The organism is Kitasatospora sp. MAA19, assembly GCF_029894125.1.
Lineage (GTDB): Bacteria > Actinomycetota > Actinomycetes > Streptomycetales > Streptomycetaceae > Kitasatospora.
In genome coordinates, this window is sequence record NZ_JARXYZ010000050.1 from 1 (window position 1) to 48,342 (window position 48,342).

A 48,342-nucleotide genomic window follows, 5' to 3' on the forward strand; every position below is an offset into this window, starting at 1 on the left:
GACGAGCGTCCGCGTCGTGACGACCGTCCGTCCGGTGGTGGCTTCAACCGCGATGACCGCGGTGGCGACCGTGGCGGCTTCCGCCGGGACGACCGTCCCTCCGGTGGCGGCGGCTTCCGTCGCGATGACCGCCCCGCCAGCGGTGGTTTCCGTCGCGATGACCGTCCGTCCGGTGGTGGCTTCAACCGCGATGACCGCGGTGGCGACCGTGGCGGCTTCCGCCGCGACGACCGCCGGGACGACCGTGGCGGCGACCGTGGCCACCGGGACTACGACGACCGCCGTGGCAACTACGAGCCCGTCAAGCGTCTGCCGATCCCGGAGGACGTCACCGGCTTCGAGCTGGACGCGGACGTGCGCCAGGAGCTCAAGAGCCTGCCCAAGACGCTCGCGGACGACGTCGCCCGCAACCTGGTGATGGTGGCCCGTCTGCTCGACAGCGAGCCGGAGGAGGCCTACCAGTTCTCGCGCGTCGCGCTCCGGCTGGCCTCCCGCGTGGCCGCCGTCCGCGAGGCGGCCGGTTTCGCCTCGTACATGACGCAGCGGTACTCCGAGGCCCTGACCGAGTTCCGTGCCGCCCGCCGGATGACCGGCCGGGCGGACCTGTGGCCGGTGATGGCCGACTGCGAGCGCGGTCTGGGCCGTCCGGAGCGGGCGCTGGCGATGGCCGGTGAGCCCGAGGTGAAGCAGCTGGACAAGGCCGGCCAGGTCGAGATGCGTCTGGTCGCGGCCGGCGCCCGCAGCGACATGGAGCAGTTCGACGCGGCGGTCGTGACCCTGCAGAGCCCGGAGCTGGCCTCCAGCGCCGTGCACCCGTGGACGGCGCGCCTGCGGTACGCCTACGGCGAGGCGCTGATCGCGGCCGGCCGTGGTGACGAGGCCCGCGAGTGGTTCGCGAAGGCGGCCGAGGCCGACACCGACGGCAGCACCAACGCCTCGGAGCGACTGGCCGAGATCGACGGCGTCGAGTTCGTGGACGCGCTCGACCCCGAGGTGGCCGAGGAGGAGGCCGAGCAGACCGAGGCCCCGGCGAAGAAGCGCGGCGGCGAGGTCTCCGACGACCGCGTGATCTTCGAGGACGAGGAGGACGTCGAGGAGTACTACGACGAGGACGACCTCGAGATCGACGAGGAGTTCGACGGCGTGGTGCCCGCGCGTGCCGCCGAGGACGAGGCCGGGAACGACACCCGGAGCTGAGCTCCGACCGACGAGTGAGGCCCTGCCGCTCCCCTGGACATTCCGGGGGAGCGGCAGGGCCTCACGGCGTTTCGGTGGCGGGTGGCCTCAGCCCAGTTCGAGGTTGCGCAGCACCAGTCCGGTGGCCGGTTTCGGACCGAAGGACGTGGACTTGCGCGGCATGGTGACGCCCTGTTCGGCGAGCCTGCGGACCACGCTCTCCCGGACCGGGTGCAGCAGCACGGCAGTGCCGCCGGTGCGCGCCGCCTCCTGCTCGGCGGCCGCCGCGGTGTGCAGGTAGCCGATGTCGTCCGGGCCGTCGGGGACGTGCCAGGTGCGGTCGAGCAGGGTGGAGTGCAGGACGGTGGCGTCCAGGTGGCGCCACTCCTCGGGCCGGTCGTGCGGCACGGTGGCGTCGAGCAGCGCTTCCTCGGGCTCGCCGAGCAGCCAGTAGACGCCGTCCCCGCCGGTCAGTATGAAGCCGTTGCCGCCGTGCCGTTTCTGTTCGGCGAGGGCCTGGAGGGCGGCGGTCAGCGGGCCGGGGACCTCCTTGATCTTCCACTGGTCGCCGAGCTTCTCCAGCGCCTCGGCCACCGGCAGCCGGTACAGCACGCGGTGGATGGCCCGGACCCGCAGCGGGTAGCGGGCGGTGTCCACCAGGAGCACCAGGCCGCGGTCCCACGGGCTGCGCGGCAGGTGGCGGTGCTCGCGCTGGAGGCGGAGGTACATCTCCCAGCGGTGGTGGCCGTCGGCGATCAGGGCCCGGCAGGTGGCGAGGTCGCGGCTGATCTCGGCGATCTCGGCCGGGTCGGCGACGGCCCAGAGGCGGTGGTGGGTGCCGTCGCTGGTGGCGGTGGAGAGCAGCGGCTCGCCCTGGACGGTCCGCTCGATGACGCCGGAGGCGCCGCCGTTGCCCCGGTAGGTGAGCAGCAGCGGTTCGAGGTTGGCCCGGGTGGTGCGCATCAGGCCGACCCGGTCGGCGACCGGTCGGGGCATGACGTCCTCGTGGGGGAGGACCACGCCGGCCTCGCGGCCGCTCACCGCGAGGGCGCCGATCAGCCCGCGTTGGAGCACCTCGGGGGAGTCGCCGGTGGCGGGCACGCGCTGCTCGTAGACGTAGAGCGCGGGCTGCGGGTCGGCGGCGAGGATCCCATCGCGCTGCCAGGCGCGCAGCAGCCGGGCGGCGTGCCGGTACTTGGTGTCGCGGTCGGGCCGGTCGCCGGCGTCCTCGGGCTCGGGCCGGGGCAGGATCAGCCGGACCACGTTGTGCGGATCGGCGGTCTCCAGGTCGAGCCGGCGGCCGGGGTCGACGACGTCGTACGGCGGGGACATGACCGCGGCCAGGGCGCCGACCCGGTCGGGGACGTAGCGCAGGCCTCGGAAGGGTGACAGGGACAGGCCTGCAGTGGCGACGTGCCCGGGATCGCCGGGGCCGCCCTCCGGAGTCTCGACTCCGTCTTCTGCACTGGGTGCGCTCATTCTGGGCATCGTAACCGGGTACGCGTTGTTGAGAGATCGGAATACCCGTGCCGATCTGTGGGCGGGTGTGTGACCGAGGGCGAGGTACCGCATGGACGACGGGCAGGAACGGGTGGACGGCGGCAGCCCGGGCGGGGCGGCCGGGCCGGACGGCGCCGCCGGCGAGGGCGCTCCGGCATCCGGCGGCGTCCCGGCGCAGGGGCGTTCCGGCGAGCCGACCGGAGACGTGTACGACTGGTTCCGGCGTGGTGGCAGGCTGCTGGCCCAGGGCAACCCGGCGGCCGCCGAGCAGCTGCTGGTCCGGGCGGCGGCGGCCGAGCCGCACTCGCGCAGCATCCGGGAGACGCTGGCGCGGGCCCAGTTCGACACCGGTTCGTACGAGGCGGCGCTGGAGAACTTCCGGGCCGTCGCGCTGGCCGACCCGTCGGACGACTACGCTCAGTTCGGGTGGGGCGTCGCGGCGGCCCGGCTGGGCGACTTCGAGACGTCCGCCGAGCACCTGGCGCTGGCCGTGGCGATGCGGCCGGGCACCGAGCACTACCAGGCGGCGCTGCGGCAGACCCGGGCGACCCTGGCGGCCCGCGCCGGGGCGTTCGGCCCGCTGTTGCCCGGTGCACCCGGGTACCTGGCGCCCCCGCCGGACCCGGACGCCCGGTCGGTCGGCGAACCCGGTGCGGACGACGAGGTCTGACCGGCCCGGGGTACCCGGTGGACGCGGGGGCACCCGAACGGAACGCGGGGGCACCCGATGAAGCGAACGACGCAGTGAACGAGGTAGCGCAGCCATGACCGAGACGGCCACCACCACCGCGCGACGGACCGCCCCCGGCGGCAGCGAGCAGCCGCTGACCGAGGCGTACGACACGGCGCTGCTGGACCTGGACGGCGTGGTCTACGCGGGCCCGCACGCGATCGAGCACGCGGTGGACGCGCTGGCGCTCGCCCGTACGGCCGGGATGCGGCTCGCGTACGTGACCAACAACGCCTCCCGCCCGCCGCGGGTGGTGGCCGAGCACCTGACCGGGCTGGGCGTGCCGGCCGATCCGGCCGACGTGATCAACTCGGCGCAGGCGGCCGCCCGGGTGGTCGCCGAGAAGGTGCCGGCCGGGGCGAAGGTGCTGGTCGTGGGCGGCCCGGGGCTGGAGGAGGCGCTGGCCGAGCGCGGGCTGGTCGCCGTCCGCTCGTTGGCCGAGGAGCCGCTCGCGGTGGTCCAGGGCTATGACCCGTCGGTCGGCTGGGCGCAGCTGGCGGAGGCCGCGTACGCGGTGCAGGACGGGCTGCCGTGGGTGGCCTCCAACACCGACCTGACCATTCCGACCGCGCGCGGCATCGCGCCCGGAAACGGGACGCTGGTGGCGGCGGTGCGGGCGGCCGTCGGGGTGGACCCGGTGGTGGCGGGCAAGCCGCAGCCGCCGATGCACCGGGAGACCGTGCTGCGGACCGGCGCGCGGCGGCCGCTGGTGGTCGGCGACCGCCTGGACACCGACATCGAGGGCGCGTTCAACGGCGGGGTGGACAGCCTGCTGGTGTTCACCGGGGTGACCACCCCGGCGCAGCTGCTCGCGGCCCCGGCCGAGCACCGGCCGACCTACCTGGCGGCGGACCTGCGCGGGCTGCTGGTGCCGCACCCGGCGGTCACGCCCGCGGCCGGCGGCTTCGGCTGCGGCGGCTGGGTCGCGTCGGCCGAGGGCGGCGTGCTGCGGCTGGACGGCGGCGGGGACCGCTGGGACGGCCTGCGGGCGCTGTGCGCGGCGGCGTGGACGGCGCTGGACGCGGACGGCGCACCGGCCGACGGGCACAAGGCGCTGGACGAGCTGGGGTTCTGAGCCAGGGGCCCGGCCCCGGGCGCGGCGGCAGGTCGCGACAGCAGGCGTCAGAGCAGGGTGCGCAGCCGCAGCAGGTCGCGGAAGCCCGCCTCCAGCCGGACCCGGCCGCCCGCCCAGGCGGAGGCGAAGTTGAGCCGGCCGCCGACCAGGGCGACCAGGTCGTCGCTGCTCATGGTGAGCCGTATCTCCGCCTTCCCGGCCGGGGGGCCGGGGGCGGCGGCGAGGTCCTGGATCCGGCCGTCGCGCAGTTGGCCGGTGAAGGTCAGGTCGAGGTCGGTGATCCGGCAGCTGAGCGAGCGGTCGAGGGCGGCCGCCGTGCGGACGTCGCCGGTGGACTTCGCCATGTTCCGGCTGAGCTGCTCCAGTGCCTCCCGGCACTCCTCGGAGTTGGCCATGGCGGCGGTTCCCCTCCCTGGGTTCCCTGGTGGTTTCGGCGCGTGACGGCGGTGGTCACTGCCGGGCCACGGTACCGCAGGCGGGTTTTGGCGGTAGCGTCGTCAGTGGGGTGCCCGGATCGGCCCGGGCACCGACGGCGACGAAGCGATGCGCGCAGGCGCTAAGGAGGCACCCGGATGCTGCCGAGGACGGTGCGGGGAGTGGTGGAGGTCGCCGCCGGGCTGGTGGAGGAGGTCGGCAAGCGGGTCGTCGGGACGGCGGCCACGATCCTGGAGCGGAGCGGGGTCGACGTCACCGAGGTCGAGCGCCGGCTCGGCGGGCAGTTCCCGCCGTCGGCGAAGACGCTGCAGACGCTGGCGGAGGAGGCGGTCACCGCCGGGCGGGCCGGGGTGGACCTGGCCGTCGGGGTGGCGCGCGGCGAGGTCGAGAAGGCCTTCGAGAGGGTCGGCGACCAGGTGACCAAGGTCGGAGTGGTGCTCGCCTACCTGGAGAGCAAGCTGCGCGAGGTCGAGGAGGACGCCGTGCCGGCGGCGGGGCCGGCCGGGTCGGACGAGGCGGACGAGGAGGACGAGGCGGAGCGGCCGACGCCGGCGCCCCGGGCGGACGACCTGTTCGGGCGCGGCTGGGAGAGCGCGGACGGGCAGGCGGCGGCCTGGGCGGTGGGGGAGCCGATAGTGGCCGAGCGGGTGGAGGTGGACGAGCCGGTCGAGGTCGACCCGCCGGTCCCGCCGGTGCGGCCGGCGGTTGCGCGCAAGGCCGCGGCGAAGCGGACCCCGGCGAAGAAGGCCCCGGTGGCGGACCGGTCGACGGCCGGCGGGGAGGCGGCCGTCGGGGAGGCGGCCGAGAAGACGTCGGCCGAGAAGACGTCGGCGGAGAAGGCGGAGAAGGCGTCGGCGAAGCGGACGACGGCCAAGAAGGCCCCGGCGAAGAAGTCGGCCGCCAAGAAGACGACGGTCAAGAAGACGGCCGTCAAGAAGACCGCGACCGCGAAGAAGGCCGCCGCCGAGCCGGCCGCGCAGCCCAAGGCGCCCGCGAAGCGCACGGCGACGAAGAAGACCACCGTCCGCAAGGCCACCAGCACGAAGAAGCCCGATGACCGGACCGGCTGAAGCCGTCGAACCGCTCGGCGTCGAACTGACCCCGACCGGCCACCCCGTCGTGGACGCCGGACTGGCCCGGCTGGAGGCCCTGGACGGGGTCCCGGCCGAAGCACACGTCGAGGTGTACGAAGATGTTCACCAGCGGCTCGCCGACACGCTGGCCGCGCTCGACCAGGAATGATCCGCAGGACCCGTAGGAGCTGAAACCCCAGTGGCAGTGGCACGACGCCGACTCGACGCGGAGCTGGTCCGCCGCAAACTGGCCCGATCGCGTGAGCACGCGTCCGAGCTGATCGCGGCCGGCCGGGTGACCGTCGGCGGCACCACCGCGACCAAGCCGGCCACCCAGGTGGAGACCTCGGCGGCGGTCGTGGTGGCCAAGGACGACAACGACCCCGACTACGTCTCGCGCGGCGGTCACAAGCTGGCCGGGGCCTTCGCGGCCTTCGTCCCGCAGGGCCTGGTGGTCGAGGGCCGCCGGGCGCTGGACGCGGGCGCCTCCACCGGCGGGTTCACCGACGTCCTGCTGCGGGCGGGCGCGGCCGGCGTGCTGGCGGTGGACGTCGGCTACGGGCAGCTCGCGTGGTCGTTGCAGAGCGACGAGCGGGTGACGGTGATGGACCGCACCAACGTCCGCGAGCTGACCCCGGAGCTGATCGGCGGTACCCGGGTCGACCTGGTGGTCGGCGACCTGTCGTTCATCTCGCTGGGCCTGGTGCTGCCCGCGCTGGCGGCCTGCGCGGCCGAGGACGCGGACCTGGTGCTGATGGTCAAGCCGCAGTTCGAGATCGGTAAGGAGAGGCTGGGCAGCGGCGGGGTGGTGCGCAGCCCGCAGCTGCGCGCCGAGATGGTCCGCCAGGTCGCCGGGCAGGCGTGGGAGCTCGGGCTGGGCGTGCGCGCCGTCACCGCGAGCCCGCTGCCGGGCCCGTCCGGGAACGTCGAGTACTTCCTCTGGCTGCGCCGGGACGCCCCGCAACTGGATCCCGCGGACGCGGACCGGGCCGTCGCGGAGGGGCCCCGATAGGGTGCTCAGGGGACGTCCGGCCCGTCATGCTGTGTGACGCGGCCGTTACCGGGGCCGAAGGCGACCCGGCAGGCGTGAGGGAGAGGGCAGCGGCATGAGTGGTGACGAACGTACGGTCTTCCTGATCGCGCACACCGGCCGGGAGGCGGCGCTGCGCAGCGTCGAGGCCCTGGTGCACGGGCTGCTGAAGGCCGGGATCCGGATCAGGCTGCTCGCCTCCGAGGCGGTGGGCCTGGACCTGCCGGACGGGGTCGAGAAGGTGCCCGGCGGGCCGGGGGCGGCGGACGGCTGCGAGCTGATCCTGGTCGCCGGTGGGGACGGGACGCTGCTGCGCGGGGCGGAGCTGGCCCGTGAGCACGGGCTGCCGATGCTCGGGATAAACCTGGGCCGGGTGGGCTTCCTCGCCGAGGCCGAGCGGGACGATCTGGCCGTGGTGGTCGAGCGGGTGGTGGACGCGGACTACGAGGTCGAGGAGCGGATGACGATCGACGTCATCGTCCGCACCAACGGCGATGTGCTGCACCAGGACTGGGCGTTGAACGAGGCCTCGATCGAGAAGGCGTCCCGGGAGCGGATGCTGGAGGTGGTGACCGAGGTGGACGGCCGCCCGGTCTCCAACTTCGGCTGTGACGGGGTGGTCTGCGCGACGCCGACCGGCTCCACCGCGTACGCGTTCTCCGGCGGCGGGCCGGTGGTGTGGCCGGAGGTGGAGGCGCTGCTGATGGTGCCGATCTCCGCGCACGCGCTGTTCGCCCGCCCGCTGGTGACCTCGCCGGATTCGGTGCTGGCCGTCGAGGTGCAGCCGAAGACCCCGCACGGCGTGCTCTGGTGCGACGGGCGGCGCTCGGTCGAACTGCCCGCCGGCGCGCGGGTGGAGGTCCGCCGGGGGCAGACCCCGGTGCGCCTGGCCAGGCTGCACCGGGCGCCGTTCACCGACCGGCTGGTGGCCAAGTTCGCGCTGCCGGTGACGGGTTGGCGCGGCCGGTCGAACACTCACTGCTGACGGCTCGTCAGACTGCCAGCGGCGGGGCGCCGTCGGCCGGACCGAACCGACCGCCCGCCGCCGCCCGGGCGGCCGTCGCGGCGAGCCGCCGCACGGCGGCGGGGACGGCCGGGGCGGGCACCGTGAACGGGATCCGGATGTGGTGCTCGAACGCGCCGTCCGAGCCGAACCGGTTGCCCGCGGCGATCCGGACCCCGCCGCGCTCCCCGGCCTGGGCCAGTGCCGCGCCGGACAGCCCGCCGGTGGAGACCCAGAGCGAGAGCCCGCCGGGCGGCTGGGCGAACGTCCAGCCCGGCAGGTGCTCGGGCAGTGCGGCGGCGAAGGCGTGCGCGGTCGCCCGCAGCCGGTCCAGCTGGTGCGCCCGGACGGCGGGCAGCGGCTCGCCCATCAGGTCGGCGGCGATCAGCTGGTCCAGCACCGGGGTGCCGACGTCGCTGTAGACCCGGTCGGAGGCCAGTCGGCGCACCAGCGCGGGCGCGGCCCGGACCCAGCCGATCCGCAGGCCGCCCCACAGCAGCTTGCCGGCCGAGCCGACGGTGACCACCTGGGCGGCCCGGTCCAGCGCCGCCATCGGGCGTGGCATCGGGACGGACTCCGGTACGCCCCAGCCGAGTTCGGCGGTGGTCTCGTCGACCAGGACGACGCTGCCGGCGGCCCGGGCGGCGGCCAGCAGTTCGCGGCGCTGCTCCTCGCCGATCAGCGCGCCGGTCGGGTTGTGGAAGTCCGGGATCACGTAGGAGACCTTGGGCGCGGCCCCGCGCAGCACCCGGCGCCACTCGGTGAGGTCCCACTCCGGCTCGGGGCGGTAGCCGTACGGCACCGGCACCAGGCGGGCGCCGGTGATCCGGAGCGCCTGCAGGGTGTGGGCGTAGCTGGGCGCCTCGACGGCGACCCGGTCGCCGCGGCCGATCAGCGCCCGCTGGATCAGGTGCAGCCCGCCCATCGCGCCGGTGGTGACGAGGATCTGGTCGGGGGTGGTGGGCAGGCCGCGCTCGGTGTAGCGGCGGGCGACGGCCTCGCGCAGCACCGGGACGCCGGTGGGGTAGTGGCCGTGCCCGGCGGCGTAGCAGGACAGCTGTTCGACGGCGCGGGCGGCGGCCTCGCCGAGGAAGGGCTGCGGGGCGGGCAGGGCGGCGACGCCGAGGTCCAGGGTGCGGCCCTGCTCGTCCGGCGGGACGGGGTGCAGGGCGTCGCTGGGCGGCGGGGCGCCCTCGGGCAGGGCCGTCCAGCTGCCGGCGCCGCGGCGGCTGAGCAGGTAGCCGTCGGCGCGCAGGGTCTCGTAGGCGGTGGCGACGGTGGTGCGGCTCAGCTCCAGGGCGCTGGCGAGTTCGCGTTCGGCGGGCAGCCGGGCGCCGACCGGCAGGCGGCCCTCGGTGACCAGCAGCCGGATCTGCCCGGCGAGGACCCGGTAGGCGGGGCGGCGGGCGGTGGCCGGTTCGGGCAGCCGGGCGGCGGCGAGCAGCCGGGCGAGCGCGGGCGGCGTGACGGTGGTGTGCCAGTCGGCCAAGGCTGATCAGTCCACTTGCTCGAAATTGGCCCTGGAGTGGGCGCTATTGGCCTGACCATCATGGCAGCGCGGCTGTCGAGTCCGCCACTGCCGGGGCCACCCCGGGGTGCAGCACCACCCGCAGGAGCGCCCGATGGCCAGCACGACCACGCCCACACCCGCCCCGGACGCCGGCCGGGCCCCGTTCGCCGTCCGGCTGCTCGGCGACACCCACGCCCTGGGCCGCCGGATCCCGCAGCTCGCCGTCGGCCTCTGCCTGTACGGCGCGAGCATGGCGCTGATGCTGCGCTCCGGCCTCGGCCTCGACCCGTGGGACGTCTTCCACCAGGGCCTGCAGCGCGCGGTCGGCCTCTCGGTGGGCGCCTGGGTGACCATCTGCGGCGTCCTGGTCCTGCTGCTGTGGATCCCGATCCGCCAGCGCCCGGGCGTGGGCACCGTCGCCAACGTGCTGGTGCTGGGTGCCGCGATGGACCTCACACTGCGGCTGCTCGACGGCCCGGACGGGCTGCCCGCCCGGATCGCGCTGATGGCGGCCGCGATCGTGCTCAACGGCCTGGCCACCGGCCTCTACATCGGCGCCCGCCTCGGCCCCGGCCCGCGCGACGGCCTGATGACCGGCCTGCACCGGCGCACCGGGCGTTCGCTGCGGCTGATCCGCACCGGCATCGAGGTGACGGTGCTGGTCGCGGGCGTCCTGCTGGGCGGCACCGCCGGAGTCGGCACGGTCGCGTACGCACTGGCGATCGGTCCGCTCGCGCAGTTCTTCCTGCCGTGGTGCACGGTGCCGACACCCGGGCAAACGCCCCGGAAGGGATGAACTTCAGGGCACGGAGTTGCCGCGCGCCGTTGCCGCTCGTCGCGCGCCGGGGGTGGAACCTCGTAAGGTCGTCTCCGTGTTGGACGAGATGCGGATACGGGATCTTGGGGTCATCGACGACGCGGTGGTCGAACTCGCCCCCGGCTTCACCGCCGTGACCGGTGAGACCGGCGCCGGAAAGACCATGGTCGTCACCAGCCTCGGCCTGCTGCTGGGCGGACGCGCCGACCCGGGCCTGGTGCGCAACGGCACCGGACGCGCCGTCGTCGAGGGCCGGCTGGAGCTGCCCGCCGGTTCCCCGGTGGCGGCCCGCGCGGTCGAGGCCGGGGCCGAACTGGACGACGGGGCCCTGCTGATCAGCCGGACCGTCTCCGCCGAGGGCCGCTCCCGGGCGTTCGTCGGCGGCCGGGCCGTCCCGGTCGGGGTGCTCGCCGAACTCGGCGAGGACCTGATCGCCGTGCACGGCCAGACCGACCAGCAGCGGCTGCTGCGCCCGGCCCGCCAGCGCGGCGCGCTGGACCGCTACGCGGGCGAGGCGGTGGCCGAGCCGCTGGCCCGCTACCGGGAGACCTACCGCAGCCTGCGCGAGGTCTCGGCCACCCTGGAGGAGCTGACCACCCGGGCCCGCGAGCGCGCCCAGGAGGCCGACCTGCTGCGCTTCGGCCTGGACGAGATCGCCGCCGCCGAGCCGGTGGCCGGTGAGGACGCGGAGCTGGCCGCCGAGGCCGAGCGGCTCGGCCACGCCGACGCGCTGTCCTCCGCCGCGACCCTCGCCCACGCCGCCCTGGCCGGCGACCCGGCCGACCCGGAGGCGCTGGACGCGGGCACCCTGCTCGCGCAGTCCCGACGGGCCCTGGACGCCGTGCGCCACCACGACGAGCGCCTCGCCGCCCTCGCCGACCGCCTCAACGAGGTCGGCTACCTGCTCGCCGACGTGGCCGGTGACCTGGCCGGATACGCGGACGACCTGGACGCCGACCCGGTCCGGCTCGCCTCCGTCGAGGACCGCCGGGCCGTCCTGGCCCAGCTGCTGCGCAAGTACGGCGGCCCGGAGAACACCCTCGCCGAGGTGCTCGCCTGGGCCGAGGCGGGCTCCGCCCGGCTCGCCGAACTCGACGGCGACGACGACCGGATCGACCAGCTCGGCGCCCAGGAGACCGCACTGCGGGCCGAACTGGCCGAGCTGGCGGCCGAGGTGTCGGCCGCCCGGCAGGGCGCCGCCGGGCGCTTCGCCGAGGCCGTCTCCGCCGAACTCGCCGAGCTGGCCATGCCGCACGCCCGGGTGACCTTCTCGATCACCCAGGTCGACGACCTGTCGGGGATCGAGGTCGACGGCCGCACCGTCGCCTACGGCCCGCACGGCGTGGACGAGGTCGAGGTCCTGCTCGCCCCGCACCCGGGCGCCCAGCCCCGTCCGATCGCCAAGGGCGCCTCCGGCGGTGAGCTGTCCCGAGTGATGCTCGCGGTCGAGGTGGTCTTCGCGGGCGCCGACCCCGTCCCCACCTACCTGTTCGACGAGGTGGACGCGGGCGTCGGCGGCAAGGCCGCGGTCGAGATCGGCCGCCGCCTGGCCAAACTGGCGGAATCCGCCCAGGTCGTGGTGGTCACCCACCTCCCGCAGGTCGCCGCCTTCGCGGACCGGCACCTGGTGGTGGAGAAGACCAACGACGGCACCGTGACCCGCAGCGGCGTCAAGGTGCTGAACGACGAGGAGCGGGTGCGCGAACTCTCCCGGATGCTGGCCGGCCTGGAGGACTCCGAGCTCGGCCGCGCCCACGCCGAGGAGCTGCTGGCCGCCGCCCGGGCCCCGCGCCAACGCTAGGGCCTGCCCGTCGTACAAGCCCTAGCCGGGGGCCCGACCCGCCGACAGGGCCTGGTGGCCCTTGCGGACAGAAGACGACGCGTCCCCGGTGGCGCCGACTGTCCAAGAGGGCCGCCGACCTGGCATGGTGGCGGCTGGACATTGGCTTTCCAGTCCCGAGCGCCGTCGGCGGGCAACCCTCGCGACGCGGCGCGCGAACCTGATCGAGTCGGATGCGAGAGAACGTGGACCATTCCGCCGCCCGGGCCGCCGCGGCCACCCCCGAACCGGGGCAGCTGCACGTGGTACTCGTTTTGGCCGCCAGCACCGGCGGTATCGGTGCCCACGTGCGCTCCCTGGCGCAGGGCCTGGTCGCGCACGGTGTGACCGTCACGGTCTGCGCCCCGGCCGGTACGGACGCGCTGTTCGGCTTCTCCCGCACCGGTGCCCGGTTCCACACCGTCGACATCACCCCCACCGCCGGCGCCCGCAGCGACGCCACCGCGATCGGCGAGCTGCGCCGGGCCTTCACCGGCGCCGACGTGGTGCACGCGCACGGGCTGCGCGCCGGGCTGCTCGCCGACCTCGCCCTGCGCACCGCCGGCCGCTTCCCGGGCCTGCGCCCGGAGACCCCGCTGGTGGTCACCTCGCACCACGCGCTGCTGGCCACCGGCATGGAGCGCCGCCTGCAGCGGCTGATGGAGCGCCGGGTGGCGCGCGCCGCCGACCTCGTCCTCGGCGCCTCCTCCGACCTGGTCGCCCGGGCCCGCGAGCTGGGCGCCACCGACGCCCGGCTCGGCCCGGTGGCCGCCCCGCCGATGCCCGAGGGCCGGCTCGACCGCGCCGCGGCGCGCGCCGCGCTGCTCGGCGACGGCCCGGACCGGCCGCTGGTGCTGGCGGTCGGCCGGCTCGTCCCGCAGAAGGCCTTCGGGCTGCTGCTGGACGCCACCCGCGAACTGTCCGTGCTGGACCCGGAGCCGCTGCTGCTGCTCGCCGGGGACGGCCCGGAGGCGGCCGGGCTGCGCGAGCGGGTGGCCGCCGAGAAGCTGCCGGTGCGGCTGCTCGGCTACCGCACCGACGTGCCCGACCTGCTGGCCGCCGCCGACGTGGTGGTGGTCTCCAGCCGCTGGGAGGCCCGCTCGCTGGTGGTGCAGGAGGCGATGCGGGCCGGGGTGCCGGTGGTCTCCACCGCCGTCGGCGGGATCCCCGAACTGGTCGGCGACGCGGCGGTGCTGGTGCCCGCCGGCGACCCGGTCGCGGTCGGCGCGGCGGTGCGCGGACTGCTGGCCGACCCGGCCCGCCGTGAGCGGCTGGTGGCGGCCGGCCGGCAGCAGGCCGAGACCTGGCCGGACGAGGCCGCCACCGTCGCCCAGGTGCTCAGCACCTACGACGAGCTGGTCCAGCGCCCCTGAGGTGTCCTAGATCGTCGCCTGCTCGACCCGCTCGGCCGCCAGGCCGTCCGGCTGGGCGGACAGGTAGGCGCCGCCGCAGGCGGTCAGCCGCAGCGCGGTGTCGATCAGCGGGACGTGGCTGAAGGCCTGCGGGAAGTTGCCGACCTGGCGCTTGAGCCGCGGGTCCCACTCCTCGGCGAGCAGGCCGACGTCGTTGCGCAGCGCGAGCAGCCGGTCGAACAGCTCGCGTGCCTCCTGCACCCGGCCGATCATGGCGAGGTCGTCGGCCAGCCAGAACGAGCAGGCCAGGAAGGCGCCCTCGTGGCCGGAGAGGCCGTCCACGTTCTCGACGTGGTCGCCGCTCGAATCGTCGTGGGTCGGGTAGCGCAGCACGAAGCCGTCCTCGGTGGACAGCTCGCGCTGGATCGCCTCGATGGTGCCGATCACCCGCTTGTCGTCCGGCGGGAGGAAGCCGACCTGCGGGATGAGCAGCAGCGAGGCGTCCAGCTCCCGGCCGCCGTAGTACTGGGTGAAGGTGTTGCGCTCCGGGTCGTAGCCCTTCTCGCAGACGTCCCGGTGGATGGTGTCGCGCAGCTCGCGCCAGCGCTTCAGATGGCCGTCGGCGGGGGCGTCCTCGGGGGTCTGCTCCAGCAGCTTGATCGTCCGGTCGACGGCCACCCAGGCCATCACCTTGGAGTGGACGAAGTGCCGGCGCGGGCCGCGGACCTCCCAGATGCCCTCGTCCGGCTCCTGCCAGTGGTCCTCCAGGTACTCGATCAGGCGCAGCTGGAGGTGGTGGGCGTGGTCGTTGCGGACCAGGCCGGTCATGTGGGCCAGGTGCAGGGCCTCGACGACCTCGCCGTAGACGTCCAGCTGGAGCTGCCCGGCCGCGCCGTTGCCGACCCGGACGGGCTGCGAGCCCTCGTAGCCGGGCAGCCAGTCCAGCGAGGACTCGGTGAGCTCGCGCTCGCCGGCGATGCCGTACATGATCTGCAGGTTCTCCGGATCGCCGGCGACGGCCCGCAGCAGCCACTCGCGCCAGGCGCGGGCCTCGTCGCGGTAGCCGGTGCGCAGCAGCGAGGAGAGGGTGATCGCGGCGTCGCGCAGCCAGGTGTAGCGGTAGTCCCAGTTGCGCTCGCCGCCGATGTCCTCGGGCAGCGAGGTGGTGGGGGCGGCGACGATGCCGCCGGTGGGGGCGTAGGTGAGGCCCTTGAGGGTGATGAGGGAGCGGACCACGGCCTCGCGGTAGGGGCCCTGGTAGGTGCACTGCTCGGCCCACTCGTGCCAGAAGTCGGCGGTGGCGTCGAGCATCTCTTCGGCGTCCGGGGTCTTCGGCGCCTCCAGGTGGGAGGCCTGCCAGGTCAGCGCGAAGGCGATCCGCTCGCCGGCGGTGACGGTGAAGTCGGCGTAGGTGGTGAGGTTGCGGCCGTAGGTCTCGGCCTCGCCGTCCAGCCAGACCGAGTCGGGCCCGGCCACGGCGACGGTGCGGTGACCGCCGTCGGCCTGCTCGACCCGGTGCACCCAGGGCACGATGCGGCCGTACGAGAAGCGCATCCGCACCGCCGACCGCATCCGGACGGTGCCGGCCACGCCCTCGACGATCCGGATCACCTGGGGGACGGCGTCGCGGCCGGCCAGCGGGCGCGGGGGCATGAAGTCGATCACCCGGACGGTGCCGCCCTGGGCGTCCCACTCCTGTTCGAGGATCAGCGAGTCGCCCCGGTAACGGCGGCGGTCGGCGGGCACCGCGGGGGCGGCCGCGGTGGGCGGCGGGACCCTCAGGTCCGCGGTGTCGGTGAAGCGGACGAGGGCGGGGGCGGCCGGGATGGGGGCGGCCGCGGGGGTGGGGACCTCGGTGACCACGGCTTCGGCCGGGCCGATCCGCCAGAAGCCGTGTTCATCGGTGCCGAGCAGGCCGGCGAACACGGCCGGCGAGTCGAAGCGGGGAAGGCAGAGCCAGTCCACCGCCCCGTCCCTGCTGACCAGGGCAGCGGTCTGCATGTCCCCGATGAGTGCGTAGTCCTCGATACGGCCGGCCACGTGGATCTCCAGTTCGCAATGTGGTCACGACGCATCGGCGATCCGAGGGAGCGAGCGGTCTGCGGGGCCGGAGGTCCACCCCGGGACGTCCGGACCGCCGGGGGGTGGTGGCGGGCCTTGCTGGAGTGTCCGCGCGGGGCTCGGTCGAGCCCCTGGAGTGGGTGGGAGGAGCTGCAAATACGGGGAGGTCCGGTCGCGCATCGGGGACCGGGAGTGTCCTGACCTCCCACGCCCTCCGCGTGCTCGTGCTGTCGGCGATGCGTCCGTGCAGCTTACGACGGACGAAAGGGGCGAAGCACGCGGGCGCAGCCTCGTGTGGTGCCACAATTCGGCGGAAATGCCGTGCATCGCGAGGCCGCCGGACAGGATGGTCCGGACGGATCAGTTCCGGCTGGTCCCTGCGGAGGGGCTGTCATGGCCCGAACGGAGTACTCCGAAGTGGCCCGGTCCGGCCGTGGTGCGACCGGTGTGACTCCTGCGCCTCGTGATGCGCCGGTGGTGCGCCCCGCGCACGCCCCCGGTGCGCCGCGAGCGGGCCGGAAGGCGTCCCGGTCGGGTCACTGATACCCTGGTATCCCGTGGACCGGTGGGATCAAACGCCCCGGACCAGCCGAATCGACGACCCCCCGAGCGCCGTGCACCGCACCGGCCTCCCGTCGCCCGGCGAGCCGAGAGCCATCCCGCCCACGTCACCTCCGACACGCGACCCACGGGAGCCCCCTCTTGGCACAGCCCCATTCCGGCAAGGCAGCGAACGGCCGCGCCGTGACGACCAAGCACCTCTTCGTCACCGGGGGTGTCGCCTCTTCGCTCGGCAAGGGCCTCACCGCCTCCAGCCTCGGCGCGCTCCTCAAGGCCCGCGGCCTGCGCGTCACCATGCAGAAGCTCGACCCGTACCTCAACGTGGACCCGGGCACCATGAACCCGTTCCAGCACGGTGAGGTCTTCGTCACGGACGACGGCGCCGAGACCGACCTGGACATCGGCCACTACGAGCGGTTCCTGGACACCAACCTGCACGGTTCGGCGAACGTCACCACCGGCCAGGTCTACTCCACCGTCATCGCCAAGGAGCGCCGCGGCGAGTACCTGGGCGACACCGTGCAGGTCATTCCGCACATCACCAACGAGATCAAGTCCCGGATCCGCCGGATGGCGACCGAGGACGTCGACGTGGTGATCACCGAGGTCGGCGGCACCGTCGGCGACATCGAGTCGCTGCCGTTCCTGGAGGCCGTCCGCCAGGTCCGCCACGAGGTCGGCCGGGACAACGTGTTCTTCGTGCACGTCTCCCTGCTGCCCTACATCGGCCCCTCGGGCGAGCTGAAGACCAAGCCCACCCAGCACTCCGTCGCCGCGCTGCGCAACATCGGCATCCAGCCCGACGCGATCGTGCTGCGCGCCGACCGCGAGGTCCCGCAGGCGATCAAGCGCAAGATCTCGCTGATGTGCGACGTGGACGAGGAGGCGGTGGTCGCGGCCATCGACGCCAAGTCGATCTACGACATCCCCAAGGTCCTGCACGGCGAGGGCCTGGACGCCTACGTGGTGCGCCGGCTCGACCTGCCGTTCCGCGACGTGGACTGGACCACCTGGGACGACCTGCTGCGCCGTGTCCACGAGCCGCAGCACATCGTCAAGGTCGCCCTGGTCGGCAAGTACATCGACCTGCCGGACGCGTACCTGTCGGTGACCGAGGCGCTGCGCGCCGGCGGCTTCGCCAACAACGCCCGGGTCGAGATCAAGTGGGTCACCTCGGACGACTGCGAGACCCCCGAGGGCGCCCAGGCGCAGCTCGGCGACGTGGACGCGATCTGCATCCCCGGCGGCTTCGGTGACCGCGGCGTCAACGGCAAGGTCGGCGCCATCACCTATGCCCGCGAGAACCGGATCCCGCTGCTCGGCCTGTGCCTGGGTCTGCAGTGCGTGGTCATCGAGGCGGCCCGCAACCTGGCCGGCCTGCCCGAGGCCAACTCCACCGAGTTCGACGCCGCGGCCAAGCACCCGGTCGTCTCCACCATGGCCGAGCAGCTGGCCATCGTCGACGGCAAGGGCGACCTGGGCGGCACCATGCGCCTGGGCCTGTACCCGGCCAAGCTCGCCGAGGGCTCGATCGTCCGCGAGGTCTACGGCGGCGAGCAGTACGTCGAGGAGCGCCACCGCCACCGCTACGAGGTCAACAACGCCTACCGCGCGGACCTGGAGAAGACCGGGCTGCAGTTCTCCGGCCTCTCTCCCAAGGGCGACCTGGTCGAGTACGTCGAGTACCCGCGCGAGGTGCACCCGTACCTGGTGGCCACCCAGGCCCACCCGGAGCTGAAGTCCCGCCCGACCCGCCCGCACCCGCTGTTCGCGGGCCTGGTCAAGGCCGCCATCGAGATCAAGACCGGCGTGGCCAAGTAGGGCGACGCACGTCGTCCGTCGTTCACCGAACGGCGGCCCCGCGATTCCCGCGGGGCCGCCGTTCGGCGTTAGATTGTGTCGTACTGACGAAAAGGGGAGAACGATGGACGAGCAGAGCGACCTGGTGATCGCCGACGCGGCCGAGGAGTGGGAGGTCCGGGAGAGCCGGACGCCGTTCCAGGGCAAGGTCACCGGCGTGCGCAGCGAGGAGGTCCGGATGCCCGACGGCAGCTGGGCCCGCCGCGACTACCAGACCCACCCCGGCTCGGTCTCCGTGCTCGCCCTGGACGACAAGCAGCGAGTGCTGGTCCTGCGGCAGTACCGCCACCCCGTCCGCCAGCGCCTGTGGGAGCTGCCGGCCGGCCTGCTCGACGTGCCCGGCGAGAACCCGTGGCACGCCGCGCAGCGCGAGCTGTACGAGGAGGCGCACTGCAAGGCCGACACCTGGCGGATCCTCGCCGACTACTACACCTCCCCGGGCGGCACCGACGAGGCGCTGCGGATGTTCCTCGCCACCGACCTCTCGGAGGCCGAGGGCGAGCGCTACGCGGCGCAGGGCGAGGAACAGGAGATCGAGGTCGCCTGGGTGCCGGTGCCCGAACTGATCCGGCTGATCCAGGCAGGGCGGCTCCACAACCCGACCCTGGTCACCGGCACGCTCGCCGTGCACGCCGCGCTCACCGGCCCGGACGGGCTGGACGGGCTGCGTGCGGCGGACTCGCCGTGGCCGGCCCGGCCCTTCGAGGGGTGAGTGGGCGAACGGCCCGTACCCCCACTGCCGACCCGGATGCACCCAGCTGTTGATCCGCGGGGGTGATTTACCGGTTCGTACGACCGGATGTCACCTCGGTTGAGCCTGACGGTCGAACTACGCTTCGCAGACGGGGCGCCCGTCTGGGGCCGCCTCCGCTGAGCGCCGGATGACGTCGGGAGTGACACGGGTGGCGAGGAAGACGGCGACGATGGACCCCGGCCCCGACGCGCCCGCCGGGGCCGTTCCGGGCCTCGACCGGCTGCCGGGCGGGCCCGCACTGTTCGTCGGACGGCGTGCCGAACTGGCCGCGTTGCGGGCCGCCGCAGCCCGCCCGGCCATCGGCCGCAGCCCGGTGCTGGTCCTGGCCGGGCGTCCCGGTTCGGGCCGCACCACGCTGGCCGTCCGCTTCGCCCGCACCGCCGCCCCGGCCTACCCCGACGGCGTGCTCTTCGCCCGGCTGTCAGCCCCCGACGGCGGGCGCGTGCCGCCCGCCCGGGCCGCCCGCCTGCTGCTGGAGCAGCTCGACCCCGAGGCCCCCGTGCCGCTGCCCGGCACCATCGAGGACGGGCGGGACGAGCCCGCCTGCGTGGCGCTGCGCGAGGCGCTCGCCGGGCGGAAGGTGCTGTTGGTGCTGGACGACGTCCGGGACGCCGGGCAGCTGTGGCCGCTGCTCGCCGACGAACCCGGCTGCCTGGTGCTCGCCACCACCGCCGGGCCGCTCACCGGCATCGAGGACATCGACCCGGTGATCCTCGGCGGGCTGGACCGGCAGGCCTCCGGCGAACTGCTCGCCGACCTGGTCGGCGGCACCCGGATCTCCTGCGACCCGGTCGGCGGCGCCGACCTGGCCGAGGCCTGCGCGGCCCGGCCGGCGGCGCTGCGGCTGATGGCCGGGTGGCTGCGGGGCGATCCGAAGACGGCCGTCACCGAGGCGGCGCGCGAGCTCACCCGGGTGCTGGGGGAGGAGTCGGCGCGGGCGGCGGCACCGAAGGGGGAGGCATCGAAGGCCGCTCAGGTCGCGAAGGCCGCTCAGGCCTCGAAGGCCGCGAAGCCGGGGCAGGCCGGGCAGGCCGGGCAGTCGGGGAAGCCCGGAAACCCCGGGAGGCCTGAAAAGCCCGGGAAGCCCGTACCGGGTTCGACGCCGGGGAAGGCCGGGAAGGCCGCGAAGCCTCCGACGACCCCGGTGTCCTCGACGCCCGCAGGGCCCCTGGCGTCCGCGGGGTCCTCGACGTCCGTGAAGGGGGGGGAGAAGCCGGCCGAGGGTCCGGCGCCGGAGCCCGCCGACGGTGGGACGGCGGGGGACCGGACGGCCTGGGTGAAGCCCGGCCCGGAGCCCGCAGAGCCGGTGCCCGTGCCGGACAGCGACCCGCTGATCGGCGCGTTCACCCTGCTGTACGGCACGCTGCCGGCCGCCCAGGCACGGATGCTGCGCACCCTCACCCTGGCCCCGGCGCAGACCGCCGATCCGCGCACCGCCTCCGCCCTGGTCGGCTGCCCGGCGCCGGAGGCGGCCGCGACGCTCGCCGCGTTGGTCGAGCGGGAGCTGCTCGGCCAGGAGGCCCCGGCCGCCGACGGCAGCCCGCGCTACCGGGTCCCCGGCCGCCTCTACCCGAGGCTGGTCCGGCTGCGCGAGCTGGAGGACCGGCCCGCCGAGACCGAGCTCGCCCGGGCCCGGCTGCTGGAGCGGCTGGTCCGGCTCACCGAGTCGGCCCGCGCCCTGCTGGACCCGGCGAGCGGCCCCGGGCCCGACCCGCTGCCCGCCGTCCTGCGGCTGGACTCGGCCGCGCACGCCCGGGAGTGGCTGCTCGGCGAGCGGGACCTGCTGCTCGGGGCGGTGGCCGACGCGATCGGCCAGGGCGACCTGGACGGCTCGGCGGGCCGGCTGGTGACCGCGCTGCTGCGGACCCTGCCGCTGACCGGCGCCGCCCCGGCCGACCTCTACCGGCTGCACGAACTGGTGCTGACCGTCGCCGAGCGGCACGGCAGACCCCGCCGGGCCTCGGCCGCGCTGCTCAACCTGGGCGACCTGCAGGCCGCCGCCGGTCGCTGGGAGCAGGCCGTCACGCACTACCGGGCCGCCCTGGAGCACGCCCGGTCGGCCGGGGACGAGCCGCTCTGCGCCCGGGCCCTGGAGGGTGCGGCGGGCTGCCACCGGGCGCTCGGTGACGCGGTGCGCGCCGCCGACTGGTACGGGCGGGCGCTGGGCCTGCGGCAGTCGATGGGGGACCACGCCGCCGAGGCCCGGCTGCTCGCCCGGGTGGCCGAGGCGCACGCCGCGCAGCGCCGTTTCGACGAGGCGGACCGCGAGTACCGGGCCGCGCTGGCGGTGCTGCGCAGGCTCGGCGACGAGCGCGGGCGGGAGGCCGTCGGGGCCGCCCTCGCGGACCTGCGGGAACGCGTCGACGCCGGGTGGTGAGGGGTCTTTCGGAGGTATTGTCGAAGATGCCCGGTTAGTACACCTTTGGCGGGAAGATCGCAAGGGAAGCCTACGAACCTGCCAATGTGTTCGGCAGATTTATTCACTTTGGAAGGCTGACACGCCGACTGGGCTTCATTACACTCGAACTCAGTCGCGCAGCGATCCCCGCCCCGGGCTGCCCCGGTGGCTTCCCCACGTGCGCGTCGCCCGCCGGTCTTCTCCGGTAGGGACCCCCATGGCAAGAGGACGTGTTTAGCCGTGAAGGTCGGCATCCCCCGCGAGGTCAAGAACCACGAGTACCGCGTGGCCATCACGCCCGCCGGCGTGCATGAGCTGGTCCGCAACGGACACGAGGTCTACATCGAGGACAACGCCGGTGTCGGCTCCTCGATCCCCAACGAGGAGTACGTGGCCGCCGGCGCCACCATCCTCCCCACCGCCGACGAGGTGTGGGCCACGGCCGACCTGCTGCTGAAGGTCAAGGAGCCCATCGCCTCCGAGTACCACCGGCTGCGCAAGGGCCAGACCCTCTTCACGTACCTGCACCTGGCGGCCGACCGCCCCGGCACGGACGCGCTGATCGCCTCGGGCACCACCGCCATCGCGTACGAGACCGTGCAGCTCGGCAACGGCGCCCTGCCGCTGCTCGCCCCGATGTCCGAGGTCGCGGGCCGGCTCGCCCCGCAGGTCGGCTCGTACCACCTGATGCGCCCGGCCGGCGGCCGCGGCGTGCTGCCCGGCGGCGTGCCCGGCACCCACCCGGCCAAGGCCGTCGTCATCGGTGGCGGCGTCTCCGGCTGGCACGCGGCCACCATCGCGATCGGCATGGGCTACGAGGTGACCCTGCTCGACCGCGACATCAACAAGCTGCGCGAGGCCGACCGCATCTTCGGCACGAAGATCAAGGCCATCGTCTCCAACACCTTCGAGCTGGAGAAGGCCGTCATCGAGGCCGACCTGGTCATCGGTGCCGTGCTGATCCCGGGCGCCAAGGCCCCGAAGCTCGTCACCAACGAGCTGGTCTCCCGCATGAAGCCGGGCTCCGTGCTCGTCGACATCGCCATCGACCAGGGCGGCTGCTTCGAGGACTCGCACGCGACCACGCACGCCGAGCCGACCTTCCAGGTCCACAACTCGGTCTTCTACTGCGTGGCCAACATGCCGGGCGCGGTCCCGAACACCTCCACCTACGCGCTGACCAACGCGACGCTGCCGTACGTCGTCGAGCTGGCCAACCGCGGTTGGAAGGAGGCGCTGCGCCGTGACCCGGCGCTCGCCAAGGGCCTGAACGTGCACGAGGGCCAGATCACCTTCCCGGCCGTGGCCGAGGCCTTCGGCCTGGAGTCGGTCTCGCTGGAGAGCGTGCTCGCCTGATCCGGCAGGCCGCCCTGCGGTCGTTCGCCCCCGACCCGATCACCTCGGGTCGGGGGCTTCGCCATGCCCGTGAGCAGGCGGTGTTGTGGGTGGGTCGCTCTGTCGTCAATTTCCGTCGGTCGTCTCACCCCACCGCAGAAACGTTAGGGTCAACGGCCTACTCATCCCTTGACATCGGCCCGCCCGATAGTCGACACATCCTGCCCACTACCGTGGATTGTGTTGCTGCGAACGCCTTGAACGGCCTAGAGTCGCAAACCGTTGGCATGCTGCCACGCTGACGAATCGACATAGAGTCCTGGATGCCCAAGGAGGTAAGACGACTTGTGAATGAGTCGACATTTGCTCCCGGGGGTGGTCAGCCAGGACTGGCGGAGCGCACCGCCGGCCAGCCGAGTGAGGAGTCCGGGGCCCGGCAGCCCTCCGTGGGCTCGGCCGAGGTCGGCTCGGTCGCACTCCGTACCTTCGAAGCACGCCAGAACACAGCACAGGTGACCACGGTGACCGATCACGACGCCGATTTGGCGGCCTACGGCCTGGCCTACGGCGAGTTCGCCTACGGCGCCTACGACGACCCGGACGCCGAGTACGAGCCGGACCCGGAGTACGCCGCCACGCTGGCCCCCGACGCCGCGCGCCAGCGCCGCGAGCGGGTCGGCCCGACCGGCCGGCCGCTGCCGTACTTCCCGATCCCCGCGCCGGTCGCCGAGCACGGCCCCGCGCAGATCATCGCCATGTGCAACCAGAAGGGCGGCGTCGGCAAGACCACGTCGACCATCAACCTGGGCGCCGCGCTGGCCGAGTACGGCCGCCGGGTGCTGCTCGTCGACTTCGACCCGCAGGGCGCGCTCTCGGTCGGCCTCGGCGTCAATCCGATGGAGCTCGACGTCACCGTCTACAACCTGCTCATGGAGCGGGGCCTGACGGCCGATGAGGTGCTGCTCAAGACGGCCGTGCCGGGCATGGACCTGCTGCCGTCCAACATCGACCTCTCCGCCGCCGAGGTGCAGCTGGTCAGCGAGGTGGCCCGGGAGTCCGCGCTGGCGCGCGCCCTGAAGCCGCTGCTGCCCGACTACGACTACGTCATCATCGACTGCCAGCCCTCGCTGGGCCTGCTGACGGTCAATGCGCTGACCGCCGCTCACAGCGTCATCGTCCCGCTGGAGTGCGAGTTCTTCGCGCTGCGCGGCGTCGCGCTGCTGACCGAGACCATCGAGAAGGTGTGCGAGCGGCTCAACCCCGAGCTGCGCCTGGACGGCATCCTCGCGACCATGTACGACTCGCGCACCGTGCACAGTCGCGAGGTGCTGGCGCGCGTCGTCGAGGCGTTCGGCGAGCACGTCTTCCACACCGTCATCGGGCGGACGGTCCGTTTTCCGGAGACCACCGTCGCCGGCGAGCCGATCACCACGTACGCGACCAACTCGGTCGGTGCCGCCGCCTACCGTCAGCTCGCCAGGGAGGTGCTCGACCGGTGCCGCCCCGCCGAGTGAGTCTCCCGGGTGCCGACGAGCTGTTCCGGACCACCGGCGGGATGGCGTTGTCGCCGTCCCTCGCACCGCGTCCGGCCGCCGAGGCATCCAGACCGGAGACCGCGCGGACCGGCAACGGCACGGAGGGCACCGACGGCGCCGAGGGCGCCCGGGACGCCCAGCGCACCGGCGAGACCGGGCGCCAGCCGTCCCGGGACCAGCAGCCGGCCACCGGCGCACCGGCGTCCGTGCAGCCGCCAGCCCAGCGCTCCGCCACGGCGGCCGGGCCCCAGGGGGCCGCGCAGGCCGCCTCCGGCGGTCGAGGCGCCGCCGCGCCGATCGGCCGCCAGCACCCCGGCGCCGCGGAGGAGCAGCCCGGCGCGGCCGGGCGCGCCCGGCCGCGCGGTCGGGCGCCGCGCCGCCCCAGCGGGCGCGAGCGGCACGACGAGAAGATCACCGTGTACGTGTCCGCCGAGGAGCTCATGGACCTGGAGCACACCCGGCTGGTGCTGCGCGGCGAGCACGGCCTGGCCGTGGACCGCGGGCGGATCGTCCGGGAGGCCATCGCGGTCGTCCTGGCGGACCTGGAGCAGCGCGGCGAGGCCTCCATCCTGGTCCGGCGGTTGCGCGGCCGGTAGGCCCCCTCCCGGGCCTCGGCGGGCGCCCCGGTGCTGCTCGGCGGCGGGTCGACTGCGCGTCGACGGCTTGTCGACGGCCTGCCGCGTGCGCGACGCGTGCGCGACGAGCACGTGTTGGCGACGTGACGGTGCGTGACGGAGTGTGCCGGCGGGGTCGACGGGGTCGACGGGGTCGACGGCGTGTCGACGGCCCCGGGACGGGGCGGGCGGCCGGGCCGGGTGAAGATGGACCGTCATGCCGAGCACCGCCGAACCACCCGCCACCGCCGTGAACGCGACCGAGCACGAGAACCCGTCGCGGGGCGGCTTCCAGGTACGGCTGGACAACTTCGAAGGCCCCTTCGACCTGCTGCTCAGCCTGATCGCCAAGCACAAGCTCGACGTCACCGAGGTGGCGCTGGCCACCGTCACGGACGAGTTCATGGCGCACATCCGGGCGATGGGCCCGGACTGGGACCTGGACGCGGCGACCGAGTTCCTGGTCGTCGCCGCGACCCTGCTCGACCTCAAGGCCGCCCGGCTGCTGCCCGCCGCCGAGGTCGAGGACGAGGAGGACCTGGCGCTGCTGGAGGCCCGCGACCTGCTGTTCGCCCGGCTGCTGCAGTACCGGGCGTACAAGCGGGCGGCGGCCCTGTTCGGCGAGCGCTGGGCCGCCGAGCTGGCCCGGCGCCCGCGCACCGTCGGGCTGGAGCCGCGGCACGCCGCGCTGCTGCCCGAGGTGGTGATCACCGTCGGCCCGGAGCGGCTCGCGCAGCTGGCGGCCAAGGCCATGGAGCCCAAGCCGAAGCCGGTCGTGTACGTCGACCACATCCACAGCCCGCCGGTCAGCGTGCGCGAGCAGGCCGGGCTCGTGGTCGGGCTGCTCACCGAGCTGGGCGAGGCGTCGTTCCAGCGGCTGGTCGCGGACGCGCCGGACGACCTGGTGGTCGTCGCCCGCTTCCTGGCGCTGCTGGAGCTGTACCGGGAGCGGGTGCTGGCCTTCGAGCAGCCGGAGGCGCTGGGCGAGCTGCTGGTGCGCTGGGTGGCGGAGGCGGATCGGGGCTCGGTCGAGGTGACGGACGAGTTCGATCGGCCGGCGGGAGAGCGGGAGCGGGAGGAGAGTCGATGAGCGGCGGGAGTGGAAGCGGGGGCGGGGGCGGGGGCGGGGGCGGCTGGAGCGGGGGCGGCTGGAGCGAGGGCGGCGGGCGGCCGGTGCGGCGCCCGCTCGGGCTGCCGGGGCGGCCGCGGGTCGAGGAGTGGCTGGAGCCGGCCTTCGAGCTGCTGCCGGAGCCGATTGCGGAGCCGGTGCCGGTGGCGGTGCCTGTGGTGGAGCCTGCCGGGGCGCCTGAGGTGGCTCCTGTGCCGCCTGTGGCGCTGGTGGAGCCGGTGGAGCCGGTGCCGGCCTCGGGGGAGGGTGAGGCGCGGGTCGGGCACCAGAAGTCGGCTCCGTCGACTTCCGGCGCTACCGATCCGGTCGAGGACGAGGGCCCGGCCGAAGCCGGGCTGAAGGCCGAGCTGGAGGCGATCCTGATGGTCGTCGACGAGCCCGCCGGGGAGGAGCGGCTGGCGGGCGTGCTGGAGCGACCCCGGGCGCAGGTGGCCGTGGCGCTGCGCGAACTGTCCGCCGAGTACACCGCCCAGGGCCGGGGATTCGACCTGCGGCTGGTCGCCGGCGGGTGGCGGTTCTACAGCCGGGACACCTGCGCGCCGGCCGTCGACCGCTTCCTGCTGGACGGCCAGCAGGCCCGGCTGACGCAGGCCGCGCTGGAGACCCTGGCGGTCGTCGCCTACCGGCAGCCGGTGTCCAGATCCCGGGTTTCCGCCGTCCGTGGTGTGAACTGTGACGGCGTGATGCGTACCCTGGTACAGCGAGGACTGGTGGAAGAGGCCGGATCCGAGCCCGAAACAGGTGCGATCCTGTATCGGACGACGAACTACTTCCTGGAACGGATGGGGCTCCGCGGCCTGGACGAGCTGCCGGAGCTTGCTCCCTTCCTGCCCGAGGTCGACGACGTGGAAGCGGAGTCCCTGGAGGGCACGATGATCGCGGAGGCGGTCGCCGCCGCTGCCGTACAGGTCGTGGACGGCAGTGGCGAGGCCGGTCGGGCTGCGCCTGATCGGTAGGGGGCGGTGAGGTCGGCCGAAACGACCGCACATCCCAGACGGAACGACGTACGGACACTTTGATGCGTAGCAGTGGCAACGGCAGGAACGGCAGCGGCGGCGGCAGCGGTCGCGGCGGACAGGGCGGGGGCCGGGGCGGCAGCTCCTACGGCGGCAGCGGCAGCGGCCGCGGCGGCTCGGGCTCGGGTTCGGGTTCGGGTTCGGGCTCCCGTGGGGGTTCGTATGGTGGCGGCTCGGGTTCGGGCTCCCGTGGGGGTTCGTATGGTGGCGGCTCGGGTTCGGGCTCCCGTGGGGGTTCGTACGGCGGTGGCTCGGGTTCGAGCTCCCGCGGCGGTTCGTACGGTGGCGGTTCGGGTTCGAGCTCCCGGGGCGGCTCCGGCTCGTACGGGCGGGACAGCCGTCGCGACGACCGGCGGGACGATCGCCGCGATGACCGCCGGTACCCGGACCGCCCGCTGCGGCCCGAGGAGCGGCGCTACGACCGCCCCGAGTTCGGCGGCGGCCCCAACGCCACCCCCGCCCGCGGCGGCTTCGCCGGCCGGCGCCCCGGCCCGGCCCCGCGTCCGCGTCGTGAGGGCCAGGGCGCCCCGGGCGACCCGCGCCGCCAGCCGCAGCGCTCGCGCGAACTGCAGGCCAAGATCGAGGACGCCGTCCTCGCCCGGCACGACAAGCCCGCCGTCAAGCTGCCCAAGACCTTCGGCGAGCCCGAGGGCGAGCGCCTGCAGAAGGTGCTGGCCCGGGCCGGCATCGGCAGCCGCCGCGCCTGCGAGGAGCTGATCGAGCAGGGCCGGGTCGAGGTCAACGGCAAGCGCGTCACCGAGCAGGGCAAGCGGGTCGACCCGCAGAACGACGAAATCAAGGTGGACGGCCTGACCGTCGCCACCCAGTCGTACCTGTTCTTCGCGCTCAACAAGCCGGCCGGCGTGGTCTCCACCATGGAGGACCCGGACGGGCGGCAGTGCCTCGGCGACTACGTGACCAACCGGGAGACCCGGCTGTTCCACGTCGGCCGCCTGGACACCGAGACCGAGGGAATCATCCTGCTCACCAACCACGGCGAGCTGGCCCACCGCCTCACCCACCCCCGGTACGGCGTGACCAAGACCTACCTGGCCGCCATCCAGGGGCCGATCCCGCGTGACCTGGGCAAGCAGCTGGCCCAGGGCGTGGAGCTGGAGGACGGCTACGCGCGCGCCGACAGCTTCAAGGTGATCTCCAACGTCGGCAAGAACTACCTGGTCGAGGTGACCCTGCACGAGGGCCGCAAGCACATCGTCCGCCGGATGCTGGCCGAGGCCGGCTTCCCGGTCGAGAAGCTGGTGCGCACGCACTTCGGTCCGATCGCGCTGGGCGACCAGAAGTCGGGCTGGCTGCGCCGCCTGACCAACCCCGAGGTGGGGCAGCTGATGCGCGAGGTCGGTCTGTAGACCGGTCGGTATATTTCTGTAGACCGGTCGGCATAGAACCCGGGCGATATGTAGACCGGTCGGTATATTCGGGTTTCTGTTGAGGGCCTCCCCGTCGAGTGACGGGGAGGCCCTCAGCCGTTCGGCGGGGGCGGGGTGTGAGGCGGGCCGCAACCCCTGGTCACGGCCTTGTCAGCGTCATGATCCGTGGCAGAGGATGGCCACCGGACCACCACCCGCCCAGTGGCGGGACTGCGCCAGGGCGGGCGCCGGTGGGGGCGAACGGGGGAGACGGCGTCGTGTCCGATGCACCACTCAGCGCACTGGGACTGGCCGAGCCGGACGGACTGGTCTACGCGACGCTGGTGGCCAATCCGCAGTCCACCGCGGAGGAGCTGGCCGCCAGCTGCGGCCTGACGCTCCAGCAGGGCGTGCGCGCCCTGGACCGGCTGGCGCAGCAGGGTATGGCGACCCGGGCGCCGGTCGACCGGCAGCGCTACCTGCCGGTCGCCCCCGACGTCGCGATCGGCACCCTGATCGGCCACCGCGAGTCCGAACTGCGGCACGCCCGGGCCGAGATGCACCGCCTGATGGATGCCTTCCGGGAAGCCTCCCGGTACACCGACCCGGCGCACTCGGTGGAGGTGCTGACCGGCGGCGAGGCGATCGCGCAGCGACTGGAGCACATCACCGAGACCAGCCAGTACCAGGTCCGCGGCTTCGACCGGCCACCGTACATCCAGGACCCGGTGGCCCCGATCCCGTTGCAGCGGCGGCGGCTGCGGGAGGGCCTGCGGCTGCGGACCATCTACGACCGGGACGCCGTGGCCTGGCCGGGCCGGCTGGAGCGGAACATCCTGGCCGGTGTGGCGGACGGCGAGGAGGCCCGGGTCCGGCCGTCACTGCCGATGAAGATGATCATGTCGGACGACCGGATGGCGATCATCCCGATCAGCGTGGGCGACAGCGTCCTCGACGCCGCGTACGTCATCCACCCCTCCGCCCTGCTCCAGGCGCTGGACACGCTGTTCGAGGCGGAGTGGGAGCGCGCCGTCCAACTGCAGGCCGCGATCGGCACCGGGGACGCGACGTTGGAACCGGAGGCCGACCACCGCAAGCTGCTGGGCCTGCTGGCGGCCGGCCTCACCGACGAGTCGATCGCCCGGTCGCTCGGCTGGAGCGCTCGGACGACCCAGCGCCGGCTGCAGAGCCTGATGCGGTCGCTGGGCGCCACCACCCGCTTCCAGGCCGGCATGGCGGCCCGGGAGCGGGGCTGGCTCTGAGCCGGGGTCGGCTTTGAGCCGGGGTCGGTTCTGGACCGGGGCCGGCTCTGATCAGAGCCGAGCGGGCCGCAGGGGTCGTCAGCTCCAGGGGGTGAGGCTCACCCAGCGGCCGTCCGGGCCGCGCTCAACCTTCAGCAGACCCTGGACGGCGGAGCGGTTGAGCCGTCCGTAGACGTGCGGGAACAGCGCGCCGGGGGTGGCCCCGGGCGGCGGTGCGCCGTGCGGGGCCTCCCACTTGACCATCGGTTCCACCAGCGACTCCTCGATCAGCAGCACCATCAGCGGGTCGGGAGTATCGGCGAAGAAGGCGTTGGCCACCGCGAGCGCCGTCTGCTCGTCCGCCGAGCAGTGGATGAACCCGTCGGTGAGCAGCGACGCGGCGGTGTACGGCCGACCGGGGTCGGCCAGCCAGTCGTCCAGGGGGGTGAGGTGGAGGATCATGTTCCTGTTCTACCCGGTTTGGTCTGGTCCTGAGTGGTCGTCACGAGTGGATCGGCGTGGAGCCCGGGGGCGGGGTGCTCGGGTCTGGGCGGTCGGGGCCGGGGTGCTCAGAGGCCGGCGACCTTGGCGGTCGCGGCGATCTCGTACACCAGCGTGACCGTCCGGCGGGCGCCCGGCCCGAGCGGGACGTCCCAGCGGAGGATGCCCGCGGCGTCGAAGGAGTCCGGCGAGGGGGAGCACTCCTCCTTGCGCAGCCGCACCTCCACCGCCGACACCTCGGAGACCGGCACCCGTTCGCGGACCGCGACGACCTGCTCGTCCCGCTCCTCCGGGCCGGAGAAGCGGGAGAGGTGCAGCCGCACCGTCCGGGTGGTGGTCTGGCGGCCGGTGAGCCCGGCGGTGGCCTGGCGCTCCTCGGTCTCGCGGACCACCCGGTAGCCGTCCGAACTGCCGAACGCCAGCTCGGCCTCGGCGCCGGTGGCGGTGAAGCCCAGCTCGCCCCGGCCGGTGAAGCCGCTGCCGCGGACCAGCTCGACCGGGCCGGCGAGCAGCGGGTGCCCGGCCGCGTTGCGGAACCGGACCACCTGGGTCACCAGCGGGGACAGCTCCGGCGCGCAGGCGTACTCGCTGTTCGCCGGCCCGGTGAAGGCGCCGAGCGGCACCCGGTGCGCCCGGCCGTCGGAGGGCACGGTGGCCGGGGCGGGCGCGGGCAGCACCCGGACCTCCCCGCCGTCGTCCACCCCCGGCACGCCGGCGGCAGGGCCGAGCGTGCTGACCGTCTCCTCGCGCAGCTCCACCTCGACCGTGCGGCGCTCCTCTGCCGTGCGCTCGCGCAGCGACAGCACGTCCTCGGTGACGGCGGGCGGGTCGGTGGCGAGGGCCGAGCGGGCGGTGGAGAAGGTGAGCCGGGCGCCGGTCCAGTCCTCGCCGGTGCGCTGCCAGACCACCGCCTCCGACTCCAGCCGCAGGCTCCCGCCGTCCAGGGTGGCCCGGTACGAGGGGCGCCAGAGCGCGCACGGCACCAGGTGGGTGACGGTCACCCCGCTCGGGCCGGGCTGCGCCGCCTCGACGGTGAGCTCCAGGTGGGCGATCAGCTCGGCCGGGTCCTCCTCGGCCTGGTCGAGGGCGATCAGGGCCTGCGAGCGCTCCTGCTCCAGGCGGCGCAGGCGGGAGTGGGTGGCCCGCAGTTCCTCGCCGTGGCGCTCGCGCTCGACGTCCACCCGGTCCAGCTCGCGGGCCCAGCGGGTGCGTTCGATCTCGCCGATCCCGGCGCCCTCGCCGACCTCGCGCAGCAGGTCGGCGGAGAGCTGGGCGAGCAGTGCCAGCCGGGCCTCCAACCGGGCGCGGGTCTGGTCGGCGAGGCGGCTCTCGGTCTCCAGTTCGTGCAGCCGGCGGCGCAGCCGGGAGTCGTCCGGGCCGGGCGGCAGAGGGGCGCGCGGGCTCCAGTCGCGGACGATCCGGGCGTCCAGCACACGGGTGCCGGGGGCGGTGGTCTCGGCGCGCAGGGTGCGGTCGACGGCGAGCGCGGTGAGCGGGCCCAGCCGCAGCCGCTGGACGCCCGCGGCGAGGTCGACGGTGGCCGTGCGTTCGACCTGGCTGCGGTCCTCCAGGCAGGTGACGGCGGAGACGGGGAGGGGGATGGTCGCTCCGGTCATCGTTCAGTTCCTCCGGTTTCCGCCGACGATGGCCTTTCCGGCCGGGATCTTGATCTGGTAGCCGCCGTCCAGCTCGGTGCGGCCGCCGGGCGGCAGGTCGACCCGCCAGAGCCGGGTGCTGGGCGGGCAGTCCGGTGTGGAGACCGTCGGGGCGTGCCAGTCGGCCCGCTCCTCGATCCGGATCTCGGCGTCGGAGGTGACCGGCACGCGCTCGCGGACCTCCACGGTGACGGTGCGGCCGAGCCGGTTCGCCAGCTGGACGTGCACCCGGTGGTCGAGCACGGTGCTGCTGTTCAGCATGCCCGCGGTGGACTCGTGCAGCTCGGTGCGGCGCGCCACCTCGATGCTCTCGGTCACACCGATGCCCAGGCGCCGCTCACCACCGGGGGCGAGGGTGGGCAGGGCGGCGGTGAGCAGGAACTCCTCGTCGACGGTGACCTCGACCGGGCCGGCGAGCACGGCGCGGTCGGTCCGGTTGGCGAGCACCAGGGTGGCGTACACCTTCTCCTCGACCGAGGGGACGGTGACGTACTCCGGGCGGACGGACACCGGGATCTCGTCGATCGTGACGGTGTGCCAGGTGCCGTCGGACGGGATGTCGGCGGGGGCGGTGGAGTCGAAGCGGTGGTCGAAGGAGCCGGCTGACACGCGGGGCGGGACGGCGTGCCGGGGGAGCGAGAGGTGGCGGACCCGCTCGCCGCCGGAGCCGCCCGGGACCGGCGCGGCCGGCTGCTCGCGGCCGACCCGCTCGGCAGGAGCGCGCAGGGTGCCGCGTTCGGTGGCGGGCGCGTCGGGACCGGCGAGGACGAGGTCGGGATAGTCGAGCAGGGCGGCGTCCGGGGTGAAGCCGGTGACGGGGGCCTCGGTGACGGTGCCGTCGCTGCCGTTGTCGCTGCTGTAGCCCCGGTGGCGGGAACGGCGGGCGGCGGGCTGCAGGTCCGGCGGGGGCGCGCCGCCCGGCGCGACGGGGGCGGGCGGCGGTGGGGAGGCCTGGGGCAGAGGGGTTCGAGGCATCGAGGCGGGTGCGGCGCCGTAGCCGGCGAAGCCGGGCGGGGGCGCCGGGACCGGTTCGTTGACGTCCAGGGTGCCGCCGCGCGAGGCGGGGGAGGCCAGCCGGGCGGCGTCGGCCACGAGCTCGGGGGCGGCCGGGCGTGGACCGGAGGCCCGGGCGCCGCCGAGGCTCCCGACCTCGGGGGTGTAGCCGTACGGGCCCGGGGCCGAGACGGGGAGTGCGGCGGCGTGGCGCGGGGTCGGGCGGGAGCCGGTGCCGGCCGCGTCGTAGCCGGTGAAGAGGTCGGCCAGGCCGGCCGGGGGCTCGCGCCAGCCGGACGGCGGCGGGGCGGGCTGGCTGCGGCCGATCCGCAGCGAGCGGAGCCGGGGCAGGTCGGTGCGGCGGTCGAGGTCGGCGGTGGAGACGGCGAGTCGGACGCCGGACCAGTCCTCGCCGGTCTGCTGGGCGATGACGGCGCGCAGGACGAGTCGGCCGGAGTCGGCGCCGTGGCGGTAGGAGAGGCGGTAGGCGGGCACCCAGCGGGCGGCGGGGACGCCGTACTCCAGCTCGATGTCGAGTCGGGCGGGGGGCTCGGCGGGGGCTGGTCCGGAGGGTTCCGGGGCGGCTTCCGTGGCGGGGTCGGGGGAGGCTTCCGGGGCGGGCTCCGGGGCGGGCTCCGGGGTGGTTTCCGCGGTGGGTGTGGTGAGGGTGAGCAGGACGGTGGCGGCGGTCTCGACCGGGAGGGCGGGGCCGGCGGTGGACACGCGGTCCAGCCGGTCGGCGGCCAACTCGCGCTCGTGGTCGGCGAGTTCGATCTCCTGGGTGAGCTCCTCGGCGCGCTCCTGGAGCCGGGCCAGGCGCTCGTCGACGAAGTCGGCGAGCTCCAGCCAGGCGTCGGCGGGCGTACGGCGCAGCGGCTCCTCGCGCCGTCGCGGCGGCACGGCGCGCAGCGCGGAGGTCTCGGCGATCGCGGTCAGGACCAGCCGGTGGCGCTCGGTGAGCGTGCTCTGGCGCTCCATGGCATCGTCCAACTCGCGGCGGAGCCGGGGGAGTTCTGCTGGTTCGTGGAACTCGGCGAGCAGCTCCAGCCGGGCCTCGGTGACCGCCGCCCCGGCCGGGCCACCGAGCACCCGGGCGCGCAGCGAGCGGCCGTCCAGCGAGGACGGCAGGCCGGTCAGCCGCAGCCGGCCGCCGGCCGGGACCGGGACGCTGGCCCGGCGGCGGCACACCGCGCCCTCGGCGTACACCGCGACCGAGTCCAGGACAGACGGGTGGGCGGGGACGGCCGGCGGTTTCGACTGCCCGGCCCCGCCGCCGTGCCGATCGTCGCCGTCGTGCCGGCTGTCAACGCCGTCCCGGTTGTCCACGCTGTGCCGGTTGTCGACGCCGTGCTGATCGTCGCCGCTGTGCTGATCGTCCATGCGCAACCCCTTCGTTCGCGTGCCGTGTTCCGTTCGCGTGCCGTGTTCCGCGTGTCGCCCGCGCCGCGTTGGCGGTCAGTCTGCCCGGCTTCGGTGCGGGCGTCGCCGGATTTCGCGGGGCGCGGCGTGGGTGCCCGCCGCCGGGCCCGCCGTGCGTCCGCACGCTGTGGGACGGGGGTGGGGCCGGCGCGGTTGCCCACCCGGTGGGCGGTGGGGGCACCGGTGGGGTGGATGCGAGAGGATGGGGCGGGTGTGTTCCCGGCCCGTCTCGGGAGCCCGGCCGGCCCGAGAACCAGAGACCCCGAGTACCCGCGTACCCGAGAATTCGAGAAGGAGCGCGACCCGCCATGCGCACTGCCGTCGTCGTCGGTACCGGACTGATCGGCACCTCCGCCGCGCTCGCCCTGGCCGGCCGCGGGCTGACCGTCCACCTGGAGGACGCCGATCCGGACGCCGCCCGGACCGCGGCCTCGCTCGGCGCCGGTACCACCGAGCCGGCCGAGGGCCCGGTCGACCTGGCGATCATCGCCGTCCCGCCCGCCCTGGTCGGCAAGGTGCTCGCGGACTGCCAGCGCCGCAATCTGGCCCGCTGGTACACCGACGTCGCCAGCGTCAAGGCCGGTCCGCGCAGCGAGGTCGCCGCGCTCGGCTGCGACACCGTCCACTACATCGGCAGCCACCCGATGGCCGGCCGCGAGCGCTCCGGCCCGCTGGCCGCCCGCGCCGACCTGTTCGAGGGCCGGCCCTGGGTGCTCACCCCCACCGACGACACCGACACCGAGACGCTCAACGCCGCCTTGGAGCTGGTCGCGCTCTGCGGCGCGATGCCGATCGTGATGGACGCGGCCGCGCACGACCGCGCCGTCGCCCTGGTCTCGCACGCCCCGCAGCTGGTGTCCTCGCTGGTCGCCGCCCGGCTGGAGCACGCCGACGAGACCGCCATAAGGCTCTCCGGCCAGGGTGTCCGGGACGTCACCCGCATCGCCGCCTCCAACCCCGGCATGTGGGTCGACATCCTCTCCGCCAACGCGGGTGCCGTCGCCGACATCCTGGAGGAGGTGGCCGTCGACCTCGGCGACACCGTCACCGCGCTGCGCGCCCTGGATGCCGCCGAGGAGGGCGAGCGCCGGGGGGGCGCGGCCGGGATCGAGGCGGTCATGCGGCGCGGCAACACCGGCCAGGCCCGCATCCCCGGCAAGCACGGCGCGCCGCCCACCCGGTACGAGACGGTGGCCGTGGTGCTCGGTGACCAGCCCGGCGAGCTGGGCCGGCTGTTCGGCGAGGTCGGCGCGGCCGGGGTCAACATCGAGGACGTCGTCATCGAGCACTCGACCGGGCAGCAGGTGGGCTTCGTCCAGCTGTCGGTGGCGCCGGGGGCGGTCAAGCCGCTCACGGTGGCGCTGCGGGCGAGTGGGTGGAGCGTTCGGGACTGAGGGCCCTCGGGGCGGAGGGGCTGAGGGGCTGAGGTCTTCCGGGCCTGAGGGGCTGAGGTCTTCGGGGCCGGAGGGGCTACTGAGGAGCTAGTGAGGGGCTACTGAGGGGTTTGTCGACGGGGGGGAAATGATCATCGAGTTGCCGCTGGGCGAGACCCGGCACGGGTCCTCCGGCCGGTTGGAGGACCTGGGGAACGAGCGGTTCCTGCGGGCGGTGGTGGGCGGTGGGTTCCGGATCCGCCACCGAAGCGTCGAGACGCTGGTCGAACTGCCCAGGCCGGAGCCGCTGTACCTCGAGTTCGCGGAGCCGGAGCCGACCTGGAGCCTGCTGGTGCGGGCGGCCCACGCCGCCTTCGCCGAGCACCTGCCGTTGAGCCTGTCGCCGGACGTGCTCTGGTACGCGGTGGTGCACGAGGTGGCGGTGCACGTGCGGTTGAACGCCTCGGTGTACGAGGGGCTGTTCACGGCGCCTCCCGGGGTGAAGCGGCAGATCGTGGTCCGGGACGACGGTCTGCTCGGGTCGGGGCCGGACTGGGCGCGGTCGATCCGGCTGGTGCGGGAGCCGCTGACGGAGGCGGTCGGGTCGGAGCTGGTGGAGCTGTTCCGGCCGACGTTCTCGACGACGAGCCCGGACGACGAGTCCTCGACGCTGGTGGCGCTGATGGACGTGGTCAGCCCGTACTACGACTTCCGCTGGGAGACCCGCTGCGGCATCCCCCGGATCCGGCTGGAGGGCACGGCCGAGGACTGGGCGCTGCTGGCGGCGCGGGTCGGCGAGCTCGCGGCGCGCTTCGACCTGCTGGCGCCGTGGTTCGCCGAGCTGCGCCCGGTGGTCGACGAGATCGCGGCGACGGCGGCGGGCGGCCCGGTGGACGAGCGCTTCTGGCGTTCGTTCCACAAGTGGGAGTCGATGTCCGGCGGCCCGCAGGTGACCGGCTGGCTCACCACCTTCTTCGCGCACACTCAGACGGCGGCCGGCCCCCGGCTGCGGGAGTCCTTCGGCTGGTGGGAGGCGGCGAACGCCTCCTACCACCGGGACCGCTTCGTGCCGAACGACTTCCCGTCCCACGTCTCGAAGGTGCCCTTCGTCTGGGACCGCATCGGCACCGAGCTCCCGATGGCCTTCGTGGGCGGCGTCCTCGGCATCGAGCGGGACGGCGAGTACCTGCGGCCCCGGCTCGGGAACGCCGTTCTGCAGATCCGGCGGGCGGGACCGAGGCCTGAGGTGGGGCCGAGGCCTGAGACGGGGGCTGCCGGGGCCTGAGGCGGGCGGGGTCGGGGTGTGGCGGCGGTCCATTAACCTTGAGGGAGACAATCCCCGGTCGTGTGCCTGCCCAGGCTCCCGGGTCCAGTGTTTAGAGAGAGGTTCGCCCCGTGGATACTGCCGACCGAGCGCACGCCCCGGTCGTCGTCGCCATCGACGGACCCTCCGGCTCCGGCAAGTCGACCGTCTCGCGGGCGGTGGCCGCCAGGCTGGGCCTGAGCTTCCTGGACACCGGCGCCATGTACCGGGCGATGACCTGGTGGATGCTGGCCAACGAGGTCGACGTGACCGACGCGGAGGCGGTGGCCGTCGCGTGCGGCAAGCCGGTGATCGTGTCGGGCACGGCCGCGGACGGCCCCACTATCACGGTGGACGGCCAGGACGTCTCCGGACCGATCCGCGGCCCCGAGGTGACGGCACAGGTCAGCGCCGTGTCCGCGGTGCCGGCGGTGCGGGCCCGGCTGGTGGAGCTGCAGCGTGGCTGCGCCGAGGTCGCCGAGCGCGGCATCGTGGCCGAGGGCCGGGACATGGGGACGGTGGTGTTCCCGAACGCCACCGTCAAGGTCTTCCTGACCGCCTCCGAGCGGGCCCGGGCCGAGCGCCGGGCGGCCGAGCTGCGCGCCAAGGGCGTCGATGAGGCGATCATCACCGCGATGGCCGCCGACCTCGCCCGCCGGGACGCCGCCGACTCCTCCCGGAAGACGGCCCCGCTGGCCCAGGCCGCGGACGCCGTCCTGGTGGACACCAGCGAGCTCACCCTGGAGCAGGTGATCGACCGGATCGCCGCGCTCGTGGAGGAGCGGGCCGGGATGTCGTCGGTCTGACCGGACACATCGGTGTGACCGAACACGTCGATCGGACCGAACACGTCGATCGGACCGGATACGCCGATCCGACCAGACATGTCGTCGGTACGACGACCGAATGACCCGTGGTGCCGCCGAGGCGCCGCGGAGAACCAATCGCGCTGCCCCGAGCGGGGCAGGTACGCACGGCACGCCCCTGGGAAGGGCCGGGCCGGGAAACGGAACAGACGAACATGACCGCAGAGCACTCTGACACCAGCCCTGGTGAACTGGACGCCGCCGACTACGCCGAGTTCATGGCCCTCGCCGCCGAGGAGGGCTTCGACGTCGACGGCGTGGACGGCTTCGACGGCGCCGAGCACATCCCGCTGCCGGTGCTGGCCGTCGTCGGCCGCCCGAACGTCGGCAAGTCGACCCTGGTGAACCGCATCATCGGCCGCCGCGAGGCCGTCGTCGAGGACAAGCCGGGCGTCACCCGCGACCGGGTCACCTACGAGGCCAGCTGGAACGGCCGCCGCTTCAAGGTCGTCGACACCGGTGGCTGGGAGATCGACGTCCTCGGCATCGACGCGCTGGTGGCCGCGCAGGCCGAGCTGGGCATCGAGCAGGCCGACGCGGTGCTGTTCGTCGTCGACGCCACCGTCGGCGCCACCGACACCGACGAAGCCCTGATCAAGCTCATCCGCCGGGCCGGCAAGCCGACCGTGCTGTGCGCCAACAAGGTCGACGGCCCGTCCACCGAGGCCGAGGCCGCGTACCTGTGGTCGCTGGGCCTGGGCGAGCCGTTCCCGGTCTCCGCGCTGCACGGGCGCGGCTCGGGCGACCTGCTCGACGCCGTCATGGCCGCGCTGCCCGAGGCCCCGCCGCAGACCTTCGGCGACGCCGCCCCCGGCGGACCACGCCGCGTCGCGCTGATCGGCCGTCCGAACGTCGGCAAGTCCAGCCTGCTGAACAAGGTCGCCGGCGAGGAGCGGGTGGTCGTCAACGAGCTGGCCGGCACCACCCGCGACCCGGTCGACGAGATGATCGAACTCGGCGGCAAGACCTGGAAGTTCGTCGACACCGCCGGTATCCGCCGCCGGGTCCACCTGACCGCCGGCGCCGACTTCTACGCCTCGCTGCGCACCTCCTCCGCGCTGGACAAGGCCGAGGTCGCGGTCATCCTGATCGACGCCAGCGAGACCCTCGCCGAGCAGGACACCCGGATCATCTCGATGGCTGTCGAGGCCGGGCGCGCCGTCGTCATCGCCTACAACAAGTGGGACCAGCTGGACGAGGAGCGCCGCTACTACCTGGAGCGCGAGATCGAGCGCGACCTCGTCCAGGTGCAGTGGGCCCCCCGGGTCAACGTCTCGGCGAAGACCGGCCGGCACATGGAGAAGCTCGTCCCGGCGATCGAGACCGCGCTGGAGGGCTGGGAGACCCGCATCCCGACCGCGCGGCTGAACGCCTTCCTCGGCGAGCTGGTGGCCGCCCACCCGCACCCGATCCGCGGCGGCAAGCAGCCGCGCATCCTGTTCGGCACCCAGGCGGGCATCCGTCCGCCGCGGTTCGTGCTGTTCGCCTCGGGCTTCCTGGAGGCCGGCTACCGGCGCTTCATCGAGCGCCGGCTGCGCGAGGAGTTCGGATTCGTCGGGACGCCGATCTCGATCTCGGTGCGGGTGCGGGAGAAGCGCAAGAAGAAGTAGAGCGCCGGCGGGTACCACCGACAGCGGTCGGCAGGTACCGGCACCGGTTCCGGTAGTAGGTGTGGGCGAGGGCCCCGTCACGGTCGTGGCGGGGCCCTCGCTTGCTGTTGGTGGTGGCCTGTCAGTGGTGCTCGCCGTTGCGGCCCGGGGGGAGGGAGAGCATCTGGCGGTGGCGGCCGCCGGTGGGCGGGACGGTGGCGACTCCGGTGGCGGTGCCCATCGCGGGGGAGGGTGCCGGGGGCGGCGCCGGCATCGGGTGCGGGATCGCGCCCAGGTAGCCGGCGGCCACCCAGCCCTGACCGTTGGTGAACTGGGGGGCGGGGGACTGGTGGTGCTGCGGGACGGCGGCCGCCGGGGCGGCCTGGCCGAAGCCGTCGCTGGTGGGGGCGGCGGGCTCGGGGTGGGGGTGGAGGTGTGCCTGGGGGGCGTTGTGGCCGGTGTGGCCCGTGTGGGTGGCATGGGCGGCGTGGGCGGTATGGCTGGTGGCCTGCGTGCCGGCGTGTCCGGTGCTGTGTTCGGTGCTGTGGCCTCCGGTGTGGCCGGGCTGCTGGCTCGGCATGAACTGCGGTAGGCCTGGCGCCTGCCCCCCGTAGGTGTGGAAGGCCTGGTGCTGGGGCGGGTACGGGCGCGGGTCGCCGAGTACGGGGTAGCCGTCGCGGACCGCGAAGCCCGTGAACGTCAGGCCCTCCTCGCCCGAGCGGTCGCCCGGAAGCGCGCGGAACAGCCGTCGGTACTCGGAGTACAGCTCGTCGTAGATCGGCGTCGTCGAGTGCGGGTGCTCCGCGTCGTACGACGGGCGCATGCCCGGGATCGAGCGGGGGACGGTGGTGGACCGGCCGGAGGACGCGGAGACGTCGTAGCTGTACACACAGGGGCCAACGAGCGAGGGGGCACGGGGATGCGGGGTGCCGGGACCCGGCCGGAAGGCGGCCCACACCGAGCGGGGAGGCCGCCTTCCGACGGGTGCGGTGGCGCGGGAGCAGTGTGCAGGTGGCACAGGCGGCGCGGACGCCGCCGGTGCCGGTCGGCTCAGGTACCGGCGAGCGGGAGGGAGGCGGCAACCACCTGTCCCAGCGCAACCGCCCGCTCCAGGGCCTGGCGGAGCAGGTCCTCGCGCGGCTGGCGGCCGACCATCCCGGCCGGGACGGCGTACATGGTCACCTCGGAGAGCTGGCTGGCGGCCATCCGCCAGGCGTCGGTGACCTGGAGCGGCTGGTGCGCCTGCCACCAGCCGGTGCTGCCGCCGGAGGCCGCGGGCTGCAGCACCGCGTGCAGCTTGCCCATCGCCACCAGGACCGACCAGCCGGGCAGTTGGTCCGGCGTCTGGTCGAGGTCGGTGATGCGCTGGAACCCGGCGTCCTGGAGCAGGTCGAGGAACTCGTCCTCGCCCGAGGTGCTGCCGGGGCGCCCGACCGGACCGGTCGGCTCGACCACCAGCGAGGCGTGCCCGACCCTGCCGTGCAGCACCAGCCCGCAGGTGATGCCGAGGATGGCGGCCTGGCCCGGCGGGCTCGGCTGGGCGGCGGGAGCCGTCGCGGGGGCGGGGGCCAGCGGGGTGGGCATCGCGGGGGCGGGAATCGCCGGGCTCGCGTGGGCGGCCGGGGCGCCGGCCTGGGCCTGGCTGATGCTGCGGACGGCGCCGACCAGCTGCTCCTCGGCCACCGGCACCACCTGGGACGGGATGCAGCGGGCGTGGGCGAAGGCGAGTACGGCGGTCTCCTCGCCGACGAACAGGACGGTGCTGGTGGGCTCCACGTGGGTGTCGCCGGGGGTGCGGCACGAGGTGCATTCGTAGCTGTCGGGTGCGCGGTCGCCGCCGAGGAGGCGGTCCGCCTCGTCGTCGCCGATCTCGGACCGGACCTCGTCGCTGACGTCGAGCATGCGCGGCACAGGGTCTCCTCGGGTGGGTGCGGTTTGCGGTTCGGGGGTGGACACGGAGAGGTCGTCATGACCAACGGGCCCTTGTGTCAGGCGTCACGGGTGGCTGACGAGGCTGACGGGAATTGCCCCTGATCCGACCGCGCAGCGTGTTCTCGTGGTCGCAATGTGTCGATGTCGATGGCGGGGCTGCCGGAATGAAACCGTGAGGTAGGTCACGCCATCGCGATGTTTGATCTAGGAATCGACGACTAAACGGACATTTCGGGCAAGATTGTGCGGTTATTACCGTCGGTAACCCTTGGCTGAGCTGGGCAGACCGGTGGGGTTTTGGTTTCCCTGCCGACCGGCTCGTAGCTTCGTTGGCGGCGCAACGAGCGCCACCCGGGTTCACCCCCGACGCACCGCCCCTCCGGTTCCGGCCGGATGCGGCAGGTGCCCGCCGACGCGATCGCTCGAACAGGTCGTCGGCGAGCGGCTGGGTGGCCGGGGCGGCAGCGGCACGTCCGACACGTGCACGGCCGTCCGACGGACGCGGCAAGCGAATGCGGCCCTTTCCAGGGTCTGGTTCCGCATGCCCGCCCGGGGCTGTCGAGAGGAACCCCATGACCTTCCGTCACGAGACCGCCGCTGCCACCATCTCCACCGCCACCAAGCGCAACCGCGTCCGGATGGCTGTCGTGGCGGGCGCCGCTGTCGCGGCCCTGCCGGTGGCCGGCCTCGTCACGGCCACCTCCGCCTCCGCCGCCTCCGTCTCCACCTGGGACTCCGTCGCCCAGTGCGAGAGCGGCGGCAACTGGGCCATCAACACCGGCAACGGTTTCTACGGCGGTCTGCAGTTCACCTCCAGCACCTGGGCCGCCTTCGGTGGTACCGCCTACGCCTCGCAGGCCAACCTGGCCACCAAGGCGCAGCAGATCTCGGTCGCCGAGAAGGTCCTGGCCTCGCAGGGTCCGGGCGCCTGGCCCGTGTGCTCCGTCAAGGCCGGTCTGACCAAGGGCGGCGCCCCGGCCGCCGTCGACACCTCGGCGGGTTCCACCGCCGGTTCGACCGCCGCCAAGCCGGCCGCCCCGGCCGCCAAGCCGGCGCAGGCCCCGAAGGCCGACGTCGCCCCGAAGGCCGCGCCGAAGGCTGACGCCGCGCCGAAGAACGTCGCCCCGAAGAGCGATGCCCCGAAGGCCGCGCCGAAGAACGACGCCGCCAAGGGCGCCAAGTCCTGGACCGGCTCGAACGACGCCAAGCCGGCCAAGGGCGACAGCTACACCGTCAAGTCCGGTGACACCCTGAGCTCGATCGCCGCCGCGAAGGGCCTGGACTGGCACGACCTGTACAAGAACAACGCCAAGGTCATCGGTGGCAACCCCGACCTGATCCTCCCGGGCCAGACCCTGAGCATCTGACGCCTGTCGTCGATGCCTCGTCCGGTGCCTGTCGTTTGACGTCTGTTGTCTGACGCGTGCCGTCCGACGCTGTTGTCCGACGGAGCTGTCCGACATCGGCTCAGCGGGCCTCCCGGCCCGGCAGTGTGCTGACACCTCGGCCGCTTCTCCGCTGTGCGGGGGAGCGGCCGTCGGCATGTCCGGCGTGTCGGGGAGGGCGGTGCGGCGGCGCGTCTAGGGTCGCCTGCTGTGCCGCATTCGTGTGACGAGCGTACGCCTGGGGTCGGGCTGCGGTGGGGCGTCGTCGTGCTGGTCCTGGCGGGTGTGGCGACGGCGCCGTCCGGGCGGGCCGGCGCGGCGACCCGGGTCGCGGACATGGTGTGGGACGGACTCGCTCAGTGCGAGATCGGCGGCGACTGGCGGGCCGATTCCGGCAACGGCTGCTACGGCGGCCTGCAGATCTGGCCGCCCACCTGGGAGGACGCCGGCGGCCTGCGCTTCGCCGACCGGCCGGACCACGCGAACCGGCGGGAGCAGACGACCGTCGGTGAGGAGATCCTCCGGCGACAGGGGTGGGAGGCGTGGCCCGACTGTGCGCGGGAGCTCGGGCTGATCGGCCCGGCGCCGGGGCCCGGTGGCGGCCCGGGTGGCTGAGGCCGGTCTGGCCTGGCCTGGCCGCTGCAGGTGACGCTCTCGGTGCGGGAGGATGGTGGGGTGATCCAGGGCGAACTGTTCGGTGACCTGCCGGGGTCCCCCGCCGCGCGCGGACGCGTCGAGCCCGCCCCCGGGGCCGTCCTGCTCCCCGGCTGGCTGGATGCCGAGGCCCAGTTGCGCCTGGTCGCCGCCTGCCGGGAGTGGGCCCGTCCGCCGGCCGGCCTGCACGCCGTGCGGATGCCCACCGGCGGGATGATGTCCGTACGGATGGTCAGCCTCGGATGGCACTGGTACCCGTACGGTTATCGGAGCGCGGCCGAGGACGGTACGCCCGTCAAGCCGTTCCCGCCCGAACTCGGCCGCCTCGCTCGCCGGGCCGTCGCCGACGCCTACGGGGCGGACGCCCGGGAGATCGCCGGCGCCGCTTCGTACGAACCTGACATCGCGATCGTCAACCACTACCCGCACGGCGCGAAGATGGGCCTCCACCAGGACCGCGACGAGCGGATCGACGCGCCCGTGGTCTCGCTCTCGCTCGGCGACGCCTGCGTGTTCCGGCTCGGGAACACCGAGACCCGGACCCGTCCGTGGACCGACCTGGAGCTGCGCAGCGGGGACCTGCTGGTGTTCGGCGGCCCGGCCCGGTTCGCGTACCACGGGGTGGTGCGCACGGTGGCCGGCACGGCGGATCCGGGGCTGGGGCTGGTCGGCCGGCTCAACATCACGGTGCGGCAGTCGGGGCTGGTGGCGGGGGCGGCGGAGGCCTGAGGGTGGTGCGCGTCGGGCGGTGCTCGCCGGCTCGCTGCCTGTCGGCTCGGCGTTCGCTTACTCGTTCGAGTGAATCGGCTCCTTGGGCTCGGTGAGCGGGAATGACCCCGGCCGCCGGAGAATTCGAGTGGGTTGGAGAATTCGATCAGGACGGGTGCCGGCAACCGGACGGAGGACCTCCGCCCTGGCCGCGGGCCCGGAGAGGAAGCGCACGCATGGGTACCCCAGTCGACGACCTTGTCGACCTGCTCGACCTGGAGCAGATCGAACTGAACATCTTCCGCGGGCGCAGTCCCGAGGAGGCGCTGCAGCGGACGTTCGGCGGCCAGGTCGCCGGGCAGGCGCTGGTCGCGGCCGGGCGCACGGTGGACGACGACCGCCCGGTCCACTCGCTGCACTCCTACTTCCTGCGCCCCGGTGTGCCCGGCGTGCCGATCGTCTACCAGGTCGACCGGATCCGCGACGGCCGCTCCTTCACCACCCGCCGGGTGCTCGCCATCCAGGGCGGCCGGTCGATCTTCGCCCTCACCGCCGACTTCCACCTCCCCGAGGAGGGCGGCATCGAGCACCAGTTCCCCGTACCGGCGGTCCCTGCCCCCGAGGCGCTGCCCAGCGCGCTGGACGAGGTCGGCTCCCGGCTCGGCGAACTGCCCCCGTTCATCAGCCACCGTCAGCCGTTCGACATCCGCTACGTCGACCGGCTGCGCTGGACCGAGGAGGAGCTGGTCGGCGTCGAGGCGCGCAGCGGCGTCTGGCTGCGGACCAACGGCCGGCTGCCGGACGACCCGCTGATCCACGTCTGCGCCCTCACCTACGCCAGCGACATGACGCTGCTGGACGCCGTCCGCGCCCCCGTCGAGCCGCTCTGGGGCACCAGGCACTTCGACATGGCCTCGCTCGACCACGCGATGTGGTTCCACCGCCCGTTCCGTACCGACGACTGGCTGCTGTACCAGCAGGAGTCCCCGATAGCCCACGGCGCGCGTGGCCTCGCGCGCGGGGAGATCTTCGACCGGAACGGGCAGCTGGTGGTGTCCGTCGTGCAGGAGGGGCTGTTCCGGCCGCTGCACAAGGGGGCGGCTGAGGGCTGAGCGTCGTCCTGGCGGGCGGCGTGTACGGAGTGTTGCCGTCGTGACACCGTGTTGCCGCCGTATGGCGATTTCGGCGGGCGGGAATGATCCGTCCGGGCGGGCGGCGTTGTGGTGGATGAGCGAGTCGGACGGCCCGAACGGCGGGTCGTCCGAGAACCGGAGCGGGAGGGTGTACCGATGACGGCGACGGCCTCGGAGGACTGGAAGCACTGGAGCGACAACCGGGCGGCGTCGGTGAGTGCGCCGCACGGCCAGCTCGCACTCACCGGCACGTACTGGCTGGAGCCGGAGCCGGCCGAGATCCCCGGCCTGCCCGGGCGCTGGTCGGCCGACGCCGAGGGTGTCCGGGTCCGGGCGGCGGCCGGGGACGGCATCACCGTCGGCGGCGCGGGTGGGCCGGTCGACGGCGAGGCGCTGCTGCGTCCGGACACCGATTCCGCCGCTGACACCGCCACCCTCGGCGACCTGCTGCTCGTCCCGATCGAGCGCGAGGGCGAACTCGCCCTGCGGGTCTTCGACCCGGCCGCGCCACGCCGCACCGCCTTCGCGGGCATCTCCGCCTACCCGTACTCGCCGGAGTGGGCCGTCCCCGCGGTCTTCACCCCGTTCGAGGAGGACGGTGCCCAGTCCGTCCTCGTCCCCAACGCGGACGGCAAGGAGCGCCCGCTGGCCGTCACCGGGCGGATCGCCTTCACCGTCGCCGGCGAGCACCGCACCCTGACCGTCAGCCGCTCCGGCGACCGCCTCTCCGGCGTCATCGCGGACGCGACCAGCGGCATCGACACCTACCGCTTCCGCTTCATCACCCTCCCCGCCCCGGACGCGGACGGCCGCACCGTCCTCGACCTCAACCGGGCCTACCTGCCGCCGTGCGCCTTCGCCGACCACTTCATCTGCCCGTTCCCGCCGCCGGGCAACCGGCTCGACTTCGCGGTGGAGGCGGGTGAGCGACAGGTCCTGAGCAGGTAGGACGGCCGTGGCCCGACCCCGGTGCGGGGAGCGGGGAGGGCAGGGCGGAGCATGGGGGGCTGTGTCGACCGATCATCCTGCCAATTCAGCCCAGCCCTCCCATCCAGCCCAGGCGGACGCCGCGCCTGTAGTTGTCCCCGCACCGGTGGCCGGTCCGGTGTCTGGTCCTGCGGCCGGTCCGGTGTCTGGTCCTGCGGCCGATCCGGTGGCCGCCGAGGCTGGTCCCTGGTACCGCCGGGCCCTCGCCGACCTCAGCCCGCTGCGCGACCACCCCGACTACCGCCGGGTCTGGTTCGGGCAGGCCGTCTCCTCCATAGGTCAGCAGATGACGGCCGTCGCCGTCTCCGTCCAGGTCTACGACCAGACCCGCTCCGCCTTCGCGACCGGCCTGGTCGGCCTGTTCTCCTTCTTCCCGCTCGTCGCCTTCGGCCTGTACGGCGGCGCGATCGCCGACACCGTCGACCGGCGCAAACTCGGCCTGATCGGTTCGGCCGGGCTCGCCGCCGTCTCCGCCGTCCTCGCCGTGCAGGCCCTGGCCGGCATCGGACAGGTCGCCGTCCTCTACGCCGCCGTCGCCGCCCAGGCCGGCTTCTTCGCGCTCAGCTCGCCCGCCCGCTCCGCGATGATCCCCCGGCTGGTGCCCAGCCACCAGCTCCCCGCGGCGAACGCCCTGAACACCGTCAGCATGAACCTCGGCCTCACCGTCGGGCCCATGCTCGGCGGCGTCCTCATCGGCGCCTACGGAGCCCAGGCCGCCTACCTGGTCGACACCGTCGCCTTCGCCGGCACCCTGTACGCGATGTGGCGCCTGCCCGCCATGCGCCCGCTCGGCGACCGCAAGGGCCGCGCCTCCGTCCTCGACGGCCTCCGCTTCCTACGCGAGCAGCCCAACCTGCGCACCAGCTTCCTCGCCGACCTGGCCGCGATGATCTTCGGCATGCCGCGCGCCCTCTTCCCGGCCATCGCGCTCACGTTCTACGGCGGCGACGCCCGCACTGTCGGCTTGCTGGTCTCCGCCCCCGCCGTCGGCGCCCTGATCGGCGCCCTCTTCTCCGGCTGGGTCAGCCGCGTCCACCGCCAGGGCGCCGCCGTCCTCGCCGCCGTCGCCGCCTGGGGCCTCGCCATCGCCGCCTTCGGCGCGCTCCACAACCTGTGGCTCGGCCTCCTCCTGCTCGCGGTCGCCGGCTGCGCCGACACCGTCAGCATGATCTTCCGCAACACGATGATGCAGGTCGCCGCCCCCGACGAGATGCGCGGCCGCCTCCAGGGCATCTTCATCGTCGTCGTCGCCGGCGGCCCCCGCCTCGGCGACTTCGAGTCCGGCGGCGTCGCCGCCCTCACCAACCCCGCCACCTCCGTGATCACCGGCGGCCTCGCCTGCGTCGCCGCCGTCCTCCTCCTCGCCGCCCGCCGCCCCGCCTTCCTCACCTACGACGCCCGTCACCCCACCCCCTGACCCACCCATCGCCAACCGTGCAACCCTGCAGCGAGCACCCCTCGACGTGCTGTATTGTTTTCCACGTCGCCGGGACAACCGGAGACAAGGTCGAGAAGCCCACAGCAGAGCCCCCCAGGCCCCGCTACCGGGCATCCAGACCACGGGACGTGGCGCAGCTTGGTAGCGCACTTGACTGGGGGTCAAGGGGTCGCAGGTTCAAATCCTGTCGTCCCGACTTGCGAATCCGCAGGTCGGAGGCCGTTTCCATCTGAGGATGGGAACGGCCTTTTTGTGCGTGTCACGGGGTGGTGGTCGCAGGGTGGTCGCACCTCGTCTGGTCGCGGAGCGCAGCCGGACGCGGGCTGACCTGGTCAACTCGCCGCTGTGTGGCTGGAGTTGGCGCACGTGGCCCGATCGGTGGCCGGATCGTTAACCACTCACGACGTCCTGTGGTGGGTGACCCCGGGTCGCGAGGTTGACGCGGCCGGGTGTGAGCATCGTTCCATTTATGAGCTTCCTTCCGCTCTGCCCGCATTTTCCGGGCCGGATGTCGGCGCGGGGGCGGCTCCGCAAGGCGAAGCGCTGCGACCACCATGCGACCACCACGCAGGCGGGAGCCGCCTTGGCCAGGCGGCCCTCCTTGCTGGGGCGCAAAGGGGCCCGGCAGGCCGCGGGCTTCGGGAGACGTTGTGCTGAGGGGTGGCGTGCGCCGGGTGCGGCTGGGACAGATCCTCGGCGATGACGTGCCCCTGGGTTCGCTGGGTTCCCTCCCCCTGGACTGCTACAGCGTTCCCGGGGGCCGGGCTGTGCTTCACGGTGACCGGGCGTGCCGTCAGTTGGGGCCAGGTGCGAGGCTGGGTCGTGTCGGGCTCGCGGCCGGGCCGTTGTGCGGGTCCTGCGCGTGGACGTTGCCAGCAGACCATCCCGTGAGCGAGTTCGCGGTCGCGGTGGCAGGGCTGAGAGGACGTTAAGTCCCTTTACTCATGGTTGGGGATCGCTCGTTCGTGTGATCGTTCGATGAACTGACGTGCTGGCCGGGGGGTGGGTGATGTTG

40 protein-coding genes and 1 tRNA gene are annotated in these 48,342 nt (G+C 74.0%); 31 read left to right on the forward strand and 10 right to left on the reverse strand.

Going from position 1 to position 48,342, the window contains the following annotated elements:
* The coding region (locus P3T27_RS38205) for a hypothetical protein (protein ID WP_280685943.1) at positions 1-264 on the reverse strand (264 nt) is incomplete at its 3' end.
* A 90-nt stretch (positions 265-354) separates the two neighbouring features.
* Between P3T27_RS38205 and P3T27_RS38210 the strand changes: the two genes are divergently transcribed.
* Positions 355-1,197, forward strand: coding sequence for a tetratricopeptide repeat protein (locus P3T27_RS38210; RefSeq protein WP_280685944.1), 843 nt, complete (start codon positions 355-357; stop codon positions 1,195-1,197).
* Between the two features lie 87 nt (positions 1,198-1,284).
* Here the strand turns inward: P3T27_RS38210 and P3T27_RS38215 are convergent, their stop codons facing one another.
* Entirely contained in the window at positions 1,285-2,655 is a 1,371-nt protein-coding gene (locus tag P3T27_RS38215; RefSeq protein ID WP_280685945.1) for a DUF1015 domain-containing protein, read from the reverse strand.
* A 91-nt stretch (positions 2,656-2,746) separates the two neighbouring features.
* Here P3T27_RS38215 and P3T27_RS38220 point away from each other — a divergent pair, with 91 nt between their 5' ends.
* Positions 2,747-3,346, forward strand: a complete 600-nt coding sequence (locus tag P3T27_RS38220; RefSeq protein WP_280685946.1) for a tetratricopeptide repeat protein — start codon at positions 2,747-2,749, stop codon at positions 3,344-3,346.
* 94 nt (positions 3,347-3,440) lie between these two features.
* Positions 3,441-4,481 carry an HAD-IIA family hydrolase gene (locus tag P3T27_RS38225; RefSeq protein ID WP_280685947.1) on the forward strand — a complete coding sequence of 347 codons (1,041 nt, stop codon included), beginning with the start codon at positions 3,441-3,443 and terminating at the stop codon, positions 4,479-4,481.
* Between the two features lie 47 nt (positions 4,482-4,528).
* Here P3T27_RS38225 and P3T27_RS38230 read toward each other — a convergent pair whose 3' ends face one another.
* A complete protein-coding gene (locus tag P3T27_RS38230; RefSeq protein WP_280685948.1) occupies positions 4,529-4,876 on the reverse strand; it encodes an SCP2 sterol-binding domain-containing protein in 348 nt (115 codons plus the stop codon).
* A gap of 177 nt (positions 4,877-5,053) precedes the next feature.
* Between P3T27_RS38230 and P3T27_RS38235 the strand changes: the two genes are divergently transcribed.
* The 4 genes from P3T27_RS38235 (at position 5,054) to P3T27_RS38250 (ending at position 8,004) form a co-directional block, all read left to right on the forward strand.
* Positions 5,054-5,986 carry a histone H1-like repetitive region-containing protein gene (locus P3T27_RS38235; RefSeq protein WP_280685949.1) on the forward strand — a complete coding sequence of 311 codons (933 nt, stop codon included), beginning with the start codon at positions 5,054-5,056 and terminating at the stop codon, positions 5,984-5,986.
* A complete protein-coding gene (locus tag P3T27_RS38240; RefSeq protein WP_280685950.1) occupies positions 5,970-6,158 on the forward strand; it encodes a hypothetical protein in 189 nt (62 codons plus the stop codon). Before P3T27_RS38235 ends, P3T27_RS38240 begins: the two co-directional genes overlap by 17 nt.
* Before the next feature lie 36 nt (positions 6,159-6,194).
* Positions 6,195-7,001 (forward strand): TlyA family RNA methyltransferase, encoded by an 807-nt coding sequence (locus tag P3T27_RS38245; RefSeq protein WP_280685979.1) that lies wholly within the window; start codon positions 6,195-6,197, stop codon positions 6,999-7,001.
* A gap of 94 nt (positions 7,002-7,095) precedes the next feature.
* Positions 7,096-8,004: an NAD kinase gene (locus tag P3T27_RS38250; protein ID WP_280685951.1), complete on the forward strand. Its 909-nt coding sequence runs from the start codon at positions 7,096-7,098 to the stop codon at positions 8,002-8,004.
* A gap of 7 nt (positions 8,005-8,011) precedes the next feature.
* On the opposite strand, the gene P3T27_RS38255 is transcribed toward P3T27_RS38250, so the two are convergent.
* Complete coding sequence (locus P3T27_RS38255) at positions 8,012-9,511, reverse strand: PLP-dependent aminotransferase family protein (RefSeq protein ID WP_280685952.1); 1,500 nt, start codon at positions 9,509-9,511, stop codon at positions 8,012-8,014.
* 271 nt (positions 9,512-9,782) lie between these two features.
* Between P3T27_RS38255 and P3T27_RS38260 the strand changes: the two genes are divergently transcribed.
* The 3 genes from P3T27_RS38260 (at position 9,783) to P3T27_RS38270 (ending at position 13,541) form a co-directional block, all read left to right on the forward strand.
* Entirely contained in the window at positions 9,783-10,328 is a 546-nt protein-coding gene (locus tag P3T27_RS38260) for a hypothetical protein (protein ID WP_280685980.1), read from the forward strand.
* 88 nt (positions 10,329-10,416) lie between these two features.
* Positions 10,417-12,150, forward strand: a complete 1,734-nt coding sequence (recN, locus tag P3T27_RS38265; RefSeq protein ID WP_280685981.1) for a DNA repair protein RecN — start codon at positions 10,417-10,419, stop codon at positions 12,148-12,150.
* Between the two features lie 212 nt (positions 12,151-12,362).
* On the forward strand, positions 12,363-13,541 hold the full coding sequence (locus P3T27_RS38270; RefSeq protein ID WP_280685953.1) for a glycosyltransferase family 4 protein: 1,179 nt from the start codon (positions 12,363-12,365) through the stop codon (positions 13,539-13,541).
* A 6-nt stretch (positions 13,542-13,547) separates the two neighbouring features.
* On the opposite strand, the gene P3T27_RS38275 is transcribed toward P3T27_RS38270, so the two are convergent.
* On the reverse strand, positions 13,548-15,560 hold the full coding sequence (locus P3T27_RS38275; RefSeq protein ID WP_280685954.1) for a glycoside hydrolase family 15 protein: 2,013 nt from the start codon (positions 15,558-15,560) through the stop codon (positions 13,548-13,550).
* Between the two features lie 723 nt (positions 15,561-16,283).
* Here P3T27_RS38275 and P3T27_RS38280 point away from each other — a divergent pair.
* The 10 genes from P3T27_RS38280 to P3T27_RS38325 all read left to right on the forward strand — a co-directional run bounded on the left by P3T27_RS38280 (position 16,284) and on the right by P3T27_RS38325 (position 29,412).
* Positions 16,284-17,963, forward strand: a complete 1,680-nt coding sequence (locus P3T27_RS38280; RefSeq protein ID WP_280685955.1) for a CTP synthase — start codon at positions 16,284-16,286, stop codon at positions 17,961-17,963.
* A 103-nt stretch (positions 17,964-18,066) separates the two neighbouring features.
* Positions 18,067-18,714 carry an NUDIX hydrolase gene (locus tag P3T27_RS38285; RefSeq protein WP_280685956.1) on the forward strand — a complete coding sequence of 216 codons (648 nt, stop codon included), beginning with the start codon at positions 18,067-18,069 and terminating at the stop codon, positions 18,712-18,714.
* Between the two features lie 190 nt (positions 18,715-18,904).
* Positions 18,905-21,133 (forward strand): tetratricopeptide repeat protein, encoded by a 2,229-nt coding sequence (locus P3T27_RS38290; RefSeq protein WP_280685957.1) that lies wholly within the window; start codon positions 18,905-18,907, stop codon positions 21,131-21,133.
* A gap of 261 nt (positions 21,134-21,394) precedes the next feature.
* A complete protein-coding gene (gene ald / locus P3T27_RS38295; RefSeq protein ID WP_280685958.1) occupies positions 21,395-22,510 on the forward strand; it encodes an alanine dehydrogenase in 1,116 nt (371 codons plus the stop codon).
* Positions 22,511-22,836: 326 nt separating this feature from the next.
* Positions 22,837-24,003: a ParA family protein gene (locus P3T27_RS38300; RefSeq protein ID WP_280685959.1), complete on the forward strand. Its 1,167-nt coding sequence runs from the start codon at positions 22,837-22,839 to the stop codon at positions 24,001-24,003.
* The gene (locus tag P3T27_RS38305; protein ID WP_280685960.1) at positions 24,000-24,620 is read left to right on the forward strand and encodes a hypothetical protein; all 621 of its coding nucleotides are present in this window, start codon (positions 24,000-24,002) and stop codon (positions 24,618-24,620) included. Before P3T27_RS38300 ends, P3T27_RS38305 begins: the two co-directional genes overlap by 4 nt.
* 235 nt (positions 24,621-24,855) lie before the next feature.
* On the forward strand, positions 24,856-25,728 hold the full coding sequence (locus P3T27_RS38310) for a segregation/condensation protein A (protein WP_280685961.1): 873 nt from the start codon (positions 24,856-24,858) through the stop codon (positions 25,726-25,728).
* 374 nt (positions 25,729-26,102) lie between these two features.
* Positions 26,103-26,723, forward strand: a complete 621-nt coding sequence (locus P3T27_RS38315) for an SMC-Scp complex subunit ScpB (protein ID WP_280685982.1) — start codon at positions 26,103-26,105, stop codon at positions 26,721-26,723.
* A gap of 62 nt (positions 26,724-26,785) precedes the next feature.
* The gene (locus P3T27_RS38320; protein ID WP_280685962.1) at positions 26,786-28,150 is read left to right on the forward strand and encodes a pseudouridine synthase; all 1,365 of its coding nucleotides are present in this window, start codon (positions 26,786-26,788) and stop codon (positions 28,148-28,150) included.
* 278 nt (positions 28,151-28,428) lie between these two features.
* Positions 28,429-29,412, forward strand: coding sequence for a helix-turn-helix domain-containing protein (locus P3T27_RS38325; protein WP_280685963.1), 984 nt, complete (start codon positions 28,429-28,431; stop codon positions 29,410-29,412).
* A 78-nt stretch (positions 29,413-29,490) separates the two neighbouring features.
* Here P3T27_RS38325 and P3T27_RS38330 read toward each other — a convergent pair whose 3' ends face one another.
* From P3T27_RS38330 to P3T27_RS38340, 3 genes are all read right to left on the reverse strand, one after another.
* Complete coding sequence (locus P3T27_RS38330) at positions 29,491-29,853, reverse strand: DUF952 domain-containing protein (protein WP_280685964.1); 363 nt, start codon at positions 29,851-29,853, stop codon at positions 29,491-29,493.
* 107 nt (positions 29,854-29,960) lie between these two features.
* Positions 29,961-31,508, reverse strand: coding sequence for a mucoidy inhibitor MuiA family protein (locus tag P3T27_RS38335; protein ID WP_280685965.1), 1,548 nt, complete (start codon positions 31,506-31,508; stop codon positions 29,961-29,963).
* 3 nt (positions 31,509-31,511) lie between these two features.
* Positions 31,512-33,920, reverse strand: a complete 2,409-nt coding sequence (locus P3T27_RS38340) for a DUF4139 domain-containing protein (RefSeq protein ID WP_280685966.1) — start codon at positions 33,918-33,920, stop codon at positions 31,512-31,514.
* A 347-nt stretch (positions 33,921-34,267) separates the two neighbouring features.
* On the opposite strand from P3T27_RS38340, the gene P3T27_RS38345 reads away from it, so the two are divergent.
* From P3T27_RS38345 to der, 4 genes are all read left to right on the forward strand, one after another.
* Complete coding sequence (locus tag P3T27_RS38345) at positions 34,268-35,353, forward strand: prephenate dehydrogenase (RefSeq protein WP_280685967.1); 1,086 nt, start codon at positions 34,268-34,270, stop codon at positions 35,351-35,353.
* A gap of 127 nt (positions 35,354-35,480) precedes the next feature.
* Positions 35,481-36,617, forward strand: a complete 1,137-nt coding sequence (locus P3T27_RS38350; RefSeq protein WP_280685968.1) for a DUF4419 domain-containing protein — start codon at positions 35,481-35,483, stop codon at positions 36,615-36,617.
* Between the two features lie 110 nt (positions 36,618-36,727).
* Complete coding sequence (gene cmk / locus P3T27_RS38355) at positions 36,728-37,441, forward strand: (d)CMP kinase (protein ID WP_280685969.1); 714 nt, start codon at positions 36,728-36,730, stop codon at positions 37,439-37,441.
* A 215-nt stretch (positions 37,442-37,656) separates the two neighbouring features.
* On the forward strand, positions 37,657-39,111 hold the full coding sequence (der, locus tag P3T27_RS38360; protein WP_280685970.1) for a ribosome biogenesis GTPase Der: 1,455 nt from the start codon (positions 37,657-37,659) through the stop codon (positions 39,109-39,111).
* 121 nt (positions 39,112-39,232) lie between these two features.
* On the opposite strand, the gene P3T27_RS38365 is transcribed toward der, so the two are convergent.
* Together P3T27_RS38365 and P3T27_RS38370 are read right to left on the reverse strand one after the other, a co-directional pair.
* On the reverse strand, positions 39,233-39,979 hold the full coding sequence (locus P3T27_RS38365; RefSeq protein WP_280685971.1) for a hypothetical protein: 747 nt from the start codon (positions 39,977-39,979) through the stop codon (positions 39,233-39,235).
* Positions 39,980-40,140: 161 nt separating this feature from the next.
* Positions 40,141-41,001: a hypothetical protein gene (locus tag P3T27_RS38370; protein WP_280685972.1), complete on the reverse strand. Its 861-nt coding sequence runs from the start codon at positions 40,999-41,001 to the stop codon at positions 40,141-40,143.
* A 593-nt stretch (positions 41,002-41,594) separates the two neighbouring features.
* On the opposite strand from P3T27_RS38370, the gene P3T27_RS38375 reads away from it, so the two are divergent.
* The 7 genes from P3T27_RS38375 (at position 41,595) to P3T27_RS38405 (ending at position 47,523) form a co-directional block, all read left to right on the forward strand.
* Positions 41,595-42,389: a transglycosylase family protein gene (locus P3T27_RS38375; RefSeq protein ID WP_280685973.1), complete on the forward strand. Its 795-nt coding sequence runs from the start codon at positions 41,595-41,597 to the stop codon at positions 42,387-42,389.
* A 228-nt stretch (positions 42,390-42,617) separates the two neighbouring features.
* Complete coding sequence (locus P3T27_RS38380; protein ID WP_280685974.1) at positions 42,618-43,022, forward strand: transglycosylase family protein; 405 nt, start codon at positions 42,618-42,620, stop codon at positions 43,020-43,022.
* A 60-nt stretch (positions 43,023-43,082) separates the two neighbouring features.
* The gene (locus P3T27_RS38385) at positions 43,083-43,790 is read left to right on the forward strand and encodes an alpha-ketoglutarate-dependent dioxygenase AlkB (RefSeq protein ID WP_280685975.1); all 708 of its coding nucleotides are present in this window, start codon (positions 43,083-43,085) and stop codon (positions 43,788-43,790) included.
* Positions 43,791-44,005: 215 nt separating this feature from the next.
* Positions 44,006-44,881, forward strand: a complete 876-nt coding sequence (locus tag P3T27_RS38390) for an acyl-CoA thioesterase II (RefSeq protein ID WP_280685976.1) — start codon at positions 44,006-44,008, stop codon at positions 44,879-44,881.
* Positions 44,882-45,058: 177 nt separating this feature from the next.
* Positions 45,059-45,850, forward strand: a complete 792-nt coding sequence (locus P3T27_RS38395; protein WP_280685977.1) for a DUF1684 domain-containing protein — start codon at positions 45,059-45,061, stop codon at positions 45,848-45,850.
* Positions 45,851-46,031: 181 nt separating this feature from the next.
* Positions 46,032-47,306: an MFS transporter gene (locus tag P3T27_RS38400; RefSeq protein WP_280685978.1), complete on the forward strand. Its 1,275-nt coding sequence runs from the start codon at positions 46,032-46,034 to the stop codon at positions 47,304-47,306.
* A gap of 143 nt (positions 47,307-47,449) precedes the next feature.
* A tRNA-Pro gene (locus P3T27_RS38405) sits at positions 47,450-47,523 on the forward strand.
* Positions 47,524-48,342 lie beyond the last annotated feature (819 nt).

What these genes read in the sequence shown, in the direction of transcription:
- P3T27_RS38260 (WP_280685980.1), top strand. Translation starts at nt 9,783, where the DNA reads ATGGCGCTGATGCTGCGCTCCGGCCTCGGCCTCGACCCGTGGGACGTC.
- P3T27_RS38285 (WP_280685956.1), top strand. Translation starts at nt 18,067, where the DNA reads ATGGACGAGCAGAGCGACCTGGTGATCGCCGACGCGGCCGAGGAGTGG.
- P3T27_RS38270 (WP_280685953.1), top strand. Translation starts at nt 12,363, where the DNA reads ATGCGAGAGAACGTGGACCATTCCGCCGCCCGGGCCGCCGCGGCCACC.
- P3T27_RS38230 (WP_280685948.1), bottom strand. Translation starts at nt 4,876, where the DNA reads ATGGCCAACTCCGAGGAGTGCCGGGAGGCACTGGAGCAGCTCAGCCGG.
- P3T27_RS38250 (WP_280685951.1), top strand. Translation starts at nt 7,096, where the DNA reads ATGAGTGGTGACGAACGTACGGTCTTCCTGATCGCGCACACCGGCCGG.
- P3T27_RS38225 (WP_280685947.1), top strand. Translation starts at nt 3,441, where the DNA reads ATGACCGAGACGGCCACCACCACCGCGCGACGGACCGCCCCCGGCGGC.
- P3T27_RS38345 (WP_280685967.1), top strand. Translation starts at nt 34,268, where the DNA reads ATGCGCACTGCCGTCGTCGTCGGTACCGGACTGATCGGCACCTCCGCC.
- P3T27_RS38350 (WP_280685968.1), top strand. Translation starts at nt 35,481, where the DNA reads ATGATCATCGAGTTGCCGCTGGGCGAGACCCGGCACGGGTCCTCCGGC.
- P3T27_RS38215 (WP_280685945.1), bottom strand. Translation starts at nt 2,655, where the DNA reads ATGAGCGCACCCAGTGCAGAAGACGGAGTCGAGACTCCGGAGGGCGGC.
- P3T27_RS38390 (WP_280685976.1), top strand. Translation starts at nt 44,006, where the DNA reads ATGGGTACCCCAGTCGACGACCTTGTCGACCTGCTCGACCTGGAGCAG.
- recN (WP_280685981.1), top strand. Translation starts at nt 10,417, where the DNA reads ATGCGGATACGGGATCTTGGGGTCATCGACGACGCGGTGGTCGAACTC.
- P3T27_RS38335 (WP_280685965.1), bottom strand. Translation starts at nt 31,508, where the DNA reads ATGACCGGAGCGACCATCCCCCTCCCCGTCTCCGCCGTCACCTGCCTG.
- P3T27_RS38330 (WP_280685964.1), bottom strand. Translation starts at nt 29,853, where the DNA reads ATGATCCTCCACCTCACCCCCCTGGACGACTGGCTGGCCGACCCCGGT.
- P3T27_RS38235 (WP_280685949.1), top strand. Translation starts at nt 5,054, where the DNA reads ATGCTGCCGAGGACGGTGCGGGGAGTGGTGGAGGTCGCCGCCGGGCTG.
- P3T27_RS38375 (WP_280685973.1), top strand. Translation starts at nt 41,595, where the DNA reads ATGACCTTCCGTCACGAGACCGCCGCTGCCACCATCTCCACCGCCACC.
- P3T27_RS38220 (WP_280685946.1), top strand. Translation starts at nt 2,747, where the DNA reads ATGGACGACGGGCAGGAACGGGTGGACGGCGGCAGCCCGGGCGGGGCG.
- P3T27_RS38395 (WP_280685977.1), top strand. Translation starts at nt 45,059, where the DNA reads ATGACGGCGACGGCCTCGGAGGACTGGAAGCACTGGAGCGACAACCGG.
- P3T27_RS38320 (WP_280685962.1), top strand. Translation starts at nt 26,786, where the DNA reads ATGCGTAGCAGTGGCAACGGCAGGAACGGCAGCGGCGGCGGCAGCGGT.
- P3T27_RS38310 (WP_280685961.1), top strand. Translation starts at nt 24,856, where the DNA reads ATGCCGAGCACCGCCGAACCACCCGCCACCGCCGTGAACGCGACCGAG.
- der (WP_280685970.1), top strand. Translation starts at nt 37,657, where the DNA reads ATGACCGCAGAGCACTCTGACACCAGCCCTGGTGAACTGGACGCCGCC.
- P3T27_RS38340 (WP_280685966.1), bottom strand. Translation starts at nt 33,920, where the DNA reads ATGGACGATCAGCACAGCGGCGACGATCAGCACGGCGTCGACAACCGG.
- P3T27_RS38240 (WP_280685950.1), top strand. Translation starts at nt 5,970, where the DNA reads ATGACCGGACCGGCTGAAGCCGTCGAACCGCTCGGCGTCGAACTGACC.